Genomic DNA, 56,014 nt, shown 5'->3' on the forward strand with positions numbered 1-56,014 from the left:
TCGATCGGCACCCCCTGGAAGAGGTCTTTTTGGAGCTGCCCGGCAGGGAGCTGCGCTCATGACCACCGCGTCGGCGCGCGGCCACGCTCCGCGGGCACGACGCGCCGGCCCTACGGGCCGGGAGCCTCCGAGCCGCTCCGCGGCTCCAACTTCCTTGCTCCGCAAGGAAGTTGATGCAGCATCACTCCGTGACGCTGCAGGAATTCGCTCCGCGAATTCCCAAAAACAGCGGCTACAGCAGCGGGTGGCGCTCTCAGCGCCCAAAGGTGACGCTACGTCAGTTTCTCTCATGAACAACCTTTCGAGGTTAGGATTTTTAACCACGAAATGCGTAATTGCTTTTCCTGGTTATTGATTTAACGCATGGAAAGGTTCCTTAAAAGGCCTCGGAAGAGCGGAAGATGAGTGCAATGTAAAAGGAATTTACCCTTACCCGGATTACGGAACTAGTCGAACGCCAGGCCACAGCAGCAACCTCACATTCCTCCCGGCTCTCCCCTTTTGCTCGGCTCTTACTCAAAAGCCTTCGGCTCCTCCTCGGACACCTCCCCCACACCATCGCTCGGGTTTGAATCGGCAACTCCCAGACGAATGCCGCGCGATTCAGCCACGCGGAGCACGTCGGACAGGCATTCGGCCAGGCGGACTGCAATGAACTTCAGCACATGCAGGTTCAGTTGGTCGGGGCCCTCCATCAAACGGCGTGCATGAGCCAGCACTTCATGGCCGTCCCGTACCTGCTCAGCTTCCATGACATCCGCGAGGGCAGAAATAGCACTGCCATCGCTCGCGGGTGACAACCAGCAGGCTTTGCCTTCATTCGTCCATGGCAACAGCCTCAGCGACCCCACGTTGCCGCCCTTGTCTTCGTGCACCACTTTGTTGGCCATATTTCAACGCTACGAACCGCAGATGCCCCACGTCGATGGCACTTTGATGAGGCATCAGCCAGAAGTGCCACTCACTGTCACACCGGTAGTTGCACCAAGTCGGCCAACTCCCGCATCTCATGAGTCAGCGTCCGGCGCTTACTCATGATGCGGCCCAGCACGTCTCGGGCGTACTGCTGATTCGGAAGCCACTGCGGAGAGCCGGCGCGAATCTTCTGGAAGGTGTCCATAGCTTCCGCGTATTGCCGGAGCTGTGTATGGGCGTTCGCCACGTCGAGCAGGTGGCGGTTCCGGTTGTTCGAGGTGGCCTTCAGGCTGTCTGCCAGGATGCGTGAGGCAAGGGTAAGTACCTTGTCCGACTGGCCGGCCACCATCGCGTTCTCCGTGCGCTTCAGGGCCACGGTGACTGGCCCGAAAGTTCGTAGGAAGTCACCTTCGGGGGTGCATTCACGTCCGAGGGCGACGGCGGCCGAGTGGGCGAGTCGTAGAGCATCCTCGGCCTCGCCGGGGCGGTTGTCGCGGATCGCCGCGGCCGACAGACGGAGTAGGAGCCAGCCCCATGTGCTGAGTTCGGATGGCGTGGCGCGGGAGATGCGAGGCTCGACTTCGTCGGCCCAGCGCACGGCCAGTTCTCGGGCCTGGGCGAGCTTTCCGCGGCGTAGCAGGAGCCAGCACTGGGTGTTGATGGTAGCGGCGGTTTGTACGTGGTCGGTGGCGTCGTCGAGGGCGCGTTCCAGGGCCATTTCTGCTGCGTCGAATTGCCGTGTCTGGGTCATCAGCCAGCCGGTGAGTTCCAGGAGGCGGGCGCGGAGTGGTCGGGCGCGGGGGTCGGTCTCAGTGAGGGCTTCCATGTCGCGTAGGAGGGGTGGCAGCACTGTTCTGAGGGCATCGAAGCGATCGGTTGAGAACAAGGGCGTGGCTGCTTGGAGTGCGTCTCGTACGCCGTCGTAGGTGGGTGCTTCTGGGGCGGCCCGGGTGGGGTCGGGCGTGGCTGCGAGGGCGTCGTGTACGGGTGCCCAGCGGTTCACTGTGTCGGCGCTGGCTGGTGCCTCGGTGTGTTCGGTGATGAGTCGGGTGGTGGGGACCTTCAGTGCGCTGGCGAGCTGGCGGGCGGTTTCGAGGCGGGTGTCGTTGCGTTCGCCTTGTTCCAGCTTGCGGATGAGGGAGAGAGAGACGCCCGAGCGTTCGGATAGTTCGCGCTGGCTGAGGCCGCGGCGTTTACGGGTGTCGCGGAGGCGTTCACCGAGGTTGGCGCTCATGTGTCGAGGGTACGGCGTGCGGCGTTGCGTGGGGCGCCAGTTGATCGGCTCTGCACTATGGCTGCCTAGATCGATTGCCAGCTGTTCAAGGCCGCCCGCTGATCTCGGCGGCGATCTACTTGGACCTCAATAGCGGCTTGCCTGTACGGGTACTGGCCGTACAGGCAAGGAGTCGGCATAATTCATTGGTCATTTCGCCGTGGCTGGCGCTGAGGTTTACATTTCGTTCCACAATGCTGGTGACGTGGTGGAGTTCGCCTTTGCCGGCTTCTTCAGTAGGGGGTCTCCGTAGAGGAGTTCCACGAAGTCTTTGCTGGGTGGGTAGCCTCCTGAGCGTTCTTGCACGAAGGCGCGGATCGCGGCGCGGCGCGCGGCGGCTGTGGTGGCCTGGGCCAGTACGCCTGCGTCGAGAGTCTCCTGGGCCAGGGCGGGGAGGTCGGCGGTGAAGTCGGCGTAGATTTTTTTGGAGGTCTCGGCGATGCGCAGGGTGGCCTCGTTCAGTGCGTCGTAGCCGAGTCGGCTCAGTCCGTTGTAGCGGTGTGAGCGTAGTTCGGGGAAGGAGCGCAGGGTGATGCGTTCCCTCTCTGCGCTTTTGGTTGCCTCGCGGAAGTCTGGCAGGGCATGGAGGAGGTCGGCGAGTCGGTCGACTTCTTCTGGTGTCGAGGGCGGGTCCTCGGGCTGTGCTTGTTCATCTTCCGGTAGGTATTTTTCTTCCATTTCGAGCAGCTGGTCCTCGAGTTGATCCCACCATGATGCCTCGGTGCTCCATAGGTGGACGACGCCACCGGTCACGAACCGCAGTCGAAGCTTTCGGCAGCGTCCGTGTTCCTGCTCGGCGCTATGGCGCAGGTGCGCGTAGCGTTCACGGCCGGTTTTGTCCAGGGCGCCAATGGTGTCCTCTTCCAGGGTGAATTCGTTGGCATCGAATGCATCGGCCTGCCGGTATAGGAAGGGCACCTGCGCGCGGGACGCCAGGGAGACGAAGTCCTCTGCTGTCATTTCCTTGGGACCGGCTGTGTAGGTCGGGGCTTGGCCGGTGACAGGCCCGTCGAGGAGTTCGAGTTGGTGTGCGGCTGCCCAGTCGGGCAAGGCAATGAAGATGCTGTCTAGCTCCGGCAAGCAGTCCGGTTCGTCCGGAGACGGCAAGGCGGAACCCGGTGTGGGCGTAGGCGTTGTCAAGGTCATGGGGGGCCTTTCGCTACATGGGCGCCAGGTGCCCTGGCGGTTACCTCGTCTGGTTGAGGCAACAGCCGCACGCTAGGGCGGGCCGCTGACATCCTGTCCCCCGTATGGCGTAATGCCGGAGCGGGGATGGACGAAGGATCACCTGTAGGGAGTAGCTGAGGGGATGAGCGGTGACGGCTGTCTACGTGGAGAGGGGCTGCCGAGCGCCACAGCTGTGTGCTGTCTCGTGCGGGTCGCACGCACCCGAGAGTTGGGGTTGATCTCCGGTCCGGTTCTCAAGCTGCGAATCCGACCGAGGTGACGTATTCGTATTTTCCCCATTGTGAGCCGAGGTTGACGATTTGGTCGATCCAGGCTTCGTCGAGGGCGTGGGTTTGGCCTTTGGACCAGGCGTCGATGATGGCGTCCCAGTTGCGGATGTTGAGTCTGCGGTATTCGAGGACGCGTTGGTGGGGAATGGGTACGTGGGTTTGGTCGAGGGGGTGGATTTCTACGCGTGTGCCGCCGCTTGCGTTGAGGCGTTTGAGGAGGTATCGGGCGACGTTGCGGCGGCGTAGTGCTCGGTAGGCGGTGTCGATTTTTGTGAGGTTGGTTTTGTTGGGGCGTTGTTTGTTGGCGAGCCAGGCTTTGAGGGTGCGGGGGGTGACGGTGATGCCGGCTTGGTGTATGGCTTCGTGTCCGGCGGTTGAGCGGGTGAGGTAGCGCAGGCGGGCTGACAGGCCGCGGGTGGAGGTGATGGGTGAGGTGATGCCGCCGGTGAGGGAGTCGAGTACGTGGGCTGCGGCTTCGCTTCCGCGTTGGCCGTGGGCGCCGTAGTGTCCGAAGTCGTGTGTCCTGTCGGGCATGTGGGGCTCTTACTGCCGGCTGGTTTGGGGGGTGTATACGTCTTTGATTTTTACTTGTGTCACGCCGCGTCCTTCTGTGAATACCTGTCGCCAGTTGCCGGCGATGTGGAGTTCGTCGGTTCCCATGACGCGCATGACGGTCAGTCCTGCGGTGTGTGCTTTATGGGCTTTGAGCCATAGGTTGACGAATGCTTGTGAGCGGATGATGTGCATCCAGTCCGGGCGGTAGAGTGCTCTGTTGTAGTTCGATTCTCCCATGGTGGACACGAACTTAGAATACATGGATTTTACGTATTCCAGGGTGACTTCGTCTTCTTCGGTGATGGCTTTTTCTCGGGCGTCGCGCAGGGTTTGGCGGAATTTCTCGAAGAGTTGTTCCGTGGCTCCGGAGGTGAAGGATTCGTGGATGACGGGCGGGTCGCACAGGGGGCCGTACTGCTCGGTGGCGAGGCGTTGGAGGAGGCGGAGGGTGGGTTCGGTGACCCAGACGGGGCCTGGTTCCTCGCGGTTGCCCAGTGGGTTGGGGAGGTAGGGGTGGTGGTCCCATTCGGGTGGGGTGATGAGGTGGATTCCGGCGCGGCGGCGGGAGTGGACGTTTCCGGTGGAGTATTCGAGGGTGCCGAGCGGGAGGTGGGTTTTCAGGGCGGAGAGGTAGGCGCCGTTGATGTCGAGGGCGGTTACTTCGCCGGGGGTGGGGGGTGGGTCGAGGCGTGTCCAGTGGGGGCGGGCTTCCCAGACCTCGTCGGCGCCGTGGGCGGATTTCTTGCGGAGGATGTCGGGCAGTGGGGGGTGGCCGACGATGTCGTAGCGGGCGCCGATGCGGCAGGTGTCGAGGAGGGTCATGGCGTCGGGGATCGCCCGGCGTTGTAGTTCGTTGGTTGCCGCTTGGGTGTCGCCGTGGTGGGCGGCGAGGGCTTCGTGTACGGCTCGTGCGATCAGGTCGGGGGTGCGGGGCTGGTTCTGCGGGGGGCGGCGGGGGGTGGGGGGTGCGGTGGGGGTGTGGGTTTGTTCGGGGTGGGGTGGGGTGGGGTGGGTGCAGTCTTCGGGGTTGAGGTGTTGGGGGTAGCCCTCGATCTGGTCGGTGGCGGGTGCTCCGCACAGGACGCAGGGGTGGGGGGTGGGCGGGGGGGCGTCTTTGTCCGTTGGGGGGGTGGGGTGTTCGGGGGTGGGGTCGGTCTCGGGGTGGGCTGGTGTTTTGTTCTGGGTGCGTAGTTTTTCCTGGGCGGCGGTGAGGAAGTAGGCGTATTTTTCGCGGGTTTCGCCGCTGGGGTCGCGTCCGGTTTCCCAGCCGCCGATGGTGGAGGGGCTCACTCCCAGGGTCTGGGCGACTTGGGTGCGGGTGAGGTTGAGGGCCTGGCGCAGGGCGCGGCGTTGTTCGGCGGGGGGCAGGTGGGCCGGTGTGCGGGTGTTGGCGAGGAGTGCGTCGATGGCGTGGAAGTCGGTCACTGTGGGGTTTCCTGGGTGGGGCCGGTGGGGTGGGGTGCGGGGCGTGGGGTGCGTCGGCGCAGAGGGGGCAGGGTGTCGCAGGCTTGGGTGGGGCCGGCGAGGAGGTCGAGGACGTCGATGCCGTAGTGGGCGGCGAGGGCTTCGCAGTCGGTCAGGCTCCATGCGGCGTTGCCGGACTGGCGGCGGCTGATCTGGGTCTGGCTGATGCCCAGGGCGGTGGCGAGGTCTGTCTGGGATTCTCCTGTGATGTGCATGAGGGCGGCTGTGGCTGCTCGTACGCGTTCGCCGAGCGTCATTTTCATGGGGTCATCGTAGAGACTTGGTTATGCGTTTTATGCATGGGAGTTGGTGGGAGCGTGCGCGTTGCCGCGGCGTCAGGTTGCTGTGCCGGTTGGCGGCAGCCGGCAGCGCGTGGTCTTCCGGGAGGATGCCTCCGCGGCTGTTCCCCGATGTGCGTCGTCGGCGCTGTCGTGTCGTGAGGCTGGTCAGGGTGGGCGGGGGTTGCTCCTCTTCGGTGGCGGCCGCGTGCACGGTCGCGCCCGGTACCGGCAGGCCTGTCCGGCGCATCGCGGTGCCGGTGTGTCTGGCCGGTGCGGGCCGGGATGCGTTACAAACGGACCGTGAAGTTGATCATTGAGCGGTTCGATGTGCGCGAGTGGGCCGAGGGGCAGTTGGAGGAGTTGTTCGGCGAGGGTTTCCCGGAGTTCGTCGGTGCGGACCGGCTGGTGGAGCAGTACATCGGCCGGGTCCGGGAGTGGTTCGCCGAGCTGAATCTGGTGCTGGTCGACGAGCGGGGGGTGCCGGTCGCCGCCGGTTGGGGGATACCGGTCCGCTGGGACGGGAGGGCGGAGACGCTGCCGCTCGGCTACACGGACGCGATCGTTCGGGCGGTGGAGGGCCGTGAGCTGGGTGTCGAGCCCGACACCCTGGTGATCTGCGGTGCCGTGGTGACGCCTTCCCTCAAGGGCCGGGGTCTGGCCGGACAGATGCTCACCGCGCTGCGGCGGCTCGCCGTGGAGCGGGGGTGGCCGCGGGTGATCGCGCCGGTCCGCCCGACCCTGAAGTCGCGGTATCCGCTGGCGCCGATCGAGTCGTTCATGGGGTGGACCCGGCCGGACGGCGCCTCGCTCGATCCGTGGATCCGCACCCACCAGCGTCTCGGTGCGCGCATCGTCGCCGCCGCCCCGGCCTCGCAGACGATGACCGGCACGGTCTGCGAGTGGGAGGGGTGGACGGGCATGGTCTTCCCGGAGTCGGGCGAGTACGTGATCCCGCGGGGGCTCGGTCTGCTGCGTGTCGACAAGGACAGCGGTCAGGGCGTCTATGTGGAGCCCAATGTGTGGATGCGGCACATGTGAGAACTGCTGGGATCCTGTGCGGTGACCGGCGGCGTCGGCCGGGGTGTCCGGTCTGTGGGCGTGTCCGGTGCGGTTGCCGTCCGCGGCGCTACTGTGCCGGGGTGACCGAGACCCAGGATTTTCGTGCCGTCGTCGCTCTGAGGGATGTCGCCGTCCACCGGCGTAGCAGCGGGCAGGAGATCGTCCTCGACGGGATCGACTGGACCGTTCGGCCCGGCGAGCACTGGGCGCTGCTGGGGGCGAACGGGGCCGGCAAGACCACCTTGTTGCGGCTGGTGGGGGCGGTCATGTATCCCACGCTCGGCAGTGTCGAGGTGCTCGGTGACCGGCTCGGCCGTGTCGACATGCGTGAGCTGCGGGCGCGTGTGGGTCTGGTGTCCGCCGCGCAGAAGGTGCCGTTGGACGCCACCGCCCACACGGTCGTCCTGACGGGGGCGACGGGGACGGTGCAGCCGTTGTGGCGGGAGTACGGGGGCGCGGTGCGCGAGCGTGCCCGCGTTCTGCTGGCCGAGCTGGGGTGCAAGGAGTTCGCCGACCGCCGCTTCGGTGACTGTTCGGGCGGCCAGCGGGCCCGGATCCTGATCTGCCGCGCTTTGATGGCGGATCCGGCGCTGCTGCTGCTCGACGAGCCGTTCAACGCCCTCGATCTCCCCTCCCGTGAGGATCTCGTGGACGCGCTGCAGCGCCTGGCGGCCGACCAGCCCGCCCTCGCCACTGTCACGGTCACGCACTATGTGGAGGAGCTCCCGCCCAGCACCACGCATGCCTTCCTGCTCAAGGAGGGGCGGGAGCTGGCGTCCGGGCCGGTGGACGGGGTGCTCACCCCGGACAACATGACGCTCTGCTTCGGGCGTCCCGTTCATGTGGCCCGCCACGACGGCCGGTGGTATGCGCGCTCGGGCCGCTGATGTGGTGCCCGCGGCGGGCGGCTCGCGGCGCGGCCGGCGCGGTGGTTTCCGGGCCGGTGCGGTGTGCCGGTGGGTCTACAGGTCGCGGCCGACGAGGTAGTCCAGCACTGTGAGCAGGTCTTCCACGGCGGGCGTGGCCAGGGGTGCCCGGGTCAGGAGGGTGCGGGCGGTGGCCGTGTGGGTGCGGGCTTCGGTCAGTGCCGCCGTGCGGCCGCCGGCCGCTTCGATCAGGGTGGCGGCCTCCTGTGTCCGCGCCGGTGAGTTGAGCAGGTCGGGCAGGGTGTGGGTGCCTGGGGAGGTGAGGGCGGCCAGGACCGGGTAGGTCTTCTTGCCCTCCCGCAGGTCGCCGCCCGTGGGTTTGCCGGTGACGGCGGGGTCGCCCCAGATCCCGAGGACGTCGTCGACCAGCTGGAAGGCGATGCCGAGGTGCCGTCCGGCCCGGTCGAGCGTGTCGGTGGTGTCCTCGTCGGCTCCGCCGAGCAGGGCGCCCAGGGCGCAGGCGCAGCCGAGGAGGGCGCCGGTCTTGGCCTCGGCCATCGCCTGGTACTCCTTGGTGGTGACCCTGTCGGGGCCGGTGTGGGGGCGGCCGGTGAACAGCAGGTCGTCGGCCTGTCCGCGGACCAGGTCGGTGAGGGCTGTGGACAGCAGCCGTACGGCGCGGGCGCCTTGGGGGACGGTGGCGAGGGTTTCCACCGCCAGGGCGAACAGGGCGTCGCCGGCCAGTACCGCGGGGCCGGTGCCGTATGCCTTCCATACGGCGGGGCGGCGGCGCCGGGTGGCGTCGCCGTCCATGATGTCGTCGTGCAGGAGTGAGAAGGTGTGCACCAGTTCCACGGCGACCGCGGCGGGGATCGCGGTGCGTGCGTCGGCGCCTGCCGCGCGTGCGCCGAGTACGGCCAGTGCCTGGCGTACGCCCTTGCCGCCGGGTGTGGTGGTGGGTGTGCCGCCCACCTCGCACCAGCCGAAGGAGTAGGCGGCCATCTCGGCGGTCCAGGGGTGCAGCCGGTCGACGGCCTCGCGCAGGGCGGGGCGTACCAGCGCGGTGCAGCGGGCGAGGACTTCTCGGGCTGCGGGGGGTGCGTGCAGGGCGGTCATCGTACGGCCTCCGTCTCGCGTGCGAACTCCTCCTGGGCGCGGGTCACCAGCCGTTGGACGTGTTTGAGGCCGCTGCCTTCCAACGAGCGTGCCAGTGCGGTGAGTTCGGCGGTGGTCTCGGCGCGGGTGCGGTCGAGCCGTGCCCGTGATTTGGCGAGGCCGAGGCGGGCGAGTGCCTCGCCGCGGGGTTCGCTCATGGCGCGGAACTCGGTGAGTGCCAGCTCGTACATCTGCCGTGCTTGTTCGTGGCGTCCGGCCCGGTGGAGGACGTTGCCCTGCATCTTGTGGTTGTAGGCCAGTGCGCTGGAGAGGTTCATCGCGCGGCAGCCGGTCTCCGCGCGGGAGAGGAGTTCGAGTGCTTTCTCGGTGTCCTTGTCGCGTACCGAGAGGATGTCCGCGAGGCCGCGCAGGGCCCAGGCGTGGCCGCGGGTGTCCTCGGCGCGTTCGGCTATCTCCGCGGCCTCTTCGAAGAGGGTGTAGGCGCGGTCGTAGTCGCCGGTGTTGCGGTGCATCTGGGCGATGCCTTCCAGGGCCCAGACCGTGTGGCGGGCCTCGCCGCGCCTGCGGGCCTCGGCCAGCAGTTGTTCGTGGAGGCGGCCGACGGCGGCGTAGTCGCCCTGGATGCGGCCGGTTTCGGCGAGTCCGGCCAGGGAGTAGCCGCGGCAGACGATGTCGCCTGCCTGTTCGCCGAGTTCGGCGGCGAGGCCGAGCAGTCGCCAGGCGAGCGGGAAGGCTCCGCGCTGGCGGGCGAGGGTGCCGCCGCTCCACAGGGCCCATGCCATCGCGGCGGTGTCGCCGGCCTCCCGGGCGGTGCGGTAGCTGGCCTTCCAGGCCTGGTCGGCCTCCCGTACCCTGCCGAGGCGCCGGTAGGCCTCGGCCACGGCGAGTCCGCAGCGGGCGGCCTCGGCGGGGTGCCCGGAGCGCTCGGCCTCGCGGAGTTTGTCGATGCCTTCCGTCAGCACGTCCGTCAGGGAGGAGTTCACGGACAGGGTGGTCAGGGCGCCCTGGTACTCGGGGGCGAAAGCCTTGCCGTACATGCATACCTTTCTATACACGATGTGTATACACAGCGTGTATAGGGAATCGGGGGTACGCCCCGTCCGGGAGGAGCGGGGCGTCGCGGTCTGTTGTGGATCAAGACGCGGGTACGGCGGCGGGGGTTGTCCGTGTGGTGCGGATCATGATGTGGAGGTTCTGTGCCGAGGGGGCAACGGCGTTGTCCGGAGGCGCTGTTCGGGGCGGCGGGCCCGGCGGTGCGGGCGGCCGGGGGGCGCGGGATGCCGGGGGCGCGGGGAAGCTGCGGGCCGGTGCGGGCCGGCGCTGGTGGAGGTCGAGGTACGGGACGGGCCGACCGCGGACCCGTTGTCTCCGGGGCGCGGCAACGGCCCCGCGGACAGGAGGAGCAGGGTTCCGCCGGCGGGTCCGCGGGGCCGGTGCAAGGCTCACGTGCTCTGCGGGGCGTCCGGCGGGGCCGGTCTCTCCCGGCGCTTCAGGGGGGCCTGTTCACGGCGGTGGGCCCGGCCGCGGTGGCCGGGCCCACTCGTTCGCTCGTGCGGGGTGCGCGTTCTTCGCGCGGGTGTCGTGTCTACCAGCGGTACCAGCGGCCCTTGCGGCCGCCGCCGTCCGCGGAGCGGACGACGAAGCCCAGCAGCCATACGATGAGCACGATCACCGCGATCCACCACAGTGCCTTCAGGGCGAAGCCCGCGCCGAAGAGGATCAGGGCCAGAAGAAGAACCAGAATCAGGGGAACCATCGTTATCAACCTCCTGGCCACCGGATGCCCTTACTTCACCCCTACAAGCACACAAAATATGAGTTACTTCTATGGAGTGAGGGGCATGTGCGCGCCGTGTGCCCTGGACGGTTCCCCCCTCTCCCCCGCCTCACGCACCGCGGACACGCGGCGCGCGCCGGTCGGTCATCGGCCGCGGTCGCGGTGGGCGGCGACCCGGACGCGGGTTCCGCAGCGGGTGGAGCAGTAGCGCTGCGGGGCGCGGCGGCCGGTGTCGATGAAGTAGCGGTCGCAGCCGGGTGCCGCGCAGCGGCCCCATGCGCAGGAGCCGCGTTCGCTGAGCCAGAGGGCCAGGGCGAGCGCGGCGGTGGACAGCAGCCACCGGGCCGGCTGTCCGTGGTGGGGGGTCGCGGTGTGGAGCGACCAGCGGCGTCCGGGCAGGCGGACCAGCCGGGGCCGGGCGGGGTACCGGTCGAGCAGGGTGTTGATCGCCTCGGCGGCGCTGTCCTCGTCCTCGGTGTCCAGGATGCCGGCGATGACCGCCGCGGCCTCCCGTACTTCTTCGGCGGTGGTCTCGGTGAGCCGCAGGGGCGGGCCGCCGTGCGCCTCGACCACGGCTTCGAGTCCCCGCGGTGTGGCTGCGCCGCCGTCCCGGACGGTGTTGACCAGGTCGGTCAGGAAGTACAGGCCGCGCGGGTTGTCGTCGGCGAGCCGGTGGTCCATGGGTCTCTCCCGCTTCAGGGGGCGGTGTCGCCTCGCCATGGTAACGTCTAAATCTGTTTTAGGCGTTACTGGTTGATGGTGCAGGTGGAAGAGGGGGCCCGCTGTGGCCGAGTCGCACACGTCCGTGCTGGTCGTCGGGGGCGGACCCGTAGGGCTGGTGCTGTCCTGCCTGTTGTCCGGTCAGGGCGTGGACCATGTGCTGGTCGAGTCCCGCCCCGCCGTCTCGCGTCATCCCAGGGCCCGGGGTGTCTCGGCCCGGTCCATGGAGATCTTCCGGCGCATGGGGCTGGAGAAGGCGGTCCGCGCCGCGGGGCTGCCGGCCGAACAGGTCCGCTTCTACCGGGGCCGCGACCTGGTCGACCCCGACTACGTCCGCACCGGCCCCGCCCAAGGGCCCGGCGGGGGCGGCCCCGAGCACACGCCGTCACCGGGACTCATCTGCTCCCAGGACGTCCTGGAGCCCCTGCTGCTGCGGCGCGCCGGGGAACTGGCCGGCCCCCGCGTCCGGTTCGGCACCCGGCTGCTCTCCTTCCGCGACGACGGCCTCGGCGTCCAGGCCGTCGTCGAGGAGCGGGCGACCGGCCGCCGGTACCGGCTGCGGGCCGACTGGCTCGTCGGCTGCGACGGCGCCTCCAGTACCGTGCGCGCCGGGGCCGGGATCGCGATGGAGGGCCCGACCGGTCTGGGGCGGTACCTGAGCATCCGTTTCGAGGCGCCCCTGGGGCAGGTGGTGGCCGACCGCGTCAGCGCCTCGTACTTCCTCACCGTCCCCGGGCGGGGCGGGTTCATGGCCGTCGACAACGACCGCCACTGGATCTACCAGTACCCGCTCGGCGCGGACCCGGGAACGGCGGCGGATCCGGGTGCGGCGGCAGGTCCGGGTACAGCGGCGGACGTGGGTACGGCGGCGGGTCCGGGTGCGGCAGTGGGTCCGGGTGCGGCAGTGGATGTGGCGGACCATCGGTTCCTGGCCGGGCTCGTCCGTACGGCGGCCGGTGTCCCGGACCTGGACGTGACGGTCCGCGACACGATGACCTGGCGCATGGACGCGCAACTCGCCCGCTCCTACCGCAGCTCACGGGTCCTGCTGGCGGGCGACGCCGCCCACGTCGTCCCGCCGACGGGCGGACACGGCATGAACACCGGCATCGGCGACGCCGACAACCTCGCCTGGAAACTCGCCGCCGTCACCGCCGGACACGCAGGCGAAGCCCTCCTGGACACCTACGAGGCCGAACGGCGCCCGCTCGCCCGCCAGGTCATCGACATCTCCACGGCCAACGCGGCGAACCGGACCGGCTACCACATCGACGACGAACTCCTGCTGACCGCCGCCTACCGCTCCGCCGCCGTCGTCCCCGGCCCGCAGGACGCCGATCGCCCCGGCGTCCTGGACCCGGCCGGCTGCCGTCCCGGGTGCCGGCCCGGAGAGCGCGTGCCCCACGTCCGGCTCACCACCGCGGGCGCCTCGGACGTGACCTCCACCCTCGACCTCACCGGCCCCGGCCTCACCCTGCTCACGGCCGACGACGACCCGCGATGGCAGCCGCACGCCGAGGCCGTACGGCGGGCGGGGATCCCCCTCGCACTCCGCGCCGTACGGACCGCCTCGCGGCGGGAGGCCGAGCCCGGGCAGTGGGCGCGGCTGCTCGGCGCCGAACACGCGGACACCGCGCTCCTGGTGCGCCCCGACGGGCACATCGCCTGGCGCGGCGTCCGTCCGGCGGACCCGGCAACCCTTCCGGCCCTGGTACGGCGTGTCCTCGCGGCGCCGTGAACTCCCCCGGAGACGGTTCGGTCCGAGACGGCACCGGCAGCACCGGCAGCAGGGAGCCCCGGCCGTTCACCGCGCCAGGATCTCGGCGAGTTCCTGCGGGCGGGCGGCGAACGGGCTGTGGCCGCCCATCAGCGTGCGGACGGTGAACGGCTCGCCCGGCAGGGCCCGGTCGGCCTCCGCGATCATCAGGTTCTGCACGGACACCGGCAGGGCCCGGTCCTGCGCGCAGCGCACGTACGTACGCGGGATACGGCCCCACCGCTGTGCGGTCAGGACGACGGGGGTCGCCGGGACGGCCAGCGGCAGATCGGGGCTGAGCACGGAGCGCCAGCGGTCGAAGCGGTCGGCGGGCGTGTCGTGGTAGTAGGTCTGCCGCAGCTCCTCGACGTAGGCGGGGTCCGGGGAGAGCGGGTCGATCCGCACGGCCCCCAGCGCCCCGGGGTCACCGAGGCCGAGGCCCCGCCCGCGCGCGGTGGCGTTCTCGGGCGCGTTCAGGTAGTCGAAGAACCGGGGGCGGCCGGCGGGGACGAACGCGGAGAGGTAGACGACGCGGTCGACCAGTTCGGGGGCGCGCTCGGCGGCCAGCGATGCGGGAGCGCCGCCCGCGCTGTGCGCGACGAGCACGACACGGCCGTAGCGGCGGACCCGGCGCAGCGTGTCCAGGACGGCGTCGGCGCAGTCGTCCATGGTCATGCCGGCGAGCCGCGATCTCTCGGTCAGCAGACCGGGGCGGCCGGGCAGCAGGTACCCGCTGGGCAGGGGGGCGCCGAAGCCGTGCCCGGGCAGGTCGACGGCGACGCTCGCGGCCCCGAGACCGGCGAGCGCCCGCTGCGTCGCCGCCCACTGCCACGAGCCGTGCCAGGCACCGTGAACCAGGACGAAGACGGTGTCGCTCAGCCCGGGGGCCGGATGGATCGCGGAGTGGTTCGCGGGGTTCGGGGAGGAGGTCATGGCTCCCATCTCAGGCGACCACGGCGGATCGATCCAGGTGAAGATATGGCAGGCTGGGCGGCGATACTTTGTGTGTATGAACGCGCGGGTGGAGGGGGCGGTATGGAAGCGCGGCATCTGCGGTACGCGCTCGCCCTCGCCGAGCACGCGCACTTCGGCCGGGCCGCCCGCTCGCTGGGGATCGCTCAGCCCCCGCTGTCCAAACAGATCGCCGACCTGGAACGCGAGACCGGGGCCCGGCTGTTCGACCGTACGCGCCAGGGCGTGTTCCCGACCGCCGCGGGCGAGGCGTTCCTCGTCCGGGCGCGGCGGGCGCTGGAGGAGATGGCGGCGGCCACGGCCGACGCCGGGAGGGCGGCGCGCGGTGAGACGGGCCGGCTGCGGCTGGGGTTCGTCGCCTCCGCGCTGCTCGATCCGCTCCCGGACGTCCTGGGACGGTTCGGCCGCGAACGGCCGGGCGTACGGCTGGAGTTGCACGAGATGGCGTCCGGGCGCGGCGCCGCCGCTCTGATCGCCGGAGAACTGGACGTCGCCGTCACCCTCGGACCGCCCCGGGGCGCCGGGGCCGAGCATCTGGTGTCCGTCCCGGTCGGACACGACCATCTGACCGCCGTGGTCGCCGCAGCGCACCCCTACGCGGGCCAGGCGTCGGTGAGCGTGGACCAGCTGCGGCGGCAGCCGCTGATCGTGGCCGCCGGGGAGGACGAGCCCGCCGTCGCCGCCTGCCTGCGCCTCCTGCTGGGCGAGGACGCCGCGGCGCTGGACGGTGCCACCATGGCCAGGGACGTGCACACGATCATGGGCCTGGCCGCCTGCGGGGCCGGTGTGGGGCTCGGGTCCTCCCGCATGCGGGAGGCGCCGAGAGCGGGGATCCGGTTCTGCGAGGTGACGCCGAGGACGGCGCTGCCCGATCTGGTCCTGTCCTTCGCCGACCGTGACCGCTCCCCGGCGCTGGGCGCCTTCCTCGACACCGTTCGCAGAACCTGCCCCCACGTCGGCGCCGCACTCGACGCGCGATCGGGCCGGGCATGAGCGGCGCGCCCGGTGGGTCCCTCCGGTCTCCGGCACGGCCGCGATCAGGGCACAGGTGGGGTCCCGCCCTCGCTCCGCCCCCGCGGGCCTGACCGGTGCGGGGGCGGGCGCCGGTGCGGGGGCGGGTGCCGCGGGAGCGGCCTCGTGTGCCGCACGGCCCCGGGCGGCCGCCGGGGCGCGAACCGGCGGCCCCGGCACCGGAGCAGCGGCCGGTACCGGAGCAGCGGGCGCTCGCGGGGGCGGCTCAGAGGACCGTCAGCACGATCTTGCCGGTGGTGCGGCCCCGCTCACCGATCTCGTGGGCCTTCGCGGCCTCGGCCAGCGGCACGGCGGTGTCGATCACCGGCCTCAGCGCGCCCCGCTCCACCAGGGCGGTGATCTCGCGCAGGCCCAGGTGGTCGGGTTCGACCAGGAGCCACACCGCCCGCACCCCGTCCCGGGCCGCGGGAACGTCGTCCGGGCCCGGCAGGGTGATCAGCCGGCCGCCCGCCCGCAGGACCTTCAGGGACCGCTCGGCCGTTTCCCCGCCGAGCCCGTCCAGCACCACGTCGACCTCGCTCACGACGTCCTCGAACCGCACCGCGCGGTAGTCGATCACCTCGTCCGCGCCCAGCCGGCGCACCAGGTCGTGCTTGGCCGCACCGGCCGTACCGATGACGTACGCGCCGCGGGCCTTGGCGATCTGCACGGCGAGGTGACCGACCCCGCCGGCGGCCGCGTGCACCAGCACCCGCTCGCCGGGGCGCAGACCGGCGGTGTCCACGAGGGCCTGCCAGGCGGTGAGCGCCGCGAGCGGCAGGGCCGCCGCCTCCACATGCGTCAGGGCGGCCGGCTTGGGGGCGAGATGCCGGGCCGGTGCCACCACGTACTCGGCATACGCGCCCGCCTGGCGGGGGAACGACGGCATTCCGAAGACCTCGTCACCGGGGCGGAAGATGCCCACACCGGGGCCGACGGCCTCGACCGTGCCGGACACGTCCCACCCGACCGCCGGCACCGCGCCCCACTCGATGAGGGCCCCGCTCGCACGCGTCTTCCAGTCCACCGGGTTCACCCCGGCCGCGTGCACCCGGACCAGGACCTCGCCCAGCCCCGGTTCCGGGCGCGGGATCTCGCGCTCGACCAGGTTCTCGGCCCCGCCCCACTGCTCCACGACCACCGCACGCATCGTCTTCCTCATCTTTCACTGTTCCCGGCTTCGTATCGGTCCGCGCCCAAAGTTCCCCGGCGCGCCGCAGCCCAGCATCGGCCGCCGCGGCCCGTCACGGTGTTGGCCGTACGGCCACTATGTGCCAGGATCTGGCCATGGACGGCACACGGACGGCGACGGAGAACGAGACCGGCCGCGCGGACGGCACCCCGCGACGGCACCGGATCGCCGTGCTGGCGCTGCCGGGGGTACCGCCGTTCGAGCTCGGCATCCCCTCCCGGGTCTTCGGCAGCGCGCAGGACGCCGGGGGCCGCCCGCTGTACGACGTCACCGTCTGCACCGCCGACGGCGCCCCCGTGCCCAGCGACGCGGGCTTCACCGTCCAGCCCGCGGCCGGCCCCGAGGCCCTGGCCGCGGCGGACACCGTGATCTTCCCGCCCACGCACGCCATGCCCGAACTGGGCCGCGGCGGACCCCTGCCCGACGGGATCGCCGCGGCCGTCGCCGGCATCCGGCCCGGTACCCGGCTGGTGTCCATCTGCACCGGCTCCTACGTCCTCGCCGCGGCCGGACTGCTCGACGGCCGTCCGGCCACCACCCACTGGAACCTCGCCCCGGAGTTCCGCCGGGCCTACCCCAGGGTCAAGCTCGACGAGGACGTCCTCTTCGTCGACGACGGCGACATGCTGACCTCCGCGGGCGTGGCCGCCGGCGTCGACCTGTGCCTGCACATGATCCGCCGCGACCACGGGGCCGCCGCCGCGAACCGGGCCGCCCGCATGTGTGTCGTACCGCCCTGGCGGGACGGCGGGCAGGCCCAGTACATCGACCGTCCGGTCCCCGAACCCACCGTCACCGGCACCACCGCGACCCGCGCCTGGGCCCTGGAACACCTCGGCGAGCCGCTCACCCTCGCCCGGCTCGCCGAGCACGCCCGGATGAGCCTGCGTTCCTTCACCCGCAGGTTCCGCGACGAGGTCGGCATGACCCCGGTGCAGTGGCTCACCGCACAACGCCTGGAACTCGCCAAGCAGTTGCTGGAGACGACCGACCTGCCGATCGACCTGGTCGCCCACCGGGCCGGCTTCGGCACGGCGAACTCGCTGCGCGCGCACATGAGAACGGCCTTCGGGGTGTCGCCCGCCTCCTACCGCCGTACCTTCGGCGCGAGCGAGCCCCAGTCGGCCGGCCGGCGCCGCACCGATGTGCGCACCGGGTTCAGGGCGTCCGCCGGACAGAGCGCCCGGTCCGCCGCGCGGAGCTCACTCGGCGCCTGAGGGCATCGGCGGCCGGCGGCACAGCCTCGGAAGCGGCCCGGGGTGCGCTGTGTGCCTGATCGAGGTCGGGCGCCGTCCGCGCAGATTGAGCCCCCGAGGAAAGAGAGCGTGCGATGGGGCAGCGGGCGGCGACACGGCTCCGCCCCCCTTGTTGACAACGCTCGTGGTCAACACCCCTGGGCGTCCCCGGTGGTGACACCGGCCGCCGTACAGCGGGAGACTTCTCGCCCGGCCCCGCACCGAAGGAGAGGCCCGTGGCGAAAGCACGGTTACGCACCGCACGCGATTACGCGCTCGTCGTCGGCGTGTTGATCGGCCTCCTGTGCATCGTCTGGGGAGGAGTCGCGGCCGCCACATGGGCGCTCAGCGAGATGACCGGCTGCGGCCACCACTGTGCCGCCCGCACCCCCGACACGGGCGGAGGCGGAGGTGGAGGCGGGGGGTAGCCGGCAGCTGCCGAGCCGCACCGCCCCACAACCGTCCGCCGGTCACCCGGCCTGTCCGCTCCGGCCTGCGTGCAAGTGGCCGTCACCGCCGGGTGGTTCACCGCGCCCTGACCATCACCCGTGCCCTGGTGGAAACCGGAACCCGCCCGGGCCTCGGCCGGGAGCCGGTCCCACAGGGCCTTTCCCGTGCCCGCGTCGGACCCCTCCGGTGCCACCGGCCGGGTCCGCTGTTCGGTCGGGGTGTCAACACCGTTGTGTTCAACGGGGGTTGGGTCCCGCTCAACTCGTGCTCGAACAGGTCGAGATCGTCGGTGGTGGCGGGGCGCGGCGTGAGCCGTGGGTGGCCTCGGTGATCCGGGTGGCGCCGTGGGCGGTGCCGATCTTCGCGGGGCCGCCCTCAGGCGGTGGAGGCCGCAGCCGCGCCCCCGGGGGCCCGGGGAGAGATGCGGGGCCGCCGCAGGTGCGTGGAGGGCGGCGAAGGCCGTGCACGTCAGGGGGAGGGTCGTGGCCGCGGTGGCCAGGATGCCGACGATGACGGGGGCGAGGATGCCGGCGTAGTACGCGGCGAAGAAGTTGCCCGTGGCCTGTTCGAGGAGGGATCTCACCAAAGGGCGCAGCGGCAGGGCGAGTTGGGTGGCCAGCCGGGTCACCGCGGCGCAGGGCGAGGGCGAGGACGCGGGGGGCTCCGGCGCGGGTCCGGGTCAGGGACCAGGAACGGCGCAGGGCGGCGCGGGGGCCGAGGCCGGTGACCGCGGCGGCCGGGGCGAGGGCGAACACGAGGCGCAGCAGTACGGCGACGAACAGGGCTGCAGCGGGAGAGGCCGCGACGAGGTGGCAGGGCAGCGATCCGCGTTCCAGGGGCTCGGGGGTGTCGAGCTGGTCGCCGGTGAGGCTGGTCGCCAGGTATGCGGCGAGCAGTGGGAGGGGCCATACGATCAGGCCGCGCAGCGTGTACACGGCGAGCACCGGTCGCAGCCGCGAGAGGGCCGCGGGAGGTGGCCGGTCCTCTCGCAGGGGCTGCGTCTTCGCTGCGACTGCCCGGGAGCACGCGGTCTGCAGGGCCGCGCTGCCGATGCCGAGGAGGAGCAGGTAGAGCGGGAGGGTGCCGAGGGCGACCCGGGCCAGGGCGGTGTGGTCGTGCAGGTAGGGGTCTTCCAGGTGGTGGTACCAGGCGCGGCGGTTCCGCATCCGGGTGAACAGGGGCCAGGAGAGCGCGAATATCAGGGCTGTCATCAGCAGCCCGGCCAGTGCGGACAGGCCGACGACGCGTGCCGTCGCGGCCGCCAGAGTGCCCCGGTCGTGCCGCAGGACGGCGGACACGGTGGCGGTGACGCCGCGGTGGGGGCGCTCGGTGGCCGGGGGCGGCGGGCGGTCGTGCTGCGGGGGCATGGGGCGGGCCTTCTGTGCGAGGTTCCGGGGCGGTTCCGTGTTCCGGGTCGGTTCCGTTTCCGGCGGGGACGCGGGGCGGAGCGGGCGCGGTTCTCCCGACCCCGGCGCGGTTCCCCCGACCCCGGCGCGGTTCCCCGGGGCCGGCGCGGTTCCCCGGGGCCGTTGCGGCTCTTGGCGGTACCGGACGGAAGGGGAGGCTCGGTCGCGGTCCGGCGCGCCGGCCGTCCGGGGAGAGGGGAGCATGCCGTACGCCGTGCGGATCACGGTGGCGGGAACTCCGTGCCGCGGGACGGGCGCGTCATACGTCCGCGGCCTCCTCGGCTTCCCGGCGGAGGAGGTCGCCCGGCCGGCAGTCGAGTACCTCGCAGAGTGCGGCGAGGGTCGCGAAGCGGACCGCTTTGGCGCGGCCGTTCTTGAGTACCGCCAGGTTGGCGGGGGTGATCCCCACGCGGTCCGCGAGTTCGCCCACGGACATCTTCCGCCGGGCCGGCATCACGTCGATGTCGACGGCGATCGGCATCAGATCACCTCGTCCAGCTCGGCCTGCAGCTGAGCCGCCTCGATGTCGCGTGCGACGGCCCGGGCGAGCAGCATCCGCAGGACGAGGACGAGGAGCGCGACCCCCAGGACGGCCACGCCGATCCCGCCCATGATGAGGGTGACGCCGGGGTCGTCACGCCGGCCGGGCGCGTTGACGGCCGTGACCGCGAACCAGGCGTCACCATGCCCAGGACCGTGATCAGGCGCAGGACCGTGATCAGGCGCAGCGCGGTCAGCGGGAGTGTTCCGTCCTCCGGGTCCCTCCCGCCTGCCAGGGGCCACACCATCGATGCCTGTACGAGAAGGGTGCCGGCGAACACCACGATGAGCATCGAACAACGATGGGAATCTATCGAGATTCGATAGGTGAGGCAAGGTGGTGGCGTCCGGGCGGTCTTTCATCGCGTTCACGCATTACGTGGCGCCCGGGACTTTACGGGCAGGTGTGCCCCCGCTTTGATGGGGGCTGAGGCGAACCCCCCACAGGCTGCCCCGGCTCGCACGAGACGCCCCCGCCGCCTGGTGAACGGTCCGGGCGGAGCAGCGCACTCCTGCCGGCAGGCCTCTCCCCCCTTTTTTTCTGTTCCTGTCCGCCGTCCCTCCATGTCCCCGTACCGGTAGAGGAGTTCCCGTCATTCCGCGCCCCCCAGGGGGTGGAGGCGGGCCGGACGCTGTCGCCGGACGACGCGGCTCGTGTGCAAAGGAGTACCGGGGTGAAACAACGACCCAGTGAAGAGCGTGTGGCGGTGATCGGCGCCGGCTGCCGGCTGCCGGGGGGTGCCGACTCCCCCGCGTCGTTCTGGAAGCTGCTGACCGGCGGGCGGGACGTCGTCCGCGAGGTTCCCGAGGAGCGGTGGAGCCAGGAGGAGGTCTTCGGTCTGCCCGCCGATGTCGCCGCCCGCCTGAAATGGGGGGCCTTCCTCGACGAGGACGTGTACGCCTACGATCCCGCGTTCTTCGGCATCAACGCTCATGAGGCAGCCTGGGTCGATCCCCATCACCGGCTGCTGTGCGAGACGTTCTGGGAGGCGGCCGAGCATGCCGGAGTGCCGCCGAGGTCCCTGTCCGGCAAGCCGGTCGGCACCTACTTCGGTGTCTACAACAAGGAGTATCTCCTGCGCGCCCAGCGGCCGTTGGAGGAGATCGACGCCTATGCGATGAACGCCAGCATCCATTCGATGGCCGCCGGCCGCATCGCCTACCTCCTCGATCTGCGGGGCCCGCAGATGACGCTGGAGGCAGGGTGCTCCTCCGGGCTCGTCGCCCTGCACGCCGCGTGCCAGGGGCTGCGGGACAAGGAGAGCGACCTGGCGTTCGCCGGGGCGTGCGTCCTCATCCTGGGGCCCGAGGAGTCCGTGCCGCCGGCGCGCTGGTCGTTCTTCTCGCCCACCGGCCGGTGCCGGGCCTTCGACGCCGGCGCCGACGGTTATGTGCGCGGAGAGGGCTGCGTGGTCCTCGCGCTCAAGCGCCTTCACGACGCCCTGCGCGACGGCGACCGGATCCTCGGCGTGATCCGGGGCAGCGCCCTGAACCAGAACGGGGGCCGCTCCACCCGGCTGACCGCGCCCTCCACCGACGCGCAGATCGAGGTCTGCCGCCGGGCCCTGGCCGCCGCGGGCGTCGATCCGGGGGACGTCGGCCTGGTGGAGGCCCACGGCACCGGGACCGAGGTCGGCGATCCCCTGGAGTTCCGCGCGCTCGCCGAGGTCTACGGCAGCGGGCCCGGCGTCTGCGCGCTCGGCTCGGTGAAGACGAACATCGGGCACACCGAACCGGTGGCGGGCCTGGCCGGAGTCCTCAAGGCCCTCCTGTCGGTACAGCGCGGTGAGATCCCGCCGAACCTGCACTTCCGGCACTGGAATCCCGAGATCGACGCCGGAGCGACCCGCTTCCGGGTGCCCACCAGGACCGTCGCCTGGCCCGCACGCGAGGGGCGGCGGCTGGCCGTCGTGTCCTCCCTCAGCGTCACGGGCGCCAACGTGCACGTGGTCCTCGAACAGCCCCCCGACGGGGGCGGACGCGGCCGGCGCCGTACGGCATCCCCCGGTGCGGGCGGCAAGCGGCAGGCCGACGGTGAGCCGCTGGCGTTCCCGCTCTCGGCGACGAGCCGTCCGGCGCTCGCCACCGCGGCGAGGCGTCTGGCCCACTGGCTGGAGGGGGAAGGCAGCGGCGCCGCGTTACCGGACGTCGCCCACACCCTGGCGGTGCGCCGCTCCCCGCTGCGGGAGCGGCTGGCGGTCGTCGCCGCCACCCGCGCCGAACTGATCGGCCGGCTCACCGAGGCCGCCGACGGGACGGCCACCACCGGCGTGGCGCGGGGCACGGCCAGGCCCGGGGCCGACACCGTGTTCCTGTTCTCCGGCCACGGCTCGCAGTGGGCGGGCATGTGCCGGGGCCTGCTGGACCGTGATGCCGGCTTCACCCGCGTCATCGACCGGCTCGAACCGCTGGTCGCCGAGGAGTCCGGGTTCTCCCTGCGCCAGACCCTGGCCGGTGCCCGTCTCGTGGAGGGCATGGACCGTATCCAGCCGACCGTGTTCGCCATCCAGCTGGGCCTGTGCGCCATGTGGGCCGGCTACGGGGTGCGGCCCGCCGCGGTGATCGGGCACTCCATGGGCGAGGCCGCGGCCGCCGTCGCCTCCGGCGCCCTCACCCTGGAGGAGGGGGCCCGTGTCATCTGCCGCCGCTCCCGGCTGAACGTGCGCCGGGCGGGGGCCGGCCGGATGGCCTCGATCGCGCTGCCCCGCGCCGACGTCGAGGCGAGGATCGCCGCGAGCGGGGTGCGGGGGGTGAGCGTGGCCGTGGTCACCTCACCGGAGGCGACCGTGATCGGCGGCGACAAGGACGCCGTCGACCAGCTGGTGCGCGCCTGGCAGAAGGAGGACATCGCGGCCACGTTCGTCAACGTCGACATCGCCGCGCACACCGCGCACATGGATCCCGTCCTGGACGAACTGCGCACCGCCCTCGCCGGTCTGGACCCGCGCACCCCGGACGTCCGCTTCTACAGCACCGTCCTCGACGACGCCCGCCGCGGCGTACGGCTGGACGCGGACTACTGGGCCGCCAACCAGCGGCAGCCGGTCCTGCTGGCCTCCGCCGTCCGGGCCGCCGTCGAGGACGGTTTTTGCCGGTTCGTGGAGATCAGCCCGCACCCGGTCCTCGCGCACGCGGTACATGCCACGGCCGCCGCCCTCGGGCCCGATCCCGTCGACGTCCTGGGCTCCCTGCACCGCGAGAGCGAGGAACGCACCGCGTTCCTCACCCAGGTGGCCGCCCTGCACTGCACCGGACACCCGGTCACCTGGCCCGCCACCCCCTACCGGGACGCCGCGCTCGCCGATGTGCCCACCATGAGCTGGGAACGCACCCGGCACAGCATCGCCCCCTCACCGCTGCGCACCGCCCCGCCCACCGCCGGCCGCGCCGGCCAGGGTGTCCTGACGGGCATCCATCTGGCCGACCCGGCCAGTGCCCGGCGCCACCTGTGGCAGCAGACCCTCACCCGCACCACCCTGCCCTGGCTGGACGAGCACCGGGTCAACGACGTGCCCGTCCTCCCCGGTGCCGCGATGGCGGAGATGGCCATCGCCTGCGCCACGGACGTGTTCTGCGCGCCCCCGGGCGAGGTGGAGGTCCGCGACCTCGACCTGCACCGCATACTCGCCCTCGGCGAGAGCAGGGAGGTCACGGCGGTCGCCACCACGCTCACGCCCGCCCTCGCCGACTGGACCCTGCACGCGGCCGGGCCCGACGGCGGCTTCGCCGCCCACGCGGGTGCCCGGCTCCACCACGCCCCGCAGCAGCACCCGCCCGCGCCGGTGGACATCGCCGCCCTGCTGTCGGCGCCGTGCGAGGACGTCGATGCGGCCGAGCTGTACCGGCGGCTGCGCCAGGAGCGGGGCATCACCCACGGCCCGGCGTTCCAGGGCATCACCCGCCTGCGCCTGATCCGCGGGCACGGCGACGGCGTACGGCAGCCCCCAGGCGCTGACGGGGAAGTGGGGGACGACGAGCCGTGCGCGCTGGCCGACATCGTGCTGCCCTCGGCCGGGCGCGCGGGAAGCCGGAACCTGCGGCTGCACCCCGTCCTGCTCGACATCTGCCTGCAGGCGGTGGGCAGTACCTGGCTGGCCTGCCACCCCGTGCCGCCCGGCGGGATGCTGCCGCGCCGGCTCGGCCGGGTCAGGGTCCTGGGCGACACCACCACGGCGGCGTATGCCCATGTGCGGCTCACCGACGTGGGCGACCGCTCCTGCACCGCCCGCTGCCTGCTGACCGACGCCGCCGGGACCGTCCTCGCCGAGGCGGACGCGATCGACTGCGTGAACGTTCCTTCCCAGGACGGCGAGGATCTCTTCGACCGGCGCACCCTCGACGTCACCTGGCTCGAAGCCCCCGGGACCCGGGAGATCACCGAGGCGGGCCACTGGGAGCTGTACTACGAGAGGGACCGCGGCGGCGAGGCGGCGGACCTCAGGGCGGCCCTCGAGGAACACGGCGCCACCGCCGCCCTCCGCCCCGTCACCGACCTCAGCGGCCCGCCCCGCGACGCGACGCGGGCCGTGGTCTACCTGCCCGCCCTGGACGACGCGTCCGCTCCGGCGGTCTGTGCCCGGAGCAACCTCGAGCATCTGATCCGTCTCGCCCAGTCGTTGGCCACCGACGGCCGGGGCGGGCCCCGGCTGTGGGTGCTCACCCGCGACGCGGCGCACGTCACCCCCCGGGACACGCCCGGCCTCGCCGGATCAGGACTGCGCGGCGCCCTGCGTGTCCTCGCCCTGGAGCAGGCCGCCCTGCGCCCCGCCCACCTGGACACCGACCGGCACACCACACCGGAGCGACTCGCCCGCGAGCTGCTGACCTGCCCCGACACCGAAGACGACATCGCCTACCGGGAACAGGCCCGCTATCTCGCCCGCCTCACCCACCATCCCCTGGGCCCCAAAGACCGCGTCCGCGCGAGCGTGAACTGGCGCACGCAGGGCGCCAAACTGCTCCGCGGCCCGGGCCGGACCCTCGACGATCTCCACCTGAGCGCACTGGTGCCCCAGCCGCCCGCTTCCGGGCAGATCCAGGTCCAACTGCACTCCACCAGCCTGAACTTCATCAACGTCCTCAAGGCAGTCGGCACCTACGACCAGCTGCTGTCCGGGACCGACATCGTCCCGCAGGCCGTGTTCGACGGAGCGGGTACGGTCACCGCCGTCGGCGAGGGCGTGCGCTGCGCGTCCGTCGGCGACCTCGTCGCGGTGCCGGTGTGCTGGGCCGGCGACCGCGAGACGCTGATGGCCTCCCGCGTCACCGTGCGCGCCGACTGGGCCGTCCCCCTCACCTCCCCCGAGGAACTCGACCACGCGGCCGGGCTGCCCATCGCCCACCTCACCTCCTGGTACGGGCTGTGCCGCCTGGCGCGTCTGGCAGCGGGGGAACGGGTGCTCATCCACTCCGCCTCCGGCGGTGTGGGGCTGGCCGCCGTCAACATCGCCCGGATGAAAGGGGCCGAGGTCCTGGCCACCGCCGGGACGCAGGAGAAGCGGGACTACCTGCGCTCCCTGGGCGTCCGGCACGTGATGGACTCCCGCAGCCTCACCTTCGCCCGGCAGGTGCGCGAGATCACCCGGGGCCGGGGGGTGGACGTCGTCCTCAACTCGCTGACCGGCCCGGCGCAGAGCGCCGGTCTGGATCTCCTCGCCCGCAAGGGCCGGTTCATCGAGATCGGCAAACGCGACATCTACGAGGACACCCACCTCGGGCTCCTGCCGTTCCGCCGCAACATCAGTTTCAGCAGCGTCGACATCGCCCTGCTCCTGCACGAGGAACCCGCCCTGATCGCCTCCCTCGTACAGGAGATCGGCCAGGCCTACGCGGCGGGCCTGCTGCCGCCGCTGCCGATGGTCTCCTCCCCCGTCTCCGAGGCGCCCGAGGTGTTCCGCACCATGGCGGGTGCCCGGCACACCGGCAACCTCGCGCTCGTCTGGCCGGCCGAAGGGAAGGCCACGCTGCCGGTCGCCCCTCAGGACGTACGGCCGGCCGAACCGCACGCGTCCTACCTGATCACCGGGGGGCTGGGCGGCCTCGGCCTGGACGTGGCGCAGTGGCTCGCCGCTCGCGGGGCCCGCGCCCTCGTCCTCGGCGCCCGGTCCGAACCGGGCGAGCGGGCCCGCCGTGTCATCGAGGAGCTCACCACGCGCGGCGTCGAGGTCACCGTCGCGCTCGGCGACATGGCCGACCCGGCGACGGCCCACCGTCTGGTCTCCGCGGCCGAGGCCACCGGCCGCCCTTTGCGCGGCGTCCTGCACGCCGCCGCCGTGGTCGAGGACGGCGTCCTCGAGAACGTCAACGCCGCCCAGCTGCAACGGGTGTGGGACGCCAAGGCGCTGGGCGCGTGGAACCTGCACGAGGCGACGAGGACCTGCGCCCTGGACTGGTGGATCAACTTCACCTCCGTGGCCGCCGTCATCGGCCAGCCCGGGCAGACCTGTTACGCCGCCGCGAACTCCTGGCTGGACGAGTTCACCCGCTGGCGGCGCGCCCAGCGGCTGCCCGCCACCAGCATCGTGTGGGGGCCCTGGTCCGGGCACGGCAGGGGAACGGGCATCGAAGCCCTCGGCTACGCCATGATCTCCCCCGAGGAGGGCATGGCCGCGCTGGAGAAGATCGTCACCCGCTCCGGGCGGCCCCTGACCGTCTACTCACCGCACGACCTGGACCTGCGGCTCTCCCTGCACCCCGACGCGGCCCGCCTGGCCTACTACGCGGCGATCGACCGCACCGGCGGCCCCGCCGACGACGACACCAGCACCTTCCTGGCCGACTGGAACGCCGCGGGCGACCCCGAGCGGCGCACCCGGTTCCTGCACGAGAAGATCAAGCAGCACACGGCCGCCGTACTGCGCTGCCCCCTCGACAGCGTCGAGGACCGCACGGCGTTCGCCGCGCTCGGCCTGGACTCCCTGCTCGCGATCCAGCTGCGCAACCGCATCGCCCACGAGGCCGGCGTCGAACTGCCCACCACCGCCCTGTGGACCCACCCCACCCCGGCGGACCTCGCCAAACTCCTCACCGACCGGCTCCCGAAGTGACCAAGGAGGGACCTCTGGTGGACCCTGCTTCCGTCCTCGTCGTCGGCGCGGGCCCGTGCGGGCTCACCGCCGCGTGCGAACTGACCCGCCACGGCGCCACCGTCCGCGTCATCGACGCAGGCCCGCAGGCCGCGACCGGCACCAGGTCCATCCTGCTGTGGCCGCCGCAGCTCGCCGTCCTTTCCGACTACGGTCTCCTCGACGAAGCGCTCCAACTGGGCAGACGGCCCGAAGCCTTCACCTACAGCACCGGCACCCGGCGCCTGGCCCGCTTCCGGTTCACCCCCAACACCGCCCCGCTGGTCCTGCCCCAGCACCACACCGACCGGCTGCTGGAGAAAGCCCTCACCGCGATGGGGGTCACCGTCGAACGCGGACGGCGGGCCACCGGCCTCACCCAGACACCGGGCGAGGTGCGCGTCGAGACCACCGACGGCAGCGGCCGCACCAGTACCCTCACCGCGGCATGGCTCATCGGCGCGGACGGCGCCCACTCCACCGTCCGCACCGCGCTGGGCACACCGTCCACCCGGACAAAAGCCCTGTCCCGGTTCCTGCTCGCCGAAGGCGCCCTCACCCCCGCGCCCCCCGTCACCGACATCGAGTACACCCTCACCGCGCACGGCGCACTCCTCATCGCGCCCCTCCCCCACGGCCCCTACCGGGTCGCCGGCAACGTGAGCGAGGGAGTCCGGCCCGGCGTCGAGGAGGTCCGGGCCCTCCTGCGCCGCGGCCGGCGCACCCTGGACATCGGCGACCTGACGCTTGTGACCGAGTTCGTCTCGCAGGAGTCACTCGTCCACGAGATGCGTACCGGCCGTGTGTTCCTGCTGGGCGACGCCGCCCACACGCACCACCCGGTCGGGGGGCAGGGCGCGAACCTCGGTATGCAGGACGCCCGCAACCTCGCCTGGAAACTCGCCGGCGTCATGGACCGGCGCCTGTGCGGCGCCGTTCTCGACACCTACAGCGCCGAGCGGCGGGCCGCCGCCCGGCAGGTGCTGCGGATGACCGGGCTGGTGGCCCGTATCGCCCTGGCAGGGCCGCCGGCCAGCAGTGTCCGCGATCTCGTGCTGAGGGCGGCCGCCGCCGTCCCCGCCGTCCAGAGCTGGTACACAGCGAGGCTCGCCGGGCTCAAGACCTCCTACCCCCACACCCCGCTGGGCGCGCCCGCCCCCGACCGGCCCCGGCGCATCGGACGCCTCTCGGACGCCGCGGCGGTCGGGCTGCCCTGCCCCGACTGGGCGCGGGCAGAGCAACCCACCACCGTCTACCGGCTGGTCACGCGGGGCTCAGAGCGCACGGTGCTGCGGGAGCGGGCCGCCGAACTCGTGCGCGGCCGCCCCCTCGTCACCCACCAGCACATCGACGGCCCAAGGGAGCAGTGTCTGCTCGTGCGGCCCGACGGCTACACCGCGTGCGCGGCGGACACCGCGCAACTGGACGACGTACGGCGCCTGCTGGACCGCGTGTCCGCCTGAACGTTCTCACCGAACCGGAACACGGAGGAGCAGTGAACATCTCACCCGAACACGACAAAGTTTTCCGCACCTGGGCGAACTCCCTGTGCACCAACGACCTCGAAGCCTATCTGTCGTGCTTCGCCGACGAACTGCGCCTGGAGGACATCGCGTTGGACAGCGTCGTCCAGGACAAGGCCAAGCTCCGCAAGGACGTGGCGACCTGGTTCGACGCCTTCCACGACGAACAGCTCACCCTCGACGGCTATCTCACCGGCCCGGACGGTGAGATCGGCACCAAGTGGACCCTGTCGGCCACCGTCGTCGGGCACTTCCCGCGGGTGACCGAGAACGCCGTGATGGGCCGCCGCTTCACCAAGCACGGGCTGAGCGTGTTCACCTTCTCGCCCGAGGGACGGTTCCGCACCGAGGTCTCCTACTGGAACCTCACCACCATCACCCGGCAGATCACCTGACCCGCCCCGTGTCCGGGTACGGCCGCCGCACCACCTGCCTCCACCCCCTTTTTTCGGCGGCCGTTCCCGGCCACGCGACCGAGGAACAGCCATGGCCCTCACCGTCGGATTCATCGGGCTGGGCGTGATGGGCTCCCCCATCGCGCACCGGATCCTCACCTCAGGTTTCCCGCTCACCGTCTGGAACCGCACCGCGGACAAGACCGAGCCCCTGCGCCAGGCCGGCGCGGTCGTCGCCGCCTGCCCCGCCGACCTCGCCCGCACCTGCGACGTCATCGCCCTGTGCGTCACCGACCAGGAGGCCGTCACCGGCATCGCGCTGGGAGCGGACGGCCTGCACACGGCTCCCGGCCGCGGGCAGCTCGTCATCGACCACTCCAGCATCCCCGCCGGTACGACCCGTACGGTGGCCGGACGGCTGCGCGCCGCCAACGGGATCTCCTGGCTCGACGCGCCCGTCTCCGGCGGTACCCCCGCGGCCGAAGGCGGGACCCTCACCGTCATGGCCGGCGGCAGCCAATCCGACTTCGACCGTGTCCACGGGCTCATGGCCGCCTACGCCCGGCAGATCACCCTCATGGGCCCCCTCGGCGCGGGACAGGCCACCAAACTGTGCAACCAGGTCATCGTCGCGGCGAACGTGTGGGGGGTGGCCGAAGCGGCCACCCTGGCCGAGGCCGCCGGCGTCCCGCCCGAGCGGCTGCTGGGGGGACTGGCCGGGGGGTTCGCCGACACCCCTCTTCTGCGCCACTTCCTGCCCCACATGCTCGACCCGCACGACGAAACCCTCGGCACCCTCACCGACCTCGTCAAAGACCTCGACACCGCACTGGCGACCGCCCGCACCACCGGCACCCCGCTCCCTTTGACCGCGCACCTGGCCGAACTCCTGCGCATCGCCAACCGGTGGACCCGGCCACGTGTCTCGGGCAGCTTCATCGGCCTCCTGCACGGCCCCGGGCACACAGACACACAAAACGAAGACACACGGGACGATCCGTCATGACCAGCACACTCGGCACGGCCACCGCCACTCCCACCCGCCGCCTCGTCCACGCCCCCGCCTTCTGGTGGGCCCTCACCGGCATCGTGTTCACCCTGGCCGGGGCAGCGGTCCTGATCCCCTGGGCGGCCCACGGGGTGCGCTCCCCGCACTACGGCGGCGACAGCATCTCGCCCGCACGCACCGCCGCCGTCGTCACCGTGCAGATCCTCCTCGTCCTCACCCTGATCGCCTGCGCCGTGCACCTGACCCGCACCAGCCTGCGCCGCGGACAGGTCACCCTCGACGCCGGCATCGCCGCCGGTTTCCTCATCTCCTCCTGGCAGAGCCCCCTGCTCGACTACCGCGACATCACCGTCGTGGTGAACCAGCATGTGGCGCACGTCAACTCGTGGGGCCCGTACATTCCCGGCTGGAACCCGCCCCATCCAAAGCTCCAGATCGAGGCGCCCATCGCCGTCACCGGCGTCGGGTTCGGCCTGCTCATCCTGTGGGTGTGGGCCCAGGCGCTGGCGGGCCGCAAAACAGCCGACCGGTTCCCCCGCTGGGGACCGCTGCGGCTGTGGACGGCCATCGTCGCCGCGGGCATCGTCACCGACGCCCTGATCGAAGCTGCCCTGCTCAACACCGGCATCTACTCCTACGCCCACGCCTGGAAGCCGGTCACCCTCTTCGCCGGGCACTGGTACAACATCCCCCTGTCCGCCGCGTTCACCGCGACGCTCTTCACCACCCCCTTCGTCGTCATGCGGCACCTGGAACAGACCCGCGGCGCCGTCCCGTGGATCTACCGGGGCGCCGAACTCGCCTCCACCGCCCAAAGACAGAACATCATCCGGCTCCTCGCCGGCATCGGGGCCGGGAACACCGCCACCTTCGTCTACCTGGTGCTGTGCGTCCTGTGGGGTCTGGCCGGCGGCCCCATGCCCGCCGACACCCCCTCCTACCTGTGGCCCATGAACGCGAGGTGACCCCGTTGGACACCAACCGCAACGGCAACCGCGACGGCACCGGCATCGCCGACAACCCGCTCCGTCCGGAGTTCTGGAAGAAGCCTGCCGGGGAGATCGACGCGTTCTTCGCGCGGCTGCGCGCCGAGAGGGAGCCCGTCTTCTTCCCCTACCGGCTGGCCCACCCCAACTCCGGGTCCGGCTCCGGGTTCTACGGCTTCTACGCCCTGACCCGGCACGCGCAGATCACCGAGGTCTCCCGCCGCCCCGACCTGTTCGCCTCGGCGCCGTCGAGCAGCACCCTCGAAGACCGCTCGCCCGCCTTCGGGAACAGTGCCGAAGGCTCCCTGCTGCACATGGACGCCCCCCGGCACACCGTCATGCGGCGCGTGGTGGCCCGGGCGTTCAACCCCAGCGGCCTGCGCCGCCACGACGGCATGATCGCCGCGGCGGCCCGGCGGGTCGTCGACGAGCTGCTGGAGAAGACCCCGTGCGACTTCGTCACCGAGGCCGCCGTCCAGCTGCCGCTGCGCGCCATCTGCGCCATCGTCGGTGTCCCCGCCTCGGCCTACGAGGACGTGGTGCGAGCGACCGACACGATCACCGGGATCGCGGACACCACCGACCGCGCCGGCCTGGATACGGTGGCCGAAGCGGTCACCTACTTCAGCACCCTCATGGGCGACCTCGCCCGTCTGCGCCGCGAGTGCCCCGCCGACGACGTGACGACCACCCTCGTCCGGGCCACCGTGGACGGCCGGCCCCTCACCGACGCCGAACTCGGCGCGTTCCTGCGCATCCTGCTGGTCGGCGGCAACGACACCACCCGCAGCACCCTGGCCCACATGCTGCACCTGCTGACCGACAACCCCGGCCAGAAGCAGCTGCTCCTGGCCGACCTGCCGGGACGTATGCCCGGCGCCGTCGAGGAGACCCTGCGCCATGCCACCCCGGGCACCTGGATGCGCCGCAACGTCACCCGCGACACCGTCGTGGACGGCCACCCCCTGCGCGCCGGGGACCGGATCATCCTCTACTACAACTCCGCCAACCGGGACGAGGACGTCTTCGACCGCCCCCACGCCTTCGACATCGGCCGCAGCCCCAATCCGCACCTCAGCTTCGGCGGCCCCAGCCCGCACCACTGCCTCGGCGCCCACCTCGCCCGCCGCGAGAGCGGCCTGTTCTACCGGGAACTGCTCACCCGGGCACCCGGCATCCACGCAACCGCGCCGCCCGCCCACACCTACTCCGGCCTCATCCACGGCATCAGCCGCCTGCCCTGCGCCCGCTGAAAGAGACCCCTCTGCCCGTCCGTGTGCCTCTCGGCCCACGCGAGTTCGAACGGGTGAACCACGCGCATATGCCCCTGTCCTCCGCGTCCCGGCATGCCGGGCCGCCTGTATACCTCGGAGCCATGGACGACCCGCAGATGTACCGACTGGCCGCGCTCCCGCCCCTCGAAGAGGCCGCGGAGGCGGAGCTGCCCGACGCGGCCGCCCAGGGCGGCGCCGCGGCCGGCTGCCGCCGCACACCGCCGTACGCCCCGCAGGACGCGGGCCCGCCGCCGCGTCCGCAGGGCTGAGCAGCTCACAGCAGGGGCCGGTTCTCCGTGCCGTGGGCGCGGGCCCGCTCCAGGACCGCCGCCGCCGCGGGGGTGCGCCGGTGCGGGGTGAGGCGCCCGCACAGGTGGGACAGCGCCTGGTGGGCCCGGGCCGAGTCCAGCGGGGCGATCTCGTCGAGGAACCGGTGCCCGTGGACGCAGGCCTCGTCGAGACGGCCGACGCCGAGCAGGGCGTCGGCCATCAGCGCGTGGGTGAGCGCGATGGAGCGTCTTTCACCGGGTGCGCGGTGGGCGAACGAGTGGGTGAGATGGGCGATGGCCCGCTCGTGCTCGCGCAGTTGGAGGAGCACCAGGGCCTGCTGGTATTCGAGTCCGGCCCGCGGATAGGAGGCGAACGGCCGCGGCCGGGTGCCGGACGCGTCGCCGTGCCGCTCGTGGAGCTGTGCGGCGGCATCGAGGTCGGCCAGCGCGTGGCGGCCGTCCTGGCGCAGAGCGTGGGTGTGGGCCCGCTGGGCCAGCAGGTAGGACCGGGTGCCGGGGTCGGCGAGGTCCTCGGCGGCGGCCAGCGCGTGTTCGGCGTGGGTGTGGGCTATCGCGGTGTGGCCCAGGCGGGCCGCCTGGCAGCTCATGGCCCGTAAGGTGACGGCGTACTGGACGCGGTCCCCGCCGGCCGAGGCCAGGGCCAGCGCGGTACGGAAGTACCGCTGGGCGAGTCCGCTGTGCCCGGTGTCGTCGCTCTTGAGGGCGAGCAGATGGGTCAGCTGGGCGGTGCGGGTGAGCCACACCGGTTCCAGGGGGGTGCCGAGTGTGTGCCGGCTCTGGCTGCTGATGTCGTCGGCGAGGTACTGCGCGAGGGCGCTGCGGGCGTGTCTGCCGCCGAACAGGCCGGTGCTGCGGGCGGCGACGAGGATCACGCAGTCGAGCATGGCCAGGTCGGCTTCGGCGGCCGGCGGCCGGGACGCGGGGCCGTCCGGGGCGGGGGCGGGGGGCGGTACGGGCGGCGGGGGCGGGGGCGGGGCGACGCGGAACGTCGCCGAGGTGAGCGCCGCCCGTTGGACGGGATCGCAGTCCTGGCGGCACAGGGCGATCAGCGCGCTCAGGGGACTGTGCCCGGGATCGGTGCCGGGCAGCGGATCGCGCTCGTACGCCTGGGGGAAGAAGCCGGTGTCCTCGGTGATGACGAGCCGTCCGGTGCGCTGGGTGAGGGCCGCCGCGACCAGGTCGGGCACCGGCGGTCTGGGTCTGGTGCCGGAGAGCCAGTGGGCGACGGAGGTGCGGTCGTAGCGCAGCGGGAGTCCTTCCGCCGACCCGAGGGTGTTGACCGCGTGGGCGAGTTCCCCGTTGGTCCAGCCGGCTTCCCGCAGCAGGGCGGCCAGCCGGTCGTTGGCGTGACGGTGTGCCATTCCTTGCCTCGGCTGCTATTCCGCGATGGCGGTGCTGTAGGTCCAGCGGTACAGCGGTACCTCGAGGCCGGACACGGTGCGGGTCTCCTGGGTGCGGGTGAAGTGCTGGTGGCGGCCGTAGAAGGCGACGGTCACCCGGTCGGACAGGGCGGTGGTGCCGCGGGTGAGCCGCATGAGTCCTGCGGGACCGCGGCCGGCGCCTTCGAGGAGGACGAGCTGCTGCCGGGCGTGGGCGAAGGCGATGTCCTCGGCCGGTTCGGCAAAGACGGTCATGGCGGTGTTCCTTGTCGGTGCGTGAGCAGCGGCGGCCGGTCGGCAGGCGGTGCGGCGCTGCCGGTCGCGGCCGGCAGCGCCGGCCCGGGCTGTCGCGGGTGTCGGGGTGGCGAGATGCGTTGCATGTCTGCCGGTCACATGCGGGGTCGGCCGGGGAATCGGCCGAGTTGCCGCCCAAGGCAGCCGTTGACGGGGTGCGTGGCGGTAGTGCCGGTGCTGGTCTTGGGGTGGCCGCGGGCCGCCGGGGTTCTGCCCGCAGGTGCCCGCGGGTTCTCGGGGGAAGAGCGGGTGGCCGGCCCCGGACGCGCGGGCGCGGGGTGACGGGTCCGTGCCGGGGCCAAGGCGGTGCGGATTGCTCCGGCGCGGGCGCCGGGCAGGTGTGGCGCGGCGGTCTGCTCCCCTTGTGTTGATGGGGGATGCGGGTCCGGTGGCGTTTGCGAGCTCATGAACGGCTCCTGTGCGGAACCGGCGTGCGGCGGGTGGACCGGTGCCGATGGGGACGGGGGTTCGCGGGTGGCTCAGTTCTCGGGTACGAGGTCCGGTAGGCGGGGCCGGCGCAGTCGGCGGCGGTAGGCGCGGGCGTTCCACGGCCAGACGACCGGGGTGCCGTCCGGGCCGAGGTAGTAGCTGTGGCAGCCGCTCGCCCATACGGTGCGGGGCAGCGCCGACCGGGTGTGCCGGAGGAAGGTGTCGGTCGCGTCCTCGGTCGGTTCCAGGAAGTCCGCCTGTCCGCGGTGCAGGGCGCGCAGGCACTCAGCGATGTACTTCGCCTGGATTTCGGCTGCCGCGATCGAGGACTGGTTGCCGGACGGGCTGTAAGGGCCTTGCATCATGAAGAAGTTGGGAAATGAGGGGACCATGACCGAAAGGTAGGATCGCGGCCCGGGCTTCCAGCGGTCGGCCAGTGAGATGCCTTGTCGGCCGCGGACGGTGATGGGATGCAGATAGGCCTGGGCGTCGAACCCCGTGGCCAGGACGAGGACGTCGGCGGGGTGTACGGTCCCGTTCTCGGCCTCTATCTCCTGTCTTCCCGCCGCTGCCGCCGGAGAGTCCACCAGGGTGACGTCATGCCGGGCGAGGGTGCGGTAGAAGTCGGTGCCCAGGAGTCCTCTCCTGCACAGGGGCTGGTAGTCCGGGGTGAGCTTTTGCCGGAGACCGGCGTCGTGGACGGCCGCGCGCAGGTGCCACCGGCATGCCCGGGACAGCAGTTCCCGGGTGATGCCCGGGTGAACGGTGCCTTCCAGCAAGGTCTCCCACAGCACGCGGTTGGCGTTGTAGTGCAGTTCTCGAAGGCCCGGAATCGTCCGGTACAGCAGGCGTCCCAGGCGGGAGTAGCCGATGGAGCGGAACGGGAGTATCCAGGACGGCGTGCTCTGGAACACCACGAGGGATCGCGCCACCGGTGCCAGGGCCGTCACGATCTGGATGGCGCTCGCTCCGGTTCCCACCACGGCCAACCGCTTGTCCTGGAGGGGTACTTGGTGGTTCCAGCGGGAGGTGTGGAAGACCGGTCCCTCGAACGCGTCGAGCGCCTTGATGTCCGGCATCCGCGGCACGCGCAGAAATCCTGTGGCCGCGACGACCGCGTCGAACCGTTCCGGGGGGCATCCGCGTACTTCTACGATCCATTGCCGTGCGGGCTCGTCCCATGTGAGTGTCTCCACTTCACGGCCGAAACGAATGTCGTTGTCCACACCGAGTTGCCGGACGACCTTTTCGATGTAGGTGAGGATCTCGCTTCCCGACGCGAGGCTCCTGGTCCAGTCGTGGGCCGGGCCGAAGGAGAAGCTGTAGTAGCGGGAAGGTAAGTCGCACGCCACGCCCGGGTACGTGTTGTCCCGCCAAGTTCCTCCTACGCGTTCCGCTTTCTCGAACGCCACGCAGGTCACTCCTGGAACCGTTCGGAGATGGTGGACCGCGCAGATCCCTGAAACGCCCGCTCCTATGACGGCAACACGAATTGAACGACCCACGGCAGCCACCGAGCTTCGTGAAGAGGGATACGGGAAGTGGATACCGCCGAGTCTGGGGCAGGGGTGGTGGGTCCGTCGACGGGTGGAGACCTGTAAATCCGTGAATCAGTTGAAACTTGCAGGCTTCTCATGATGTGTCTCGCCGCACGCGACGTGTCCGTTCACAGCCTTCGAGGGCGCCGGGCTTCGGCGGCGCGGGGCGCGGTCGGCGCCCGGGCAGCGGTTCACACGACGGCGCTCCGGGCCGCGGGGGCAGAGGAGTTGGCAGGTCGGACGCGGCCTGGAACAGTTGGCCGCCGGGGGCGGATGCGTCACCGTCATCAGGCGCGTGGGGGGATGTCCTGGCACGCGGGCGCATGACCGCGTTGACACGGGACACGCGTTTCTCGCACACCTATCAGACCGAATATCTGGTTTGCGATGATTTGATTCGTCAGGTCTATAAAGCCCGTGTTCTCCGAAGCGGCATCCAGGCCGTGGCGGTCGTCGTCGGCTCCGCGGGCATCCCGGTCGCGGTCTTCCGCCAGAAGCACTGTTCGCGTCCGCCGGATTTCAACAAGTTCACTTGATCAGTGGTTTCTCCTCGGTGACAGGAGGCCGTTCGGGCGGGCACAGTGTGTCGCCTCAGGGCGATCAGTCACACATATGGCAAGGAGCTTCCGTTGCGTGCGATACCCGTTGCTGTCATAGGGATCGGCTGCCGTCTCCCCGGCGGGGTGAATTCTCCCGACGTACTGTGGAAAGCCCTCCGGGACGGTGCGGACATGATCGGAGAAATTCCCGCCGACCGCTGGGACGCCGAGGAGCATTACTCACCCGAGGTGGGCGCCAGCGGCGGCTCGGTGTCCCGCTGGGGCGCGTTCCTCGAAGACATCCGGGGATTCGACGCGGCATTCTTCGGTATCGGTGACAGCGAGGCCCGGGCCATGGACCCGCAGCACCGGCTGTTACTGGAGACGGCCTGGGAAGCGGTCGAGTCCTCGGGGCTGCCGCCCTCCTCGCTCGCGGGCACCAGGACCGGCGTCTTCGTCGGGCAGTCGCACGACGACTACACCCTGCTCAGCCTTGACGCGGGAGTGCTGGACGGGCCCTACGGCTTCACCGGCAACGCGTGGAGCATGGCGTCCGGCAGGATCGCCTTCGCACTGGACCTGAAGGGCCCGGGGCTGACCGTCGACACATCGTGCTCGTCGGGGCTGATGTCCGTCCACCTGGCCTGCCGGAGCCTGGCCGAGGGCGAGTGCGAGACGGCGCTGGCCGGCGGCGGCCAGGTGCTGCTGGCCCCGGAGGTGAGCACGTCGGCCTCCGCACAGGGCATGCTGTCGCCGACCGGGCGCTGCCGTGCCTTCGATGCCTCCGCGGACGGGTTCGTGCGCTCCGAGGGGTTCGTCATGGTGTTCCTCAAACGGCTGGAGGACGCCCGGCGCGACGGCGACCGGATACTGGCCGTGATCCGGGGAACCGCGGTGAACCAGGACGGCCGTACGGGCACCATCACCAAGCCCTCGCGGCAGGCGCAGTCGGACGTCTACCGCGCCGCCCTGGCCGCCGCGGGGGTGGCGGCCGAGACCGTCGGCATGGTGGAGGCGCACGGCACCGGTACACCGGTGGGCGATCCCATCGAGTTCACCAGCCTCTCCGAGGTGTACGGGCGCGCAGGGGCACGGTGCGCGCTGGGGTCGGTGAAGTCCAACTTCGGGCACACCGAGGCCGCGGCAGGCGTACTCGGGCTGGCCAAGGCGGTTTTGGCCGTGTTCCACTCAGTGGTCCCCGCCAGTCTGCACTTCACGGCCCTCCCGGAGCAGCTTCGTACGGTGGAGAGCGGCCTGTTCGTGCCCACGAGCCCCGCCGAGTGGCCCGTGCCGAACGGTGTGCGGCGCGCGGCGGTGTCGTCCTTCGGTATGACGGGCACGAACGTCCACGCGGTGCTGGAGCAGGCACCGGATCCGGAGCCGCCGTGCCCTGCCGATTCCGCGGGCCCGCGGGAGGACATGCTGTTCCCGGTCTCCTCCTCGTCCGTCGAGGAGTTGCGGGCGACCGCGCGCCGGCTGGCGGACTGGGCGGAGGCCCGGAAGGAGGAAGGGGCGGCGCCCGTCGAGGCGCGGGAGGTGGCCTACACCCTGGCCCGCCGGCGCGGGCACCGGCCCGTACGCGCCGCGGCTCTCGCCCCGGATCTGTCCGGCCTTGCCGCTCGGCTGCGGGAGATCGCCGAGGACGACACGCTCCGTCCCTGTGTTCAGCGCGGTCACGGCGGCCCGGTGCTGGTGTTCTCGGGGCAGGGGTCCCAGTGGGGCGGGATGGGCCGGGACCTGCTCGCCCGGGAGCCGGCGTACGCGGCCGCCGTCGACGAGATCGAACCGCTCATAGCCGGTGAGGCCGGGTTCTCGGTCCGGGAGGCGATGACCTGCCCGGAGACCGTCACCGGCATCGAGCGTGTCCAGCCCGTGCTGTTCGCGATGCAGATCGGTATGGCGGCGGCCCTGCGCGCGCGTGGTGTCGTACCCGGCGGCGTGATCGGTCACTCCATGGGAGAGGCCGGCGCGGCCGTGGTGGCCGGTGCCCTCACCCTGGAGGACGGGGTCAAGGTGATCTGCCGCCGCTCCGAGCTGTGTGCGCGCATCGCCGGGGCGGGAGCGATGGCGTCCGTGGAGCTGCCCGCGTCGGAGGTAAGTGAGGAACTGGAGCGGGCGCGCGTCGAGGACGTCGTGGTGTCGGTGATCGCCTCGCCCCGGAGCACCGTCATCGGCGGCGTGGCCTCTTCCGTCCGGCGGCTGGTGCGGGCATGGGAGGAACGGGGCGTCATGGCCCGCGAGGTCGCCGTCGACGTGGCGTCGCACTCTCCCCAGGTCGACCCGATCCTCGACGACCTCGCGAAATGCCTGACGGATCTGACACCGGGTTCCCCGGCGGTGCGTTACTACAGCGCGTGCCTCGACAGTCCGTCGACGGCCCCGGGGTTCGACGCCGCCTACTGGGTGGACAACCTGCGCCGTCCGGTCCGCTTCGCGGGCGCCGTGCGCGCGGCGCTCGACGACGGACACCGTGTCTTCGTCGAGCTGGCCCCCCATCCGCTGCTCACACGCGCCGTGGAGCAGACCGCCGAGGCCCACGAGACCCCCGCCGAGGCCATCGCGTGCATGCGGCGCGGAGTGGGACTGCCCCAGGGCCTGGCGCCGGCCGTCGGCCAGGTGTTCACGGCCGGGGCGACGGTGGACTTCGCGGCCTGGTACCCCTCGGGGCGGCTGCTCGACGTTCCCCTGCCGTCGTGGACGCACCGGCACTTGTTCGTGCGGCCCGCGGACCGGGATGCCGCTGGGCCGGGGCGGGGAGGACATCCGCTGCTCACCGCGCATGTGCGCTTGCCCGAGCCGCAGGAGCGGCACGCCTGGCAGGGCGATGTGGGCACCGTCCCGCTCCCGTGGCTGGCCGATCACAAGGTGGGCGGGCTGGCCGCCCTGCCGGGTGCGGCGTACTGCGAGATGGCGCTCACCGCCGCGCGGGCGCTCTTCGGTGAAGGCGCCGTCGCCACCGACATCCGGTTCGAGGACCTGCTCACGCTCGACGCGCACACGACCGTGGTCGCCACGGGGGAGGTCCAGGAGGCGGGCACGGCCCTCTTCACGGTGCACACCAACGACGACGACACCCGGACCGTGCGGGCCACCGCCACCCTCAAGGCCGCCAACGCCGAGCCGGCGGACCCCGCGCCGCTGGATGTACCGGCCCTGCTCGCCGCGCACGCCGGCACGATCGAAGGCGAAGCGCTGCGGGACATGTTCGCCGCACGCGGTGTCCAACTGGGCCCCGCCTTCACGGCGGTGACGCGTGTGCACACCGGCGGCGGGCACCGCACCACGCTCGCCGAACTGGCCCTGCCGCCCTTCCTGCACCGGAGCCAGAGCGACTATGGCGTGCATCCCGTGCTCCTGGACGCCTGTTTCCAGTCGGTCGCCGCGCATCCGTCCCTGACCGGACCGGCCGCGCCCGAGGGGCTGCTGCTTCCCCTGGGCGCCGACAGCGTGCATGTCTTCGGCCCGCTGCGGCAGGCACGGTACTGCCGGGCGCGGCTCACCGGCCAGGACCGTCGCCAGGTGAGCGCCGACCTCGATGTCGTCGACGAGTACGGCGCGGTGCTGATGCGCGTCCGCGGCTTCCGGATGGGAGGCGGCGACTGCGGCGGTCTGGACTGCCTGCTGCCGGAACGGCTGATGGCCGTCGACTGGATCCCGCGGCCCCTGCCCCCCGCGCCGGTCCACGCCGACAAGGACCGGTGGCTTGTGGTCGCCGAGGACGAGCCGCTGGCCGCGTCGCTCACCGCCGCGCTGGAAGCCGGGGGAGCCCGGTGCACGACGGTTTCCGCGACGCCGGACTCCGCGGCTTCGCTGGGTGCCTACCGCGGAGTCGTCTTCCTCCCGCCCACCCCGGCGGCCGCGGAACCTCACGAGGAATCCGTCCGGCTGGGGCGCGAGTACGTCAAGCGCCTGGTGCGCGTCGCCCGTTGCCTGCTCGAACTGCGCGATCCTCCGCGCCTGTTCGCGGTGACACGCGCGGCCCAGCACGTCCGCGACGAGGACCTCGTCAGCCTGGACCACGCCGGGCTGCGCGGTCTGGCGCGGGTGATCGGCGTGGAACAACCGGCGCTGCGCGTCACCCACATCGACCTGGCGGCCGGCACCCGGGACGGTTCCGCCGTGGCGCAGGAACTGCTCGCGGACGAGGCCGAGGACGAGACCGCCTGGCGCGACGGCAGCCGGTACGCCGCCCGGCTGCGGATCACCCCGTTCGCTCCGCAGGAACGGTTCACCGCCACCGTCCGCAACGACAGCGCCGGAGTGCGCTGCGGCATCCGGGTGCCAGGGGACCTGGACACCCTGGAACTGAGGCAGGCGGAGCGGATCCCGCCCGGCCCGGGCGAGATCGAGGTCGCCGTCACCGCGGCCAGTGTCAACTTCGCCGATGTCCTGGCCGCTCTCGGCCGCGGCTTCGCACCGGACGCCCGCGATCCGGAGCTGGGCGTGGACTTCGCCGGCACGGTGACGGCCGTCGGCGCAGGCGTGAGCAATCACCGGGCCGGGGACCGGGTGGCCGGTGTCCCCAGCGGCGACCGCGGGACCTGGGGCACCTTCGTCACCTGTGACGCCCGCCTGGCCATGGCTGTGCCCGAGGATCTGACCGACGAGCAGGGAGCCGCGATACCGGCCGCGTACCTGACGGCGTGGTACGCGTTGCACACGCTGGGCCGCATCAGCCGCGGGGAGCGGGTGCTGATCCACTCGGCGACCGGCGGGCTGGGGCGGGCCGCGATCGCCGTGGCCCGGGCGGCCGGCGCCGAGATACACGCCACGGCGGGCAGCCCCCAACGCCGTGTGCTGCTGCGTGAGATGGGCATCGAGCACGTCTACGACTCGCGCAGCCTGGCGTTCGCCGAACAGATCCGTGCGGTGACCGGAGGCGACGGTGTCGATCTGGTGCTCAATTCCCTGACGGGCCCGGCTCAACGGGCCGGACTCGAAGTCCTCGCCCACGGCGGCCGGTTCCTGGAGGTCGGCAAGCGGGACGTGTACGAGAACACGAGGCTCGGCCTGTACCCCTTCCGCCGCAACATCTCCTTCCATCTGGTGGACCTGAACCTGCTGCGCCGGATGGACCCGGACCGGATACAGGCGCTGCTGCGCGACGTACTCCCCCGCATCGCCGACGGCACCCTGCCCAGACCCCTGGTGACGTCCTATCCCCTGCGGCGGGCCGCGGAAGCGGTACGCGAGATCAGCAACGCCCGGCACGACGGCAAACTCGTGCTCCAGGTGGACCGGACCGGCACCTCGAAGGTGACGGTCCCCCCGGAACGCGTGCCGGTGTTCCGGCCGGACGGCGCCTACCTGATCACGGGTGGCCTGGGCGGACTGGGTCTGTTCCTCGCCGAACGGCTGGCGGCGGCGGGGTGCGGGCGGATCGTCCTCACCTCCCGCTCGAAGCCCGACGACCCGACGTGGCGGAAGATCGAGGAGATCCGCGCCCGCGGTGCGGACCTCCAGGTGGAATGCGGCGACGTCGCCCAGCCGGGCACCGCCCGCAGGCTCGTGGAGGCGGCGTGCGCGACCGGGTTGCCGCTCCGGGGCGTGCTGCACGCCGCCGCCGTCGTCGAGGACGCCACCCTCGCCAACATCAGCGACGAGATCATCGACCGGGACTGGGCACCCAAGGCCTACGGCGCCTGGCATCTGCACCGGGCGAGTGCCGGACAGCCCCTGGACTGGTTCTGCTGCTTCTCCTCCGGCGCCGCCCTGCTCGGCTCCCCCGGCCAGGGTGCCTACGCGGCGGCCAACAGCTGGCTCGACGCCTTCACCCACTGGCGCCGCTCGCAGGGACTGCCCGCACACGCGATCGCATGGGGTGCCTGGACCGAGATCGGCCGGGCCAGCGCCCTCGGCTCGGACCGCGTGACAGCCGTGATCAAGGCCGAGATCACCCCTGAGGAGGGCGCTCACGCCTTCGAGACCATCCTGCGGCACACCCGTGCCTTCACCGGATACGCACGGCCCGGCAGCGCGCCCTGGCTCACCGCGCTCGCCGAACGCAGCCCCTTCGCCGCCGCCTTCCGCGGCCGATCCGACGACGGCCGTGACGCGCACACCGTCCTTCAGGAACTGCGCGGCCTGTCCGCGGAGGAACGCCCCGCCCGGCTCCGGCGTCTCCTGTGCGAGCAGGCGGGTGCCATCGCACGCACCACCGTCGACCCCGACCGGCCCTTCGACGGCTACGGGCTCGACTCCCTCGGAACGCTCGAACTGCGGGTCCGGCTCCAGGCCCGTACCGGGGTCCGGCTCACCTCACGCGATCTCGCCACTCATCGCACGGCACGCGCCCTGGCGAACCACCTTCTGTCCCTCCTGGCCTTCGACACCGAAGAAGAACGGGCATGAGCCACCCCATCGTGCTGACCGGGGCCACCGGATCGCTGGGCGGTCATCTGGCGCACGCGCTCCTGGCGGGCACGGACGCGACCCTGCACTGCCTGGTCCGTGCCCCCACGGACCAGGCCGCCGGGCAACGCCTGCGCACACATCTGCGCCGGATGGGACCCCTCGGGTCCGGTGAGCGGCTCGTGGCGGTCGCCGCGGACATCCGCGAACCGCGCCTCGGCCTTTCCGCACGACGCTACGCCGAACTGGCCGAGCAGACACGCGAGGTGCACCACTGTGCCGCCCATGTGCACATGAAGGCCCCCTACCGAGAGCTGGCGCCGGCCAATGTCGGCGGCACCCGGCGCCTGCTCGACTTCACCCACGAGGCCATCGAGCGACAGGGCACAGCAGTCGCCTTCCACCACGTCTCCTCGGCCAGCGTCTTCATGTGGGCCCGCAACACCGGTCTGGCCGCTGTCGACGAGAGGACCGAACCGACCATGGAGACCGCCGGCCCGCTCGGCTACACCCGGTCGAAAGTCGCCGCCGAACGCGAGGTCCGCGCGGCCGGGTCCCACGGTGTACCGACCGCCGTCTACCGTCCGGCCATGGTCGTGGACTGCTGCCCCGTGGCCACCGTCTCCTCATCGGACATCCTCGCGCCACTGGTCAGGGCGATCGCGGCCCTCGGCCTGGCTCCCGCAGGCGCCGGGCCGTTCCCTCTGGAGACAGCGGAAGAGGTGGCGCGGCAGATCGTGGCCCTGTCCCGCCCGGGCGGCGCTCCCCACCGAGTCCGCCATCTGTTCCGGCGCGAGCCCGTCCCTTTGAAGAGCGTCGTCGCCGCCCTTCGCGGGACAGGTACCACGGTGGCCGAAGTCCCCGTCGAGGACTGGCTCGACGCCCTCGCGAAGAACCCCGACGAGCCGGACACCCTTCCCCTTCGCGGCGTGGGCGAGGTCGGGAACTGGCTCCTGGGGGCAGGCACGGACCGACGGGCACCGGCGATGCACAGCGAGGCCACCTGGCGGGAGTTGGGACGGACCGGTTACCGGGCCGCTCCCCTCGACGGCGCCTACCTGGAACGGTACGCGCGCTCGATCACCACCTGAGGGCCGTTCGTCCCCGGCCGCATCACGGTTCGTGGTCTTGCGGGTCGCCTTCGGCCCGGACCGGGAGCGTGAGGTGACCGAGGGCGTCTCCACATGTCCTCGGGTGCGGAGCCGCCGGTCAGCAGGCGGTCAGGGGCGTGTCAGCGGGGCCTGGCACGGTAGTACTCGTGAACGGCGCTACAGCACAGGCCGGACGCGAGGAGAGGTGCCCGGAGCGGCTTATCGGGGACCAGGGCAGCAGCCCGAAGTCGGACCCTTACAGGTCCACGCAGGTTCGAATCCTGCCCTCTCCGCAGATGAGAAGCGTGTGCCGGCCCCATTTCCCCGGCGGGGCCGCTCTCTTGACACCGTGGCGGCTTTTTGGCTTTTGCGCCCCTCGGTCATAGTCGGCGCCATGGACTATGACGTAGTGGTGGCCGGGGGCGGCCCGGTCGGGCTGATGCTCGCCTGTGAACTCAGGCTCGGGGGCGCGCGGGTGGCCGTCCTGGAGCGCCGCACCGAGGTGGACTCGACGGTCAAGGGCGGGGCGATCACCACGCCCGGTGCGGAGGCGCTCTACCGCCGGGGCCTGCTGCCCGCGATGGCCGAGGTGCAGCGGCAGGCGGTGGACCGTTTCCGGGCATTCATACGCGAACACAACGGCGGGAACGGGGACGAGGGCGGGGACGAGCGCGGAGACGGGGCCGCGGGGCAGGGGCTCGGGATCGTCGGGCACTTCGCCGGGATCATGCTGCGCGCCGACCTTGTCGACCATGCGGAGCCGGGCCTCGGCGACGCCGGGCCCGCCTCAGAGATCGCTTTCGTGGCGCAGCAGGACATCGAGCGGCTGCTCGGCGAGCGGGCGGACGAACTCGGCGTCGACGTGCGCCGGGGAGTGGAGCTGACGGGCTTCGACGCGGACGAGAGGGCCGTCACCGTGCAAACCGGCCACGGGGCCGTACGCGCCGGCTGGCTCGTGGGCTGCGACGGCGGCCGCAGCACGGTCCGCAAGCTCGCGGGGTTCGCATTCCCCGGCACGGACCCGGAGATCACCTGTCACCAGGCGGTCGTGGAGATGACCGGCGCCGAGGACCTGACGGTCGGCTGGACCGCCACGGACACCGGGGTGTACGCCCACGGGCCGATGCCGGGCCGTGTCGTCACCGTGGAGTTCGACGGCCCGCCGGCCGACCGGGACGCGCCGGTCACCGCCGAGGACCTCCAGGCGCGGCTGCGGCGCGTCTGCGGGGTGGACGTCACGGTCACCGGGGTGCGGACCGCGACCCGCTTCACCGACCACGCCCGCCAGGTCACCGAGTACCGCAGGGGCCGGGTGCTGCTGGCGGGCGATGCGGCGCACGTGCACTCCGCGTTCGGGAGCCAGGGACTGAGCCTGGGTCTCGGGGACGCGATGAACCTCGGCTGGAAACTCGCCGCGGTGATCGGCGGCCGGGCACCGGAAGGGCTGCTGGACACGTACACCCGCGAGCGGCACCCGGTCGGCGCGCGGGTCCTGGACTGGACCAGGTCCCAGGTCGCGGCCATGCGCCCGGACCCGCGGTCCCGGGCCCTGCGCGCGATCGTCAGCGACCTGGCGGGGACGGTCGCGGGCACCACGTACCTCACCGCGCGGCTCAACGGCGCCGGGGTGCGGTACGCGCTCGCGGGCGGGCACCCGCTGACCGGGCGCAGCGCCCCGGACCTCGAACTCGCCGGCGCCGGCCGTCTCGCGGACCATCTCCACGCGGGCCGGGCGCTCCTGCTCGACCTCACCGGCGACCCGGAGCTGCGGGCCCTCGCCGCAAGGTATGCCGGCCGCGTCGACACGCTGACGGCCCGCTGCCCGTCCCGCCCGGAGCTGGCGGCGGTCCTCGTGCGTCCGGACGGCTTCACGGCCTGGGCGGCCGACGCGGGAGCGCCGACCCCGACGGCCGGGCTCGCGGAGGCGCTGGAGGAGTGGTTCGCGGTGCCGGAGGGCGCGGTGACGGCGGGCTGATCCGCCGCGCTGCCTGTCCGGCCCGCGCTACGGACCGAGCCCGCCCCCGCTCGCACGCCCCGGCCCCGGTGTTCCGGTGACCGGCACACACCCCGCCTTCCTCCCCCAGGCGGGATGCTCCGTACCGAGACCGAAAAATGGTCCCGCAGCCGGGATCGCGGCGGGGCGGCCGGGGACGCCCGCGCGTGTCCCTGGGGTGCGGGATCGTCCGTCAGCGGGCGGTCAGGGGCGTGTCAGCGGGGCCTGGCACGGTAGTACTCGTGAACGGCACTAGAGCACAGGCCGGACGCGAGGAGAGGTGCCCGGAGTGGTTTATCGGGGACCAGGGCAGTAGCCCGAAGTCGGATCCGTAAGGGTCCACGCAGGTTCGAATCCTGCCCTCTCCGCAACACGATCGACAGCGCCGTGTGCCGGGCGCCCCGGTCCACTTCGGGCGGGGGGCGGCAGAGCCGTCCCCACCGGCTGTCGTGACGGCGCGTACGGCTTGCCTCCCGGGCCCGTTGCCGGTGGCCGGTGCGAGGATCCCCGGACGACTGGTCGAGCAGATCGCGTGGGAACCTGAGGCATCGGCCCCTTCGACAATGACGCCGCCGCCGATTTCGCCGGCGGCCTGGACGAGGCGGCCACAGCGAGGCGCGTGCCCATGATCCGCCGGGTCCTCGAACGCGCCGCCGCCGACGTGGAGTTCCTGGAGATTCCCGACGCCGAGCGGGCGGTCGCCGCGGCGGCGCCGGTCGTCGCGCAGCATCCTGCCGGTGGGCCCTCAGGTCCGGGCTACGGCCCGTCGGAGCCGCTGCCTCCATTCCCCGCGGATCTCCGGGCGCTCGCCGTCGCGGCCCTGGACCAGGCGCTCGGCGGGCCCTGCGAACTCGCCGTGGTGTGGGATGAGGCCGTGGACGGGCCGAAATGGCGCCGGGACATCGTCCGTCTCCGTGATGTCCTCGACCCTCCGGTCCCGCCGCAGAGGGAAGTCCTCTTCGCCGTCTGACCGGTGACGCGCCGTCATGGACCGCGGAAGCCGGGCCAGGGCCCCGCTCCGGGAACCGCCGGAGCGTACGGGGGCATCACGCCGGCCGGCTGCTGCCGGGCCGTGACGATGCCTCTGCTCTTGGATCCAGAGCCCCAGGGGGCCGCCGTAGCGGGCGTGGGAGAAGAGCGGGCCGATCGGGCCGGAGGCGTCCTCGCACGTCCACCCGGCCCCGGCGGCGGGGCGATCGTGGGAAAACGCTGGGGCGCATGGCGTAACTCCGGTGCGGTCCGTGGCGCGGCCGCGGCCGGGGGCCGGGAGCATCGTGATCCCCGGGTCCGTCACCCCGGCCGCAGGACGGGCGGCACCGGGAGGCGCCGCGCCGGCGCCACCGCCTCGACGGGAAGAACCCATCATGCAGATCGATCTCTCCGGCCGCACCGCCCTGGTCACCGGCTCCACCCAGGGCATCGGCCTGGCCATCGCCACCGCACTCGCCCGCGCGGGGGCCCGCGTCGTCGTCAACGGCCGCGGTGAGGAACGCGTCGCCGGTGCCGTGCGCACCGTGCGCGCCGGCTCCGGCAGCGAGGACGTCACCGGCGCCGCGGGCGACCTCGCGACCGAGGAGGGCGCCGCCGAGGTCCTTGCGGCCGTGCCCGCGCTCGACATCCTCGTCAACAACCTCGGCATCTTCGGCAGCGCCGCCCCGCTGGAGATCGACGATGCCGAATGGCGCCGCTACTTCGAGGTCAACGTCCTGTCCGCGGTCCGCCTCATCCGCGCCTACCTGCCCGGGATGAAGGAACGTGGCTGGGGGCGGATCCTCGACCTCGCCAGCGACTCCGCCGTGGCCGTTCCCGCCGAGATGATCCACTACGGCATGACGAAGACCGCGCTGCTCGCCGTCGGCCGCGGATTCGCCAAGGACGCCGCCGGGACCGGCGTCACCGTCAACTCCGTCATCGCCGGACCCACCCACACCGGCGGGGTCGAGCAGTTCGTCCGCGAACTCGTCGGCGACGACCTGCCCTGGGACGAGGCGCAGCGCGCGTTCATGGTCAAGTACCGGCCCCAGTCCCTGATCCAGCGCCTGATCGAGCCCGAGGAGATCGCCCACATGGTCGTCTACCTCGCCTCGCCGCTGGCCTCCGCCACCACCGGCGGCGCCCTGCGCGTCGACGGCGGCTACGTCGACTCGATCCTTCCCTGAACCGCCGGCCGCACCGTCCCCGGCGAAGCCGCCGCGCCCCCTCTGGGCCGCGGTGCGGTCCGTGCCCCGTCTCACACCCGGCGCACGCCGATGCACCCACACATTGCCCGCGTTTGCATTTAAAGGCGTGCGCAATTAGTTTGGCGGGGTGTGCGGCGCCCACGCCCGGGGCCGGCGCGCGCACATGCCCCGTACCGTCCGAAGGAGCAACCGCACCATGGCACCCACCTCCGTCCCGGCCGTCACGCTCGGCAACGGCGTCGAGATCCCCCAGCTCGGCTTCGGCGTCTTCCAGGTCCCCGACGACGAGACCACCGCCGCCGTCACCACCGCGCTGGAGACCGGCTACCGCAGCATCGACACCGCCGCGATCTACGGCAACGAGAAGGGCGTCGGACGGGCGCTGGCCGCCTCCGGGCTGCCCCGCGAGGACCTGTTCGTCACCACCAAGGTGTGGAACGCCGACCAGGGCTACGACGCCACCCTGCGCGCCTTCGACACCAGCCTCGCGGCGCTCGGCCTCGACCACGTCGACCTCTACCTGATCCACTGGCCCGCCCCCGCCCGCGACCTGTACCGCGACTCCTGGCGGGCCCTGGAGCGCCTCGCCGGTGAGGGCCGTATCCGCGCCGCCGGTGTCTCCAACTTCCAGCCCGGCCACCTGCGCAGGCTGCTGGAGGACGCCGCGCTGACCCCGGCCGTCAACCAGATCGAGCTGCACCCCGGCCTCCAGCAGGCCGAGCTGCGCGCGTTCCACGCCGAGCACGCGATCGCCACCGAGGCCTGGAGCCCGCTCGCCCAGGGCGCCGTGCTCGGCGAGCCGGTCATCGCCGGCCTGGCCGTCAAGTACGGCAGGTCCCCCGCCCAGATCGTCATCCGCTGGCACCTCCAGCTGGGCAACATCGTCATCCCCAAGTCGGTCACCCCCGCCCGCATCCGCGAGAACTTCGACGTCCTCGGCTTCACGCTCACCGCCGAGGAGATGCAGGCCCTGGCCGCCCTCGACCGCGGCCTGCGCACCGGGCCCCACCCCGACGAGCTCGACTGAGCTTCGTGCACACCCGTTCCGGCGCTGCGGCCCGGGCGCGTGGCCCGGACCGCAGCCCTGAGGCTTTCAGGGCTGTTCGTGGCGGGCGGACATCCGGGCGAACGCGGCTGCCAGGTCCTCGGCCGTGATGTCGCCGGGCTCGAGCCCGAGGATTTGGCCGGATTCCCGGACGCGTTCGAACATGGCCTGCTCGTGGGCGGCGAGCGCGGCCTCCACGTCGCCGGGGCGGGCGGCGAGCGCCCGGCCGAGTTCGGCGCCGTCGAGCATGGCCAGGTTGGCGCCCTCGCCGTCGGGAGCGGCCAGGTGCGCGGCGTCGCCCAGGAGGGTCACGCCGGGGACGCGGTCCCAGCGGGTCCCGGCCGGCAGGGCGTGCAGGGGGCGCAGGACCGGTGCGGTGTCGGTGGCGGTGATCAGCGCGGTGAGTTCCGGCGCCCAGCCCTCGAACTCGGCCGCGATCCGCGCGGCGGCCGCCGCCGGGTCGGTGAAGTCGACGGCGGCGAACCAGTCCTGTGTCCTTGTCAGGCCCACGTAGGCGTGCAGGGTGTCGTCCCGCTCCCGGTGGGCGAAGATCTCCCGGTTCCGCGCGGGCACCATCATCGAGCCGCCGCCGACCGCCTTCGCGGTGGCCGGGTGGCGGGTGGCGGCGTCGTACAGGTAGGTCTCCACGACCGACCTGCCGGTGTATGCGGGTTCGGCCGCGGTGAGCAGGGGGCGGATACGTGACCAGGCGCCGTCCGCGCCGACCAGCAGGCCGGTGGCGACGCGCGTGCCGTCGGCGAAGACCACCTCGTGGCGGCCCTCACCCAGGGCGCGGGCGCCGGTGACCTTGTGGCCCCAGCGGACGGTGCCGGGCGGCAGCGAGTCGAGGAGGATCCGGCGCAGTTCGCCGCGCGGCACCTCGGGGCGCCCGCCGGTGCCGTCGTCGCTCTGCTCGAACAGGACGCTCCCGTCCGCGTCGAGGACGCGCATCGCCTGCCGGCCGACCAGGACGGCGGCCCGGAATTCCTGCGTCAAGTCGGCTGCTTCGATGGCGAGTTGGCCGTTGTAGTCGTGGATGTCGAGCAGTCCGCCCTGCGAGCGGGCGGTCGGTGAGGGTTCCGCCTCGTAGACCGTGGCCGGTATGCCGTGCAGGTGCAGGACACGGGCGAGGGTGAGGCCGCCGAGCCCGGCACCGATGATCGTGACGTCCGTGGTCATGAGAGAGGGGTCCTTCCCGTCGTCGGGGTGCTCCGAGGCCGGGACCCGGCGGGGGCCGGTGTCCGGTGGGCTCCACTGTCCGGGCGGGCGTCGACAGTTCACCGACACGGCGCCGTCGGCGCCGACAAAGAGCCGACACCGTCACCGGCCGGGCCCGGACCGGGGCGGCCGGGGCGCCCGGTCACCCGTCCGGCATCAGAAGCCAGACCTCCGAGAAGGCGAGGCCGTGCGCGCGGGTGGCCGTACCGCACGCGCAGCCCAGCGTGATCGCCTGCCAGTCGCAGACCACCGTCCAGGGGCCCGTCGTGCCGCCGCATCCGGGGCAGCCGACGGTCTCGGCCGTCCACACCCCGGGGGCGGGCCTGCCGTAGCGGCGGAAGTGGCCCTCGTGGCGGGCGTGCCAGGGCTCGGCGGCGGGGGTGAGCGGGGCGGTGCCGGGTGGGGGTGGTGCGGCCAGGGTGGTGAACAGGGCGATCAGGGCGGGCAGGAGGGCCTCGCCCGCTTCCGTCGGCGGTGTCGGTGCGCGGCCCGGGGGGTGCGGTGCGGTGGTGTGGGCGGGGGCCGCGGCGGCGGGCGGCGGGTTCGGGTGGGCGTGCCAGGGCAGGAGGGCGCGGGCGACGGCGGCGAGGAGGGCGGCGGCGGGCGGGCTGACGACGCCCGCGTCGAGGTGGTGCAGGGTGGTGCGCAGGATGCGCTGGAGGCGCCGGTCCCGGGCCACGGCCAACCGCCTTTCGGTCGGCGCGTGTTGGGCCGGGAGGGGGGCGGTGAGGCCGACGAGGACTGCTGTCGCGGCCTCCGTGTCGCGGGCGGCGGGGCGCCACCGGCCGCCGGCCAGGAGGTGCCGGGCGCGGTCGGCCTCCCGGGTGAGGGCCCGTGTCATCAGCGGGCGAGCGTGCGGGGCCGTGGTGTCGGCGTCGTACGGGCTTGCCATGGTCCTCTCCCGGGTCAGGGGCTCGGGGCGGTGTTCTCCAGGTGGCGCAGGGCGTCGTGGGAGGCGGGGTCGTCGGGGAGGTAGGTCAGCAGGTGGTGGCCGGGTTCGTCGACGGCGGCCAGTTTGACGTAGCGCAGGCGCAGTTCGCCCGCCGCCGGGTGGTGGAAGCGGCGTACGGAGGGCTGGAAGGCGGTGGTCTCGCGGTCGGCGTACCAGCGGGCCGCGTCGGGGTCGGTGAGGAGCCGGCCGAGGAGTTCGGTGAAGCGGGGGTCGTCCGGGCGGCGAGCGGCCCGGGAGCGGAACTGGCCGAGCAGGGCACGGGCTTCGCGCGGCCAGTCGGCGAGGAGGGTGCGGGCCGGCGGCCAGCAGAACACCAGCCACAGCAGGTTGCGTTCCTTGGGGTGCAGGCGCGCGGGGTCGGTCAGCAGGGCGGCGTACGAGGCGTTCCACGCCAACAGGTCCCAGTGCGGGTCCAGGACCACGGCGGGGTGGGGGGCCATGCCCTGGACGAGGGTGAGCAGGTTCCGGGAGACGTAGGTGGGAGGGTCTGCGGGGGGCCTGTCCTCGGCGGTGAACGACAGGACGTGCGCGGTCTCCGCCTCGTCCAGGCGCAGGGCCCGGGCCACGGCGCGCAGTACCTGCGGGGAGGTGCGCACCCGGCCCTGCTCCAGCCAGGTGTACCAGGAGAGGCTGATGCCGGCGCGTTCGGCGACTTCGGCTCTGCGCAGGCCCGGTGTGCGGCGGCCGGGGGCGGCGGGCAGGCCGACGGTGTGCGGGGCGAGCCGTTCGCGGCGCGAGCGCAGGAAGGCGCCCAGCTCACGGTGGGGGAACCCGTGGGGCGTCGTCGGCAGCGATCTCTCCTTCGGGCAGCGGGGTGTTCACCACCGGGGTGTGTCGTCCCCTCGATGGTGCCGTGGCCGGGTTCGCGGGCGGGCCCGGGTGGGTGTGAGCAAGGGTAATAGCCTTCCGGCCTCGCCCTGTCGGGGGCCGTGGTGGGCTGGTGGCGGGCCGGGTCCGCCGCCGGGTGGCCGGTCCTGTTTCCGTCCCCGTCCCCGTCCTCTTTTCTTTTCCGGAACAGGGAGTGTCCCTCTTGTGAGTACCAGCATCGTCGCGGCGCCGGTGGCGGCCCTGCCCGCCTCTGCGGTGCGGCTGTTGCGGGCGGCCGGGTTCGTCAGCAACTTCGACCGTTTCTGCATCGCCCCCATGCTCGTCGTCCTCGCGTCCCGGCTCGGGGCCCCGCTGCACACCGTGGCGGCGGCCGCGAGCGGCTACTACCTCGCCTACGGGCTGGCGCAGCCGGTGTGGGGGGTGGCCAGTGACCGGTGGGGGCGGGTGCGGGTGCTGCGGGTCTCCCTCGCCGGGGCGGCGCCGGCCGCGTTCGCCTCGGCTCTCGCGCCCAGCGTCCCCGTGCTGATCGGGGCCCGTGTGGTGGCCGGGGGGTTCTTCGCGGCCGCGATCGCGGTGTGTCTGACGTATGTGGGCGACACGGTGCCCGCTGCGGTACGGCAGCGGCCGCTGAGCGCCCTGATGAGCGCCTTCGCGCTGGGCACGGCGACGGCCACGCTGGTGGCCGGGCTGGTGGCGCACTGGCTCGGCTGGCGGCTGGTGTTCGCGCTGCCCGGCGTCCTCGCCGCGGTCCTGGCGGTGGCGCTGCGGCGGCTGCCCGAGCCGCCGCGGGAACGTCCCGGGGCGGCGGTGCCGCTGCGGGTGGTGCTGTGTTCGCGGTGGCAGTGGTACGTCATGGCGGTGGCGCTGCTCGAAGGGGCGGTGCTGCTGGGCTTCTTGACGTATCTGGCGCCGGCGCTGGAGGCGCGCGGGGTTCCCGTGGCCCTCGCGGGGGCGGTCGCGGCCCTGTACGGGGTCGGGTCGATGGGCGCGGCGCGGGTGGTGGGGCGGCTCGTCGGCAGGTGGAGTCCGGTACGGCTGATCGTGGCCGGCGGCGCCCAGACCATGGTGGCGTATCTGCTCGCCGGGTACAGCCAGCGGGCCGGGGTCCTCGTGGTGGTGGCACTGCTGCTGGGGGGCGGCTGGTCGTTCCTGCACTCCACGGTGCAGTCGTGGGCGACCGCCGTGTCCGCGGCGGCCCGGGCGACCGGGGTGGCCCTGTTCGGGGTCGCCCTGTACGCGGGCGGTGCGGTGGCCGGCATGCTGGCGGCTCCGGCCGCGCAGGCGCACGCGTACCGGCCGTTGTTCTGGCTGGCGGCGGGCCTGACGGTGCCGCTGACGGTGGCGGGGGCGGTGGGGCGGGCGCGGTGTCCGTGAGCGGGAGGTGAGCGGGGGTCGGCGGGCCGGCGGTGGGCCCACCGGGTCCGTGGCCGCGGGGTCATGTGAGGTGTACGGGGGCGTGCGCGGAACGCGCGCCCGTACGCGCTGTCGACGATCCGGACAGCTGCACTGCCGTGAGCACGGCTCCGCCGGGGTCGGGCCCCGTGCGCCGTCTCGCGTGCTCGCGCCGCTTCCCGAAAGTGGTGCCGCCCGGTGCCGGGGTGTCCGCGGGGCCGTGCGGGGTGCGGTGTCGTCCCGCCGGCGCCCTCCGGGAGGGCGCCGGCTGCGGGGGCACGCGGCAACGTGGTCCCGCCGGGTTCCCGGTCGTCTTGGTGGAGCCCGCAACGCTCAGGAGTCGTGTTCCGACACCGGTAGAGGTTGCCGCCCGGCCCTGAACGATCGATGAACCGCGTCGCGGCGTGATTGGGACGGCCCGCGCATCTACGCGCCCACGATGCCCTGCCCGCGGCGTGCCCGGGCGGGAACCGGCTGGTCGGGGCCCAGGCCGTGGCGGGCGGCGGGCGGACGCGGGCGTGGACGCGGGCGCATCAAAGAGCGGGAAGGGTATCCCCCCGCCCGTTCGGCGGGTGGCACCATGCAGATCCGGTCGGCGTCGGCAAACGCCGCCCGGATGAACGGACTTGGAGCCCGCAACCCCCTCGCCCGCCTCGCGCGCCGAGGGCTTCCCGATCTCAGGAGGCACCCGCATGTCTCGCACGCCCGAACCGGCCCGCTGCGCGGTCCACGGCTCGTCCTGCCGGCAACGGCCCTGTCTTCCCGACGCTCTGGTCATCGTGGTGATCACCGTGCTGGCCTGCGCGCTGTCGGTGAGCGGCTGGGACCTCACCTCGGTCCTGGCGGTGCTGGGCGGCGCCGGCGCGGTCGCGGCCGGCACGCTCACCGCGCTGCAAGGACAGGGGCCCGGCCGCCTGCTGCTGCGTACCGTACGGGCCGTCACCGCGCCCTGACGGTCACGGTGGTGGGGCGCAAGGAGAACCCGATCGTCTCGCCGAACCGGGAGCTGGTCGCGCTGGCCCAGTGGCTGCGCGACCAGCGCTCGGCGAGCGGACACTCGTACGCGCAGCTCGCGGTGCTGGCGGGATGCCATGCCACCACCCTGCAACGGGCGGCATCGGCGCGGGCCGTGCCCAGCGCGCGCAGCGTACGCGCGTACGCGCGGGCCTGCGGGGCGTCGGAGAAGAAGGCGATGCAGCTGTGGCTGAAGGCCCGCAGGCGCAACTTCCGTACACCGGGCGGCGGTTCGCCCGATCCGCTCGGCATCGACGGCGTCGAGGCTCTGCGGGCCGGGCTGCGCAGACTGTACGAGCTGGCGGGGCGGCCCCCGGTACGGGAGATGGAGGAACGGGCGGGTACGGGCCGGCTGCCGCACAGCACGGCCCACCGCATCGTCGGCGGCCGGACCGTGCCCCGTGACATCCACCAGCTGACGGGGTTCTTGACGGCGTGTTCCGTCGCGGCGGCCGAGCATCCGCTGTGGATCGACGCCTGGCGGCGCGCGCTCGGCCGGGACACGCCCTCCCCGCCCGCGCCCCGGACGGCGGGGGCGGTGGGGCCGGTGGTGCACGGGGGTATCGAGGCGGCCGTGGCGGGGGCGGGGTACGGGCCGGCCGGGAGCGTCACTCCCGGCCGGCCGGTGCCGGTGCCGCCGGGGGCGTCGGCGGGGCTGCGTTTCGCGCTGCTGGGGCCGGTGCGGGCCTGGCGCGGCGGGGAAGTCCTGGCCACGGGCTCCCCGCAGCAGCGGGCCCTGCTGGCCGCCCTGCTGCTGCGCGAGGGCCGCACCGCCACGGCGGCGGAGCTGATCGACGCGCTGTGGGGGCCCGAACCGCCCTCGCAGGCGCTGGCGGCCGTCCGCACATACGCGTCCCGGCTGCGCAAGGTCCTGGACCCCGGGGTACTGGTGAGCGAGTCCGGCGGATACGCGATCCGCGGGCTCGGCGAGGGCGCGCTGGACCTCGTACAGGCCCAGGACCTCGGCGCGGAGGCGGAGAAGGCGCGCGGCACCGGGGATCTGGCCCGGGCCCGCGCGCTGCTCAACGAGGCGCTGGACCTGTGGGACGGCGAGCCCCTGGCCGGGGTGCCCGGACCCTACGCGGAGACCCAGCGGGTGCGCCTGGAGGAATGGCGGCTCGGCCTGCTGGAGTCCCGCCTGGACATGGACCTGGAGCAGGGCTGCCACGCGGAGGCGGTGTCCGA

General features: G+C 72.5%; 42 protein-coding genes, 2 tRNA genes and 2 pseudogenes. 25 read left to right on the forward strand and 21 right to left on the reverse strand.

Features of this window, described 5'->3' with window-relative positions; translation table 11 throughout:
• Window positions 1-512: 512 nt before the first annotated feature.
• From AB0N90_RS36480 to AB0N90_RS36505, 6 genes are all read right to left on the reverse strand, one after another.
• Entirely contained in the window at window positions 513-890 is a 378-nt protein-coding gene (locus AB0N90_RS36480) for a hypothetical protein (protein ID WP_365203644.1), read from the reverse strand.
• A 77-nt stretch (window positions 891-967) separates the two neighbouring features.
• Window positions 968-2,149, reverse strand: a complete 1,182-nt coding sequence (locus tag AB0N90_RS36485) for a helix-turn-helix transcriptional regulator (RefSeq protein ID WP_365203646.1) — start codon at window positions 2,147-2,149, stop codon at window positions 968-970.
• A gap of 216 nt (window positions 2,150-2,365) precedes the next feature.
• Window positions 2,366-3,238: a hypothetical protein gene (locus AB0N90_RS36490; RefSeq protein WP_365203649.1), complete on the reverse strand. Its 873-nt coding sequence runs from the start codon at window positions 3,236-3,238 to the stop codon at window positions 2,366-2,368.
• A gap of 371 nt (window positions 3,239-3,609) precedes the next feature.
• A complete protein-coding gene (locus tag AB0N90_RS36495; RefSeq protein ID WP_365203651.1) occupies window positions 3,610-4,179 on the reverse strand; it encodes a transcriptional regulator in 570 nt (189 codons plus the stop codon).
• Between the two features lie 9 nt (window positions 4,180-4,188).
• Entirely contained in the window at window positions 4,189-5,625 is a 1,437-nt protein-coding gene (locus AB0N90_RS36500) for a helix-turn-helix domain-containing protein (RefSeq protein ID WP_365203653.1), read from the reverse strand.
• On the reverse strand, window positions 5,622-5,927 hold the full coding sequence (locus AB0N90_RS36505) for a helix-turn-helix transcriptional regulator (RefSeq protein WP_365203655.1): 306 nt from the start codon (window positions 5,925-5,927) through the stop codon (window positions 5,622-5,624). Before AB0N90_RS36505 ends, AB0N90_RS36500 begins: the two co-directional genes overlap by 4 nt.
• Before the next feature lie 318 nt (window positions 5,928-6,245).
• On the opposite strand from AB0N90_RS36505, the gene AB0N90_RS36510 reads away from it, so the two are divergent.
• On the forward strand, window positions 6,246-6,983 hold the full coding sequence (locus AB0N90_RS36510; RefSeq protein WP_365203657.1) for a GNAT family N-acetyltransferase: 738 nt from the start codon (window positions 6,246-6,248) through the stop codon (window positions 6,981-6,983).
• A 137-nt stretch (window positions 6,984-7,120) separates the two neighbouring features.
• Window positions 7,121-7,891, forward strand: a complete 771-nt coding sequence (locus tag AB0N90_RS36515) for an ATP-binding cassette domain-containing protein (protein WP_365203714.1) — start codon at window positions 7,121-7,123, stop codon at window positions 7,889-7,891.
• Between the two features lie 75 nt (window positions 7,892-7,966).
• Here AB0N90_RS36515 and AB0N90_RS36520 read toward each other — a convergent pair whose 3' ends face one another.
• The 4 genes from AB0N90_RS36520 to AB0N90_RS36535 form a co-directional block, all read right to left on the reverse strand.
• On the reverse strand, window positions 7,967-8,986 hold the full coding sequence (locus AB0N90_RS36520) for a polyprenyl synthetase family protein (protein WP_365203660.1): 1,020 nt from the start codon (window positions 8,984-8,986) through the stop codon (window positions 7,967-7,969).
• Window positions 8,983-10,023 (reverse strand): tetratricopeptide repeat protein, encoded by a 1,041-nt coding sequence (locus AB0N90_RS36525; protein ID WP_365203662.1) that lies wholly within the window; start codon window positions 10,021-10,023, stop codon window positions 8,983-8,985. The genes AB0N90_RS36520 and AB0N90_RS36525 overlap by 4 nt, the downstream gene beginning before the upstream one ends.
• A gap of 548 nt (window positions 10,024-10,571) precedes the next feature.
• Entirely contained in the window at window positions 10,572-10,742 is a 171-nt protein-coding gene (locus tag AB0N90_RS36530; protein ID WP_361680711.1) for a hydrophobic protein, read from the reverse strand.
• Window positions 10,743-10,907: 165 nt separating this feature from the next.
• Window positions 10,908-11,444, reverse strand: coding sequence for a CGNR zinc finger domain-containing protein (locus AB0N90_RS36535; RefSeq protein ID WP_365203664.1), 537 nt, complete (start codon window positions 11,442-11,444; stop codon window positions 10,908-10,910).
• Window positions 11,445-11,547: 103 nt separating this feature from the next.
• On the opposite strand from AB0N90_RS36535, the gene AB0N90_RS36540 reads away from it, so the two are divergent.
• Window positions 11,548-13,221 (forward strand): FAD-dependent monooxygenase, encoded by a 1,674-nt coding sequence (locus tag AB0N90_RS36540; RefSeq protein ID WP_365203666.1) that lies wholly within the window; start codon window positions 11,548-11,550, stop codon window positions 13,219-13,221.
• Window positions 13,222-13,287: 66 nt separating this feature from the next.
• Here AB0N90_RS36540 and AB0N90_RS36545 read toward each other — a convergent pair whose 3' ends face one another.
• Window positions 13,288-14,172, reverse strand: a complete 885-nt coding sequence (locus AB0N90_RS36545; RefSeq protein WP_365203668.1) for an alpha/beta fold hydrolase — start codon at window positions 14,170-14,172, stop codon at window positions 13,288-13,290.
• A 102-nt stretch (window positions 14,173-14,274) separates the two neighbouring features.
• Here AB0N90_RS36545 and AB0N90_RS36550 point away from each other — a divergent pair, with 102 nt between their 5' ends.
• A complete protein-coding gene (locus AB0N90_RS36550; RefSeq protein WP_365203670.1) occupies window positions 14,275-15,204 on the forward strand; it encodes a LysR family transcriptional regulator in 930 nt (309 codons plus the stop codon).
• Between the two features lie 244 nt (window positions 15,205-15,448).
• On the opposite strand, the gene AB0N90_RS36555 is transcribed toward AB0N90_RS36550, so the two are convergent.
• The gene (locus AB0N90_RS36555; protein WP_365203716.1) at window positions 15,449-16,372 is read right to left on the reverse strand and encodes an NADP-dependent oxidoreductase; all 924 of its coding nucleotides are present in this window, start codon (window positions 16,370-16,372) and stop codon (window positions 15,449-15,451) included.
• A gap of 137 nt (window positions 16,373-16,509) precedes the next feature.
• Here AB0N90_RS36555 and AB0N90_RS36560 point away from each other — a divergent pair, with 137 nt between their 5' ends.
• Window positions 16,510-17,631 (forward strand): helix-turn-helix domain-containing protein, encoded by a 1,122-nt coding sequence (locus AB0N90_RS36560; RefSeq protein WP_365203672.1) that lies wholly within the window; start codon window positions 16,510-16,512, stop codon window positions 17,629-17,631.
• A 725-nt stretch (window positions 17,632-18,356) separates the two neighbouring features.
• On the opposite strand, the gene AB0N90_RS36565 is transcribed toward AB0N90_RS36560, so the two are convergent.
• The 3 genes and pseudogenes from AB0N90_RS36565 to AB0N90_RS36575 all read right to left on the reverse strand — a co-directional run bounded on the left by AB0N90_RS36565 (window position 18,357) and on the right by AB0N90_RS36575 (window position 20,338).
• On the reverse strand, window positions 18,357-19,466 hold the full coding sequence (locus AB0N90_RS36565) for a hypothetical protein (RefSeq protein WP_365203674.1): 1,110 nt from the start codon (window positions 19,464-19,466) through the stop codon (window positions 18,357-18,359).
• Between the two features lie 298 nt (window positions 19,467-19,764).
• A complete protein-coding gene (locus tag AB0N90_RS36570) occupies window positions 19,765-19,986 on the reverse strand; it encodes a helix-turn-helix transcriptional regulator (RefSeq protein ID WP_365203676.1) in 222 nt (73 codons plus the stop codon).
• A pseudogene (locus AB0N90_RS36575) lies at window positions 19,986-20,338 on the reverse strand (DUF2975 domain-containing protein). Before AB0N90_RS36575 ends, AB0N90_RS36570 begins: the two are co-directional and overlap by 1 nt.
• A 381-nt stretch (window positions 20,339-20,719) precedes the next feature.
• Between AB0N90_RS36575 and AB0N90_RS36580 the strand changes: the two are divergent.
• The 7 genes from AB0N90_RS36580 to AB0N90_RS36610 all read left to right on the forward strand — a co-directional run bounded on the left by AB0N90_RS36580 (window position 20,720) and on the right by AB0N90_RS36610 (window position 32,565).
• Window positions 20,720-27,091, forward strand: a complete 6,372-nt coding sequence (locus AB0N90_RS36580; RefSeq protein WP_365203678.1) for a type I polyketide synthase — start codon at window positions 20,720-20,722, stop codon at window positions 27,089-27,091.
• A gap of 17 nt (window positions 27,092-27,108) precedes the next feature.
• The gene (locus AB0N90_RS36585; RefSeq protein WP_365203680.1) at window positions 27,109-28,572 is read left to right on the forward strand and encodes an FAD-dependent monooxygenase; all 1,464 of its coding nucleotides are present in this window, start codon (window positions 27,109-27,111) and stop codon (window positions 28,570-28,572) included.
• A gap of 32 nt (window positions 28,573-28,604) precedes the next feature.
• On the forward strand, window positions 28,605-29,027 hold the full coding sequence (locus tag AB0N90_RS36590) for a hypothetical protein (protein WP_086811258.1): 423 nt from the start codon (window positions 28,605-28,607) through the stop codon (window positions 29,025-29,027).
• Between the two features lie 91 nt (window positions 29,028-29,118).
• The gene (locus tag AB0N90_RS36595; protein WP_365203682.1) at window positions 29,119-30,033 is read left to right on the forward strand and encodes an NAD(P)-dependent oxidoreductase; all 915 of its coding nucleotides are present in this window, start codon (window positions 29,119-29,121) and stop codon (window positions 30,031-30,033) included.
• Window positions 30,030-31,001 (forward strand): spirocyclase AveC family protein, encoded by a 972-nt coding sequence (locus AB0N90_RS36600; RefSeq protein ID WP_365203684.1) that lies wholly within the window; start codon window positions 30,030-30,032, stop codon window positions 30,999-31,001. Before AB0N90_RS36595 ends, AB0N90_RS36600 begins: the two co-directional genes overlap by 4 nt.
• Window positions 30,998-32,275: a cytochrome P450 gene (locus AB0N90_RS36605; RefSeq protein ID WP_365203686.1), complete on the forward strand. Its 1,278-nt coding sequence runs from the start codon at window positions 30,998-31,000 to the stop codon at window positions 32,273-32,275. Before AB0N90_RS36600 ends, AB0N90_RS36605 begins: the two co-directional genes overlap by 4 nt.
• 122 nt (window positions 32,276-32,397) lie before the next feature.
• Window positions 32,398-32,565, forward strand: a complete 168-nt coding sequence (locus tag AB0N90_RS36610; RefSeq protein WP_365203688.1) for a hypothetical protein — start codon at window positions 32,398-32,400, stop codon at window positions 32,563-32,565.
• Between the two features lie 5 nt (window positions 32,566-32,570).
• On the opposite strand, the gene AB0N90_RS36615 is transcribed toward AB0N90_RS36610, so the two are convergent.
• From AB0N90_RS36615 to AB0N90_RS36625, 3 genes are all read right to left on the reverse strand, one after another.
• Window positions 32,571-33,947: a hypothetical protein gene (locus AB0N90_RS36615; RefSeq protein WP_365203690.1), complete on the reverse strand. Its 1,377-nt coding sequence runs from the start codon at window positions 33,945-33,947 to the stop codon at window positions 32,571-32,573.
• Between the two features lie 15 nt (window positions 33,948-33,962).
• A complete protein-coding gene (locus AB0N90_RS36620) occupies window positions 33,963-34,220 on the reverse strand; it encodes a DUF5988 family protein (protein WP_358671953.1) in 258 nt (85 codons plus the stop codon).
• Between the two features lie 518 nt (window positions 34,221-34,738).
• Window positions 34,739-36,202: an NAD(P)/FAD-dependent oxidoreductase gene (locus AB0N90_RS36625; RefSeq protein WP_365203692.1), complete on the reverse strand. Its 1,464-nt coding sequence runs from the start codon at window positions 36,200-36,202 to the stop codon at window positions 34,739-34,741.
• Between the two features lie 347 nt (window positions 36,203-36,549).
• Between AB0N90_RS36625 and AB0N90_RS36630 the strand changes: the two genes are divergently transcribed.
• From AB0N90_RS36630 to AB0N90_RS36670, 9 genes are all read left to right on the forward strand, one after another.
• Window positions 36,550-36,762: a hypothetical protein gene (locus AB0N90_RS36630; protein ID WP_365203694.1), complete on the forward strand. Its 213-nt coding sequence runs from the start codon at window positions 36,550-36,552 to the stop codon at window positions 36,760-36,762.
• A gap of 45 nt (window positions 36,763-36,807) precedes the next feature.
• Window positions 36,808-43,116 carry a sulfolipid-1 biosynthesis phthioceranic/hydroxyphthioceranic acid synthase gene (gene pks2, locus AB0N90_RS36635; protein ID WP_365203696.1) on the forward strand — a complete coding sequence of 2,103 codons (6,309 nt, stop codon included), beginning with the start codon at window positions 36,808-36,810 and terminating at the stop codon, window positions 43,114-43,116.
• Window positions 43,113-44,207 carry an SDR family oxidoreductase gene (locus tag AB0N90_RS36640; protein WP_365203698.1) on the forward strand — a complete coding sequence of 365 codons (1,095 nt, stop codon included), beginning with the start codon at window positions 43,113-43,115 and terminating at the stop codon, window positions 44,205-44,207. The genes pks2 and AB0N90_RS36640 overlap by 4 nt, the downstream gene beginning before the upstream one ends.
• A 199-nt stretch (window positions 44,208-44,406) precedes the next feature.
• Window positions 44,407-44,500, forward strand: a tRNA-OTHER gene (locus tag AB0N90_RS36645).
• A gap of 101 nt (window positions 44,501-44,601) precedes the next feature.
• The gene (locus AB0N90_RS36650) at window positions 44,602-46,182 is read left to right on the forward strand and encodes an FAD-dependent oxidoreductase (RefSeq protein ID WP_365203700.1); all 1,581 of its coding nucleotides are present in this window, start codon (window positions 44,602-44,604) and stop codon (window positions 46,180-46,182) included.
• Window positions 46,183-46,474: 292 nt separating this feature from the next.
• Window positions 46,475-46,568: transfer RNA gene (locus AB0N90_RS36655), tRNA-Ser, on the forward strand.
• 179 nt (window positions 46,569-46,747) lie between these two features.
• Window positions 46,748-47,170, forward strand: a complete 423-nt coding sequence (locus AB0N90_RS36660; protein WP_365203718.1) for a DUF4259 domain-containing protein — start codon at window positions 46,748-46,750, stop codon at window positions 47,168-47,170.
• A gap of 394 nt (window positions 47,171-47,564) precedes the next feature.
• The gene (locus AB0N90_RS36665; protein WP_365203702.1) at window positions 47,565-48,359 is read left to right on the forward strand and encodes an SDR family oxidoreductase; all 795 of its coding nucleotides are present in this window, start codon (window positions 47,565-47,567) and stop codon (window positions 48,357-48,359) included.
• 217 nt (window positions 48,360-48,576) lie between these two features.
• A complete protein-coding gene (locus AB0N90_RS36670) occupies window positions 48,577-49,407 on the forward strand; it encodes an aldo/keto reductase (RefSeq protein WP_365203704.1) in 831 nt (276 codons plus the stop codon).
• 66 nt (window positions 49,408-49,473) lie between these two features.
• Here AB0N90_RS36670 and AB0N90_RS36675 read toward each other — a convergent pair whose 3' ends face one another.
• The 3 genes from AB0N90_RS36675 to AB0N90_RS36685 form a co-directional block, all read right to left on the reverse strand.
• Window positions 49,474-50,604, reverse strand: a complete 1,131-nt coding sequence (locus AB0N90_RS36675) for an NAD(P)/FAD-dependent oxidoreductase (RefSeq protein ID WP_365203706.1) — start codon at window positions 50,602-50,604, stop codon at window positions 49,474-49,476.
• Between the two features lie 181 nt (window positions 50,605-50,785).
• A complete protein-coding gene (locus AB0N90_RS36680) occupies window positions 50,786-51,535 on the reverse strand; it encodes a hypothetical protein (protein ID WP_365203708.1) in 750 nt (249 codons plus the stop codon).
• A gap of 14 nt (window positions 51,536-51,549) precedes the next feature.
• Window positions 51,550-52,386 carry a helix-turn-helix transcriptional regulator gene (locus tag AB0N90_RS36685; protein ID WP_365203720.1) on the reverse strand — a complete coding sequence of 279 codons (837 nt, stop codon included), beginning with the start codon at window positions 52,384-52,386 and terminating at the stop codon, window positions 51,550-51,552.
• A 241-nt stretch (window positions 52,387-52,627) separates the two neighbouring features.
• Here AB0N90_RS36685 and AB0N90_RS36690 point away from each other — a divergent pair, with 241 nt between their 5' ends.
• From AB0N90_RS36690 to AB0N90_RS36705, 4 genes and pseudogenes are all read left to right on the forward strand, one after another.
• Entirely contained in the window at window positions 52,628-53,797 is a 1,170-nt protein-coding gene (locus AB0N90_RS36690) for an MFS transporter (RefSeq protein ID WP_365203710.1), read from the forward strand.
• A 710-nt stretch (window positions 53,798-54,507) separates the two neighbouring features.
• Window positions 54,508-54,768 carry a hypothetical protein gene (locus AB0N90_RS36695; RefSeq protein ID WP_365203712.1) on the forward strand — a complete coding sequence of 87 codons (261 nt, stop codon included), beginning with the start codon at window positions 54,508-54,510 and terminating at the stop codon, window positions 54,766-54,768.
• Window positions 54,769-54,779: 11 nt separating this feature from the next.
• Window positions 54,780-54,938, forward strand: a pseudogene (locus tag AB0N90_RS36700) (XRE family transcriptional regulator); the annotation flags it as partial.
• 516 nt (window positions 54,939-55,454) lie between these two features.
• Window positions 55,455-56,014, forward strand: a 560-nt coding sequence (locus tag AB0N90_RS36705) for a BTAD domain-containing putative transcriptional regulator (RefSeq protein WP_365203722.1), incomplete at its 3' end; no start/stop codon positions are given.

It is taken from the genome of Streptomyces sp. NPDC093018 (assembly GCF_040684035.1).
GTDB lineage: Bacteria > Actinomycetota > Actinomycetes > Streptomycetales > Streptomycetaceae > Streptomyces > Streptomyces murinus.

What these genes read in the sequence shown, in the direction of transcription:
- AB0N90_RS36480 (WP_365203644.1), bottom strand. Translation starts at nt 890, where the DNA reads ATGGCCAACAAAGTGGTGCACGAAGACAAGGGCGGCAACGTGGGGTCG.
- AB0N90_RS36485 (WP_365203646.1), bottom strand. Translation starts at nt 2,149, where the DNA reads ATGAGCGCCAACCTCGGTGAACGCCTCCGCGACACCCGTAAACGCCGC.
- AB0N90_RS36495 (WP_365203651.1), bottom strand. Translation starts at nt 4,179, where the DNA reads ATGCCCGACAGGACACACGACTTCGGACACTACGGCGCCCACGGCCAA.
- AB0N90_RS36505 (WP_365203655.1), bottom strand. Translation starts at nt 5,927, where the DNA reads ATGAAAATGACGCTCGGCGAACGCGTACGAGCAGCCACAGCCGCCCTC.
- AB0N90_RS36520 (WP_365203660.1), bottom strand. Translation starts at nt 8,986, where the DNA reads ATGACCGCCCTGCACGCACCCCCCGCAGCCCGAGAAGTCCTCGCCCGC.
- AB0N90_RS36525 (WP_365203662.1), bottom strand. Translation starts at nt 10,023, where the DNA reads ATGTACGGCAAGGCTTTCGCCCCCGAGTACCAGGGCGCCCTGACCACC.
- AB0N90_RS36530 (WP_361680711.1), bottom strand. Translation starts at nt 10,742, where the DNA reads ATGGTTCCCCTGATTCTGGTTCTTCTTCTGGCCCTGATCCTCTTCGGC.
- AB0N90_RS36535 (WP_365203664.1), bottom strand. Translation starts at nt 11,444, where the DNA reads ATGGACCACCGGCTCGCCGACGACAACCCGCGCGGCCTGTACTTCCTG.
- AB0N90_RS36545 (WP_365203668.1), bottom strand. Translation starts at nt 14,172, where the DNA reads ATGACCTCCTCCCCGAACCCCGCGAACCACTCCGCGATCCATCCGGCC.
- AB0N90_RS36550 (WP_365203670.1), top strand. Translation starts at nt 14,275, where the DNA reads ATGGAAGCGCGGCATCTGCGGTACGCGCTCGCCCTCGCCGAGCACGCG.
- AB0N90_RS36555 (WP_365203716.1), bottom strand. Translation starts at nt 16,372, where the DNA reads ATGCGTGCGGTGGTCGTGGAGCAGTGGGGCGGGGCCGAGAACCTGGTC.
- AB0N90_RS36560 (WP_365203672.1), top strand. Translation starts at nt 16,510, where the DNA reads ATGGACGGCACACGGACGGCGACGGAGAACGAGACCGGCCGCGCGGAC.
- AB0N90_RS36565 (WP_365203674.1), bottom strand. Translation starts at nt 19,466, where the DNA reads ATGCCCCCGCAGCACGACCGCCCGCCGCCCCCGGCCACCGAGCGCCCC.
- AB0N90_RS36570 (WP_365203676.1), bottom strand. Translation starts at nt 19,986, where the DNA reads ATGCCGATCGCCGTCGACATCGACGTGATGCCGGCCCGGCGGAAGATG.
- AB0N90_RS36595 (WP_365203682.1), top strand. Translation starts at nt 29,119, where the DNA reads ATGGCCCTCACCGTCGGATTCATCGGGCTGGGCGTGATGGGCTCCCCC.
- AB0N90_RS36600 (WP_365203684.1), top strand. Translation starts at nt 30,030, where the DNA reads ATGACCAGCACACTCGGCACGGCCACCGCCACTCCCACCCGCCGCCTC.
- AB0N90_RS36610 (WP_365203688.1), top strand. Translation starts at nt 32,398, where the DNA reads ATGGACGACCCGCAGATGTACCGACTGGCCGCGCTCCCGCCCCTCGAA.
- AB0N90_RS36615 (WP_365203690.1), bottom strand. Translation starts at nt 33,947, where the DNA reads ATGGCACACCGTCACGCCAACGACCGGCTGGCCGCCCTGCTGCGGGAA.
- AB0N90_RS36620 (WP_358671953.1), bottom strand. Translation starts at nt 34,220, where the DNA reads ATGACCGTCTTTGCCGAACCGGCCGAGGACATCGCCTTCGCCCACGCC.
- AB0N90_RS36630 (WP_365203694.1), top strand. Translation starts at nt 36,550, where the DNA reads ATGACCGCGTTGACACGGGACACGCGTTTCTCGCACACCTATCAGACC.
- AB0N90_RS36640 (WP_365203698.1), top strand. Translation starts at nt 43,113, where the DNA reads ATGAGCCACCCCATCGTGCTGACCGGGGCCACCGGATCGCTGGGCGGT.
- AB0N90_RS36650 (WP_365203700.1), top strand. Translation starts at nt 44,602, where the DNA reads ATGGACTATGACGTAGTGGTGGCCGGGGGCGGCCCGGTCGGGCTGATG.
- AB0N90_RS36665 (WP_365203702.1), top strand. Translation starts at nt 47,565, where the DNA reads ATGCAGATCGATCTCTCCGGCCGCACCGCCCTGGTCACCGGCTCCACC.
- AB0N90_RS36670 (WP_365203704.1), top strand. Translation starts at nt 48,577, where the DNA reads ATGGCACCCACCTCCGTCCCGGCCGTCACGCTCGGCAACGGCGTCGAG.
- AB0N90_RS36675 (WP_365203706.1), bottom strand. Translation starts at nt 50,604, where the DNA reads ATGACCACGGACGTCACGATCATCGGTGCCGGGCTCGGCGGCCTCACC.
- AB0N90_RS36680 (WP_365203708.1), bottom strand. Translation starts at nt 51,535, where the DNA reads ATGGCAAGCCCGTACGACGCCGACACCACGGCCCCGCACGCTCGCCCG.
- AB0N90_RS36695 (WP_365203712.1), top strand. Translation starts at nt 54,508, where the DNA reads ATGTCTCGCACGCCCGAACCGGCCCGCTGCGCGGTCCACGGCTCGTCC.